Source organism: Serratia sp. CoH_122_TC_1 (assembly GCF_058191755.1).
Map to the genome: position 1 here is coordinate 1 of NZ_JBXWLA010000004.1, position 56,201 is coordinate 56,201.

Here is a 56,201-nt window from a genome sequence, read left to right on the forward strand (position 1 = left end):
GGAATTGGTAGACGCGCTAGCTTCAGGTGTTAGTGTTCTTACGGACGTGAGGGTTCAAGTCCCTCTCTTCGCACCAATCGATAACTCTCTCCGGTAACATCCCCAAAGAAGCATTCCATTGAAACGATAAAGAACACGCGAAAGCGTGGTTTTGCGTTTTCAGCCCAGGTTGAAGTTCAGACCGATAGCCGCCAATCCCCCCGCTAACGCCATGCAAGACGGCAGCAGCAAGTAGTGACGCCAGCGGCTGTTAAACAGCATCACCAATGTGGCCAGCATCGCGATCACAATGAGCGTACGCAGTTGCATCATATCCAGGTTGATCAATGCCAGTAACGGCATTAAAGCGCATGGCAACAAAACGCCCCAGGCGCTGGCCAAACGGTTGCCCAGGCACCAGCTGACGCCCCACAATCCGCATGCGGTAATCATGGCTGCAATCATGATAACCCTACCCTTTAAGTGATAATGATAACCAATATCATATACCACTTTTTTTCACTGCGCATCATTTTCACCCCGTCGACCAAACACGGATGACATAACGGTGGAAAAATGATAGTTTGCCATAAGAAAATTCTTAGTCTTATTCGCATGTTAATAATCACAATCAAAAATCATACAATGCGAATGCTTAATTCATACCGAAAGAATTTTTCGCCACCTTCATTTTTCGACAGATCGATATTGTAAAGAGTGAACTCCGTATGAACGCGCGTTCTTATCAGGAACTGCTAAATAGCAAGCACCGCTTATCATTATTTTTATTTTTGTTGATGAACGTCGCGTCTTCCCTATTTACATTATTGGTTCCGTTTAATAACAAGCCCGCTTTTACCCTGCCTTTATTAGGGATACCGCTATTTTGTATGGCAGCACTGTTATTCACCTTGCAGTCTCCGCGGTTATACGTAAAAAAATTGAATCTATTTTCCTTTGTTATTGGTTTGCTGTGGGCGGCACATATTTACCTTAAAAGTCAGTACTGTGCGCCGAACAATCAAAGTTTTCTATTAATTAGTCTGTTCAGTATGTTTTTTATAAGTGCTATTGCCCTAACGGATAACTTTATCGCTTTCTGCCTGCATGCCGTGCCTTCCGCATTGGTCATTCTATTACTGGATGGGATGCACAATACCGTACGGATCGTATTCACCACGGTATTGCCGATTATCGCTTTCTCTATCCACCACTTGATGCTCAAACGCAGTGAGATCTTTACGCAAACGCTGGTGGCTAATCTGTATAACGAACGGGACAGGTTCAGCAATTTAAGCATGATCGATCCGCTAACCGGGCTTTATAACCGCCGTGGCCTGGAAAATAAAATCAATATGCTGAGTGCCTCGCCATCGGGTTGCCATTTCGTTGTGTTACTCGATATCGACCACTTTAAGGCTTATAACGATAATTATGGTCACACCATGGGTGACCAGGCGTTGGTGCAGGTGGCGATCACCATCCGTGATTCGGTCCGTTCGCGCGATATTGTGGTGCGCTATGGTGGGGAAGAGTTTCTGGTGCTGTTGACCAACGTGAGCGAGGAATACGCCACCCTGTTGGCCGAAAGAGTACGGCAGCGGGTGCAGGAATTAAAAATCCCACACCGCTTCAACCAGTTGGAAAGCACGACCGTAACGCTCAGCGCCGGGATATCCGCATTGGATAAACTTGACGTGTCTGCAGCGATCCGGGCCGCCGACGCCGCACTGTATCAGGCGAAAAACAATGGTCGTAACAATATTCAAGTGGCGCCAAACGTGCAGCCCGCCGCTGTCTGAGCCGGCGGGCCTGGTGCTTAGCGGCGGCGCTGCTGCAAACCGTAAGCAAACACCACGCCGAAGCACAGCAACGGCAGCACATAGGACAGCGCAGTACTGTACTTGTCCGCCAACGCCCCCATAAAGTAAGGCATGATGGCGCCCCCAACGATCGCCATGATCATAAAGGAACTGGCACGCTTGGTGTGTTTACCCATGTTTTTCACGCCCAGGGCAAAAATGGTTGGGAACATAATCGACATGAAGAAGAACACGGCGATCAACGCCACCACCGAAACCCCATCCATGCTGAGCATCACCACGCCACACAACACCATGTTAATCAGCGAGTAAAACATCAACAACGTGGCCGCTTTGACTCTGCCCATCAGCCAGGTACTGAAAAAACGTCCCACCATAAAGCAAATCATGGCGATAGAAAGCAAGTAGGATGCGCTTTGGTTGGAAACGTCGCGCCAGTGCTCAGTGGCATAGTTAATAAAGAACGCACCGACGCCGACCTGTGCCGCCACATAGAAGAACTGGGTAATCACCCCCCCGACAAAGTGCTTGTGTTGCCACAAGCCTTGAGCGATTTGACCGTGCTCAGGCTGTTCTTCTTCACGAATATCCGGCAGCCGTGTACGACTGAACAAAAAGGCAATCAGCAGCACCAACACGGCAATTGCCACGTAGGTCATCTTCACTGCCCCCTGGTCACCGCTACTTGCGCCCTGAGTGGCAGAGAAAAACAGCGTGCCGCCGATCATCGGACCGATAAACTGCCCCAGACCGTTAAACGACTGGGAAAGATTCAGCCGCCGTTCAGCGCCCTGCGCATCCCCCAGCACCGTTGCATACGGGTTAGCGGCCGTTTCCAAACAGCCCAACCCACAGGCAATAACAAACAGCGCGAACAGGAACATGGCGAAGCTGTTGGCAGACGCCGCCGGCACAAACAGCAATGCCCCCAGCGCATACAAACACAGCCCAATCAGGATTCCGGCCTTGTAACCTTTTTTATCCATAAAATAGCCGGCAGGCAGCGCCACCAGGAAATAGGCGCCGAAATACGCGGCCTGCAATAATCCCGATTGCGCCTTGGTAACGTGCAACGTTTCTTGAAAATGTTTATTCAATACGTCCAACAGGCCATACGACAGCCCCCACATGAAAAACAGGCTGGTGACCAAGATAAACGCCCAACGCAGATTGGCAGTCGCCCTGGCGCCCGCCTGAGGTGGGGCCACAGTTTTTTCAGCAAGCATTGATATATCCTCGGTAGGGTAGGTTATTGTTGTTGCAAAGAGAATATCCGCTCCATCACCACCCATTTATCGCCCTGCGGCGTCCAGGGGGTGGCGACCTGGTAGTGCCACATCAGGGCTTCCCAGCGCTGCACGTGGGGATTGCTCAGGCTGGCGGCATCAAACCGCGCAGCATCGAACTCGGGACTGACGTCAACGATCATGAACAGCCGGGTACCCAGCCGATAAATCTCCATATCAAGGATGCCGTGCTCACGCAGATGAGCGGCGATTTCTGGCCAGATCTGCCGGTGATGGCTCAGGTATTCCTCGATCAGCGCCGGTGAGTCGACCAGGTCTAACGCCTGACAAAAGCGCTGCCCCGCTGCGCTGTTCATGTGATTGCCCGATCAAGATGCAGGTAACCGCCGTCCACCGACAGCCATTGCCCGGTGGTGTGCGACGACCGCGAAGAGATCAAGAACACCACGGTATTGGCAATTTCCTGTGGCGTGGTCATCCGCTGTTCTAAAGGAATACGCGCAGTAATTTTCTCACGCTGCTGTTCCGGCTCCGCGAAGGTGTTAATCCAGCGCTCATACTGCGGCGTGATCACTTCTGCCGGTACCACCGCATTCACCCGTACGCCCTCATGCCGCAGCGACACCGCCCACTCACGCGTCAACGCCAGCACGGCGCCTTTGGCAGCGGTATAGCCGCTGGTGCCGCCCTGCCCACTGAGCGCGGTCTTGGACGCGATGTTGACGATGGCCCCCTTGCTCTTTTGCAAGGCTTGCTGGCACAGGTGCGCCATCAAGTAGTAATGAATCAGGTTTTTCTCCAGCGAGCCGACAAAGGCTTCACGTCCGGCGTCCAATCCCACCCCGTCGTTAACACCCGCGTTATTCACCACCGCATCGATACGACCAAAGGTTTCCTGCGTTTGTGCCACAGCCCGCCGACAGGCTTGTTCTTCACACAAATCGGTGATGATCACGGTGCTCTGTGGCTGCAAGCTGCGCAGCGTTGCCAGAAACTCCCCCTCCGGCATGGCGTTAGTGACAATCACCGGGATCGCCCCTTCTTCCGCCAACAATTGAGAGATGGCTGCGCCGATGCCAGAACCGCCACCGGTAACAATCACCACCTTATCTTTCAGATACAGATCCATAACCAGACTCCGTTAACCCATAAATTCGGCAGGCGGTGCCGCCCCAAATTTCCGCCTGCTGCGAAGGACTCAGCGTGGCGATCGCCTGCTCATTCAGTTGATAAACCTGGCTGTATTCACCCGCCAACAGGCACACCGGCCAGTCGGATCCGAACATCAGCCGCTGTGGCCCGAATGCCTCCAGCGCCGCCTCAAAAAACGGGAGCAGCTGCGACGCCTGCCACTGCCCGCCGGGTGCTTCCGTGATCAGCCCGGACAGCTTGCAAACCACGTGCCCCAACGCCGCCAGGGGTTTGATTTGCTGCGCCCAGTGTTTAACCCCCTGCGCAATATCCGGCTTGCCGAGATGATCCAGCACCAGCCAGTAATCGTCGTGCTCCGCGGCAAACTGCGCTGCCGCGGCCAAATGCCGGTGGGTGACCAAAATGTCGTAGGTATAACCCTGCCGCTGCAACGCCTGCATGCCACGCCGCACTTCCGGTCGTGCCAACCACACGTCCGGCGCAGGTTCGTCCTGCACTTGATGACGAAAACCCCGCAGTAAAGGTTGTTGGCGCAGTACGTCGAGCCGCTGCGCCAACTGCGGTGCGGTCATGTCCAGCCAACCCACCACGCCACATACGCCACGGCTCTGCTGTGCCTGCGTCAATAGCGTCTGGGTTTCCTGCTCGCAGTGACGAGCCTGTACCACCAGCGCACCGTCAAAACCGTGGTGTTTCAGCAAGGGCTCAAGCTCTGCAGGGCCAAAATCTTGCCGTAACACCGCCATCTGTTCGCTGATCCACGGATAGCGTTGCGGATGGTAATGCCAGTAATGTTGGTGGGCGTCGATGCGTAGCATGGGCTGTTTCCCGTTCAACCGCGGAACCGGTACTGTTCAAGCGACGATGCATGCATTTCGATCGAATAACCGGGATTGAGTGGTGGCATGTATGCTGCCCCCTTGATGTCACAGGGGTGGACAAAATGTTCATGCAGATGATCGACGTATTCAATTACCCGGCCGTCGTGGGTACCGGCAATGCACAGATAGTCAATCATCGATAGATGCTGGACGTATTCGCACAACCCGACGCCGCCCGCATGCGGACATACCGGCAGGTTGTACTTGGCGGCCATCAACATCACTGCCAGGACTTCGTTAACGCCACCAAGGCGACAAGCGTCGATCTGCACCACGTCAATCGCCTCACGCATGATGAACTGTTTGAATAGGATGCGGTTTTGGCACATCTCGCCGGTGGCAACCTTCACCGGGTAAACGCCTTCGCGGATGCGGCGATGCCCTTCCACGTCGTCCGGACTGGTCGGTTCTTCGATAAACCATGGTTTGGCGAAGGCCAGATGCTTTACCCAGGGAATAGCGTCGTTAACTTCCCACACCTGATTCGCGTCAATCATCAATTGACGATCGGGGCCGATGACCTCGCGCGCGATGCGCACCCGACGGATATCGTCTTCCAGATCGCGCCCCACCTTCAGTTTCAGGTAGGAGAAGCCCGCGTCGACCGCTTCCTGACACAACCGACGCAGTTTGTCGTCCGGGTAACCCAGCCAGCCGGCAGACGTGGTGTAACAGGGGTAACCCTCCTGCAGTAGGCGCTCCAGGCGCTGCGCTTTGCCTTCGGCCCGCTGCTTGAGCAAGCTGAGCGCTTCCTGCGGCGTAATGCAGTCGGTGATGTAACGAAAATCGATGCAGCGCACCAGTTCCTCGGGTGTCATCTCTGCCACCAGTCGCCACACTGGCTTGCCTTCTGCTTTGGCCCACAGATCCCATACCGCGTTGATCACCGCTCCGGTCGCCAGGTGAATCGCCCCCTTGTCCGGCCCAATCCAACGCAGCTGGCTGTCGCCGGTGAAGCGCCGCCAGAAGGCCCCCATGTCGGCAGTGATCTCCTCAAGCCGGACGCCGACGATCTGGTGCTCCAATGCGCGGATCGCGGCACAGCAAATCTCGTTGCCGCGACCAATGGTAAAGGTCAATCCGTGGCCGTTAAGATCGGCGCGATCGGTTTCCAGAATCACATACGCAGCGGAGTAGTCCGGATCCGGGTTCATCGCGTCGGAACCGTCCAGCGCCAGCGAGGTCGGGAAACGAATATCTTCAACCCGCAGTGCGGTAATCGTCGTCATGGCAATGCTCCTCATCAGGCTTGTACGGTTGTTTGACGCTGTTCACCCAATCCTTCAATGCCCAGGCGCATGGTCTGCCCGGCGTTCAGGTAGATGGGCTGCGGCTTTTGTCCCATGCCGACGCCTGGCGGCGTACCGGTAGAGATCACATCGCCCGGCTGCAGACTCATAAAACGGCTCAGATAGCTGATGATGTGCGGAATGCGGAAAATCATGGTGCTGGTGTTACCGTCCTGATAGCGTTTGCCATCGACTTCCAGCCACAGATTCAGGCTGTGGGGATCGGCAATTTCGTCGGCCGTCACCAGCCAGGGGCCTGTGGGGCCAAAAGTGTCGCACCCTTTCCCCTTGTCCCAGGTACCGCCGCGTTCAATCTGGAATTCACGCTCAGAAACGTCGTTAATCACACAGTAACCAGCAACGTGGCGCATCGCGTCCTGCTCGCTGATATAGCGTCCGCCCTGGCCGATAATCACGCCCAGTTCCACTTCCCAGTCGGTCTTTAGCGAGTCGCGCGGGATTTGCACTTCATCGTTCGGCCCGACCACCGCGCTGGTCCATTTGTTGAACACCACGGGTTCAGACGGGATCGCCGCGCCGGTCTCCGCGGCGTGGTCGGCGTAGTTAAGGCCGATGCAGATAAACTTGCCGATGCTGCCGACGCAGGGGCCAAGCCGCGGCTGACCTTCGACTCGTGGCAATTGGTTGATGTCCAGCGTGCGCAGCTTGTCGAGCGCGGCTGGCAGCAACGCCTCACCGCTCAGGTCGGCAATATGCTGCGAAAGGTCGCGGATCTGTCCGTCTGCATCCAATATCCCTGGGCGTTCCTGCCCCGGTGCGCCATAGCGTAAAAGTTTCATTCAATCCTCTCCAAGAAAGTGAAGGTCTGGGTCAACGGGCGTTGTGAACGTACACGGCCTAGATGAGGAGTCCGAGTACTGCCCAAGCGTGAAATGACAGGCGCAACGGCCCGATCGCCCATTCCTCAGTTGCTCCAGCCACCGTCAATAATCTGCACCGTACCTGTGGTGTAGGAACTGGCGTCAGAAGCCAGATACAGCGCCAGCTGGGCTATCTCGCCCGTGGTGCCGATGCGGCCAATCGGTTGGCGGGCAACAAATGCCTGATACACCTCTTCTTCGCTGCGCCCCTGCTCGCGTGCCTGCTCGGCAATTCGTTGACGCAACGACGGCGACTCTACCGTTCCGGGGCAAATGGCATTGCAACGAATACCCTGCGTGACGTAATCCGCCGCGACGGAGCGCGTCAGGCCGATCACGGCGGCTTTGGTCGCGCTGTAGGCAAAGCGGTTCGGCACCCCTTTCACACTGGAGGCAACTGAAGACATGTTGATAATCGAGCCGTTTTTGCGCGCCAACATGCCGGGCAAAAAGGCGCGGATCATGCGGAACATCGCCGTCACATTAAGATCGACGGCGAATGCCCACTGTTCTTCACTGCATTCCAGGATCGAACCGCTGTGCACCACGCCCGCACAGTTGAATAACACGTCGATCGGCCCGAGCGTTTCTGCCGCTGCGGCGATCGCCGCCGGATCGGTCACGTTCAGGGTCATCGGCTGAATGCCGGGCAATCCCTGTAGTTGCTCGGTGTTGATATCGGTGGCAATGACATCAGCGCCTGCCTCGGCAAAAAGCCTGGCGGTGCTCAAGCCAATGCCCTGGCCAGCTGCGGTAATCAGCACGCGTTTTCCGGTTAAATTCATTTTCGCTCCCTTGGCTTAAAGGTCTAATGGTCAGGCCACTAAGGGCGATTAAAGGTCAGGCCTTTAACATGACAAAAGACGCTGTTCGCGTTATGGTTTGGTGATAATGTTATAAGACTCGTTTAAAACAGCATTTTGATTAACCAACTTTTTACACTTGATTAACCATTACTCAAGCAGCTTGACTAATAATTGTGCGCTGAATCACTTTTACCCGAACAGCCTAAGGTAATATATGCCGATCACAAGACTGGAAAACCCAAGGATTTACAGGCAGATAGCCGACCAATTGAAACGGCTTATCGATAATAATGAATTTCCTCCCGGCAGCCGCCTGCCCTCCGAACGGGATCTGGCCCAGCAATTACAGGTCAGCCGTGCTTCCGTCCGTGAGGCGCTGATTGCGCTGGAAGTGATTGGGCTGGTGGATGTCAAAGTCGGCAACGGGGTGATTGTCCGGGCCCAAACGCCGGTGATGGCGTCGCAAGAACCGGTCATGGCGCAAGCCGGGCGCGATCAGTGGGCGGAAATCGATGATGAGTTGAATATCGAGCTGGATTTTAACGCCGAGCTGCCGCCATTCTCCCTGTTGCAAACCCGCCTGTTGATCGAGCCAGAAACCGCCGCGTTGGCGGCACGCCATGCCACCGATCAAGAACTGGCGGGCATCCGCGAGGCCTACGAGCAAAACTGCCGCGACAACCGCGCGGGATCGGCCACCCACCCCGGCGATCGGCTATTTCATATTCGAATCGCCCAGGCCAGCGGTAACCCGGCTTATGCCTTTATCATCGGCCATCTGCTCGGCCACCGTTACGGAAGCATGTTCCGCGTGCTGCAACGCCACTACACGCCTGACGATATGCCACACCGTTCCGAGCAAGAACACCGGGAGATTCTGGCGGCGATTGAAGCCCGTGACGTACGCGGAGCGCGCAAGGCAATGAAAGCCCATCTGGATGAAGTCATCGCCATTTTCACCCGCGCGCAGTAGGCCCATCAGGCGTCATCGGGGCGGTGATAAATTATTTATCAAACCGCTCTTTTTTCCACATGCAGCCAAGGCCGAGGCACATTACACTGACAGCAGACAAGACCGGGCTATGCCACGGTTTGGGCCTTTCTCTGCTGCCTTTTTAAATGGATAACGACCGTTGAAGAACTCTTTCTCCACTTCATTGCTGGCGCTGTGCCTGTGTGCCGCGCCGCTGGCTGCGCAGGCCGCCGCCCCGCAACTGGCTTCGCAAATCGTCGACCAGTATGCCGAACATATTTTCTACAACAGCGGTGCCACCGGTATGGCGCTGGTGGTGATCGACGGGAACCAGGTGGTTAACCGCAGCTTTGGTGACACCAAACCCGGGAATAACCTGCGCCCACGGCCGGACTCACTGATCCGCATCGCCTCGATCACCAAGCTGATGACCAGTGAAGTCATGGTCAAGATGGCGGCAGAAGGCCGGGTTAAGCTCAATGATCCCTTGCGTAAATATGCCCCGCAGGGCGCTTACGTACCGGCGTATAACTCGCGCCAACCTATCACGCTGCTGAACCTGGCAACCCACACCAGCGCACTGCCGCGCGAACAGCCGGGCAAGAAGCCGCCAAAAACGCCCGTCTTTACCTGGCCGACCAAAGCGCAACGCTGGCAATGGCTGGAGCATGCCAACGTCACCGTACCACCCGGCGTACGTGCGTCTTATTCCAACCTGGCGTATGACCTGCTGGCCGATGCACTGTCACGGGCAGCGGGCAAACCCTACAGCGCGCTGTTGAAGGAAAAAATCACCGCGCCGCTCGGCATGGTAGACACCACCCTCACCCCAAGTGCCGAACAGTGTTCACGCCTGATGGTGGCCTCGGCCGGGCCGAGCGCCTGCCGCGACACGACGGCGGCAGGCGGCAGCGGTGGTGTTTACTCTACCCCACGCGACATGCAGCGCTGGATGCAACAATTCCTTACCTCTAACGTCTCAGGCTCACGCAAATCGACCGCCGCCAGCGAGCAAACCATGTACTTCCAGCGTAACGATCTGGTCTCGCTGAAAGGGATGGACGTACCGGGCGAAGCCAGCGCACTGGGTCTGGGTTGGGTGTATATGGCACCGAACGGTGAGCTGCCGGGGATTATTCAGAAAACGGGCGGTGGCGGCGGCTTTATTACCTATATGGCAATGATTCCGCAGAAAAATGTCGGCGTATTTGTGGTGGTCACTCGCTCAGAACTGAGCAAATTCACCAACATGAGCGATCCGGTTAACCGGCTGGTGGGCGAGTTAGCCGCCAATAAAAGCTAAGTTTAAGGGGGCAGCTTGCCGCTGCCCCCCTTAATCTCAGGCTAAACTCATCTCGTGCATGACCGGATGGAAGTTACGCTTGAAGTAGATCAAACCGTTCCCTGCCGCACTTACCACGATCTGGCGGATCTGCACCAGATACACCTGATGGGTGCCAATACTCTGGATCTGCTCGATCTCGCCTTCCAGACTCGCCAACGTCTTACGCAACACCGGTTGGCCCAACGCACCATTTTGCCACGCATCCAGGCGGAAGCGCTCCTCCATGCTCACCTCCGTCATACCAGCAAAGTGGCGCGCCATCAGCTCTTGTTCGTGGTTCAATACGTTGACGCACAGCCGCTGATTCGCCTGGAAAACCGGGTTCATCGCACTATTGCGGTTGATACACACCAGCAGCGTCGGCGGTGTATCCGTCACCGAGCATACCGCAGTGGCGGTGATACCACAGCGCCCTGCCGGGCCATCGGTCGTCACGATATTTACCGCCGCTGACAGGCTGGCCATCGCGTCGCGAAACAGCAGACGGTGTTCATTTTCCTGAGACATACAAACCTCCTACCGGATCACTTAAGCAGTTTATCCAGTTGATTAATATCATCATTGTTATGCAGATGCGGTACTTTCCAGCCGTGCTGGTCGTAGTCGGACAGGCATTTGTCGACCATTTCCATCATCTTGCCCATGGTGCCGGATCCTTGCGCATGGCGCAGACATTGCAGGCGGATCTCATCTTGGCTGCCGGCATAGTTAATCTCATACAACTCGTGACGACCGCCGAATTCACTGCCGATCGCATCCCACATCAACTTGAGGATCTTGATACGTTCAACATGATCCATGCCGTCAGATCCACGCACATAGCGCGACAGATACTTGTCGATCTCTGGGTTGTTCATGTCACGGACACTCGACGGCAGGTAGATCAAACCGCTGGTAACGTTCTTTTCGATGATGTTCTTCACCTTGGCATAGGCCATCGGCGCCATCACGCGATAGGTCTGAATCGCGGCGGAATCTGGCAAATAAGCGCCGTTTTCCCACTTGGTGGCTTCAGCGCACATGGCATCGCTCAACGACCAGAACAGATTACGCCAGGCAACCACTTCGCCGAGATCGGCCTGCACGCCGCGGAACTCAAGCACCCCGGTACAAGACAGGCTTTTTTGCAGCAGTGCGGTAATGAAGTCCATCTTCACCGCCAAGCGTACGCACGCCTGTAACGGGAATAGCCGGGCAAAACCACCTTCGGTACTCCAACGGCGGCAACGATCGAAATCACGGTAGATCAGGACGTTTTCCCACGGGATCAACACATGATCCATAATCAGGATCGCATCGTTCTCATCAAAACGGCTCGATAGCGGGTAATCAAACGGCGATCCCGTGGCACCTGCGACCAATTCATAAGAAGCACGAGAGATCAGCTTCACCCCTTCAGCGTCCATCGGTGCGACAAACATCAGTGCGAAGTCCGGGTTATCGCCCATCACCTGCGCGGAGCCAAAGCCGATAAAGTTGTAGTGCGTCAACGCCGAGTTGGTCGCCACCACTTTGGCACCGCTGACAATGATGCCGGCGTCCGTCTCTTTCTCCACCTTAATGAACACGTCTTTCACTTCGTTGACCGGCTTGTGACGATCAATAGGCGGGTTGACGATAGCGTGGTTAAAGTACAGGCCGGTTTCCTGGATGCGTTTGTACCAATGGCGGGCGTTGTCGGCAAACTGACCATAAAACTCGGGATTGGCGCCCAGTGCGCAGCCAAACGCCGCTTTGTAATCAGGGGTACGCCCCATCCAACCGTAGCTCTGGCGCGACCAGTCGGCGATAGCATCGCGCTGTTGGCGCATCTCTTCAGGGCTGCGGGCGTAGCGGAAGAATTTGTGCGTGTAACCGCCGTTGCCGGTATCGGTATTCCAGCACAGGCGATCCTGACCGATCGGATCGTGCAATGCGTCATACAGTTGGCCGACTGACGCCGCCGCGTTACGGAACGCCGGATGAGTGGTAACATCTTTCACTCGCTCGCCATAAATGTAGATTTCACGGCCATCCTGCAAACTTTTCAGGTATTCGGCACCGGTGAACGGGCGTTTGCTGTCAGCACGAAAGTCTTCTGGTTTCATTCGTTGTCTTCCTCGTAATCGGCATTTTATGGGCCGTGTATTCGGCCACTTGTTAAAATAATGTTTTCTTTTGGTTGCTTAATTGAAGCTCCCAACGCCGATTTCGAGAAGAGACTTTTGCGGCAATCGCGGGTACTTTTCAGGTGGGTTTGCCGCTTTCGCGGCAAACTGTGATCCAGGCCGTATCCGGCCGTTACGAAAGGGAATGTTGTGCAGCGCGGTAACTTGAGGGAGAGCACCCTTCCAGCCGGTTGAAAAAACGCGCGAAATAGGCGGGATCCTTAAAGCCGAGGCTATAAGCGGTTTCATGCACCGTGCAGGCGCTGAACAGCAGCATCCGCTTGGCTTCACGCAATACGCGATCAAATATCAGCCGCTTGGGGGGCTGATTGGCAAAGCGCCGGCACAGATCGTTCAACCGTGATTCAGTCACCCCCAGCGCCTGAGCGTAGTCCGGTACCGGCAGGTGATCGCGGAAACGTTCATCGACCATCTTGTTGAAACGCTGGAACAACTTGAGCTCGCCGCGCACGCCGCTGGTCGCGGAATCTTCCAGTGCGGCATTGCGTAGCAACAGGGTCAATACCGCCTGCGCGAGCAGCGCCAGCGTCTGCTCGCGGCCGGCCAACCCTTGGCTGAACTCACGGCGAATCAGCGCCCAGTAATGACTGAGCGCCGTTAATTCCTGCGGTGCGTCTGCCATCGACAAACAGATACCTGGCATATCCAATGCAAGATTGCTGCCGGGGTACAAGCGCTCCAGCAGCGGCCATATCAACTCCTGACGCACCGTCAGTACGTGGCCGTCGCTGTCCGGTTCAGTAAAGAACGCGTGCGGTACCGAGGGCGGCGTCAGGATAAACAGCGGGGCCTGCACCGAATAGTGCTGGCTGTCCAACTGCAACTCAATCTTACCGGTCTCCAGGAAATGTACCTGGAAGAAACGGTCATGCCAGTGCACCTGCATATCGCGGCCAAAAAATGCCGCCAGCCCGGCGAAGGTTTCGTAGTGCACTTCATCCGTAGCGTAACGCGCATCGTATTCTTTGCAGATATCGATATTGGCGATAAAACCGGTACTTTTCTGCATTATTGTCCTCACTCTCCCCGAAAACGGGTTGAGCGTGCTCAACCCCTACAGGTGTTCGGTAGGGGCCCAGCATGCTGGGCCCGTCCATTACGGCGTGGCCCGTGGGCGCGAGCCCTGCATTGGGATACGCCAGACAAGTAACGCACCGATGATCAACAATGCCGAAACGAAGTACAGCCCAGAGTTAAAGCTCCCGGTCAGATCCTTAAACCAGCCGATCAATAACGGACTGACCGCCGATCCAATATTGCCGGTGGCGTTGATCACCGCGATCCCAATCGCCCGCGCCTCCAGACTGATCGATTGATCCGGCGTGGTCCAGAAGATCGCCATGGCGGTGAAGGACCCCACCGATGCCATCACGATCCCCAGCAATTGGATCATGCTGTGATCGGTCGCCGAAGCCAGCAACCAACCGGCCGCGGCAAACAGATACGGCAGTGCCGTATGGTGTTTTCGCTCCTGCAATCGATCCGATCGTTTACTCCACCAAATCATCCCGGCAATGGTACAGATCTGCGGGATCGCCGCCAGAATACCGATCACAATGTTGCTGCTGCCCTGGTTAAAGCTCTGCAAGATCTGTGGCGTCCAGATGTTGATGGCGCTCAGCGTATTGGTCAGGCAGAAATAGGCCAGCGTATACATCAGCACAATTGGCGTGAACACTTCCCGCCACAGGCTGCGCTGCTGCATCGCCCGGTGGCTACCTGGCCCATTAGGCTGCACCAGTTGCAGCTTGTCGGCATCCATCATCGCTTTCAGGCTGCTTTTTTCTTCATCGGTCAGCCATTTGGCTTTGGCCGGGGTATCGTCCAGATAGAACCACACCACCACACCCAGCAGCACTGAAGGAATCCCCTCCAACAGGAACAGCCATTGCCAACCCTTAAGGTTCATCAAGCCGTCCAGCGCCAAAATATAGCCGGATACCAGTGAACCGATCGCCATCGTGACCGGCATGGCGATCATAAACAGCGCGTTGGCACGGGCGCGGTAAAACGCCGGGAACCAATAGGTGAGATAAACCAAAATACCCGGCAGAAAACCGGCTTCGGTGATGCCGACGATCATCCGTAGCACATACAAGCTGGTCGGCCCGGTGGCAAACAGGGTGCAGGTTGAGGCGATCCCCCACAGCACCATGATGGTGGCGATCCAGCGCCGTGCCCCCACGATCCCCAGCATAATGTTGCTCGGAATACCAAAAATCACATAGGTGACGTAGAACAAGGTCGCTGCCAAACCAAACATGGTCGAGCTGAGGCCAAGATCCTTACCCATCGTCAGCCCGGCGAAACCGATATTGATGCGGTCGAGGAAAGAGAAAACAAACAGCACAAACAGGAAAATAATCAGTCGCCGAAATAACTTTTTAATCACCGATTGCTCGGCGGCGGTTAACGCTTTATGTTGCTGCGCCGGGTTGGCCGGTGGCAGCGAATCGACGTTGCTCATGGTGTCTCCAATAAGATTGCACCTATACCTTTATCTTTCACATCGCAGGGGTGTTGCCTGCAGCGTGAAATCTATTGGGTATACAACCTAATAAACGCTCGGGGATTGCACGGGGGCTTGCGCGTGTTTAAAGCGGCCTGCCAGCGTTTCCGCTGCCCGCGCCAGCAGAGTGGTATCCACCCCCACCGCGACAAACAGTGCGCCGGACGCCAGGTAATGCTGCGCCAGTTCCGGATTCGCCGTCAAAATGCCCGGTGCCTTGCCAGCTGCGCTGATACGCGCAATGGCGTCGTCGATGGTGCGCTGCACCTCCGGTTGCTGCGGATTACCGGCAAACCCCATATCTGCACTCAAATCCGCCGGGCCGATGAATACCCCGTCGACCCCGTCGACCTGCAGGATCTCGTCCAGATTTTTCACCGCCTCACGCGTTTCGATCTGCACTAACACGCACATCTGCGCGTCAGCCTGTTGCAGATAATCCGGCACCCGATTCCAGCGCGATGCACGCGCCAACGCACTGCCAACACCGCGTATACCGCTCGGTGGATAACGCGTGGCTCGCACCGCATCACGCGCCTGTTCGGCGTTTTGAATCATCGGGATCAGCAGCGTTTGCGCGCCAATATCCAGCAGTTGCTTAATCATCACCGCGTCATTCCACGCCGGGCGGACCACCGGCTGGCTCGGGTAAGGTGCGATCGCCTGCAACTGGCCCAGCACCGTTTGCACGTTGTTAGGCGCGTGCTCACCGTCGATCAACAGCCAATCGAAGCCAGAACCGGCCAGCAGTTCTGCGCTGTAACTGCTGCATAACCCCAGCCAGAGGCCAATCTGCGGGCGCTTTTCCTGCAACGCCTTCTTAAAAGAGTTGGTTAACATCGCATTCTCCCTGATTAACGGGCGCAGCCAGCAGCGCCCGGACACGCTTAAGGTTCGGCCTGCCGAACCCGCTGATTACACAAATCGGCAGCTAATGCAGCCCATCGGGCCATAATCCGCATGGAAGGTATCACCGCGCCGGGCGGCGACCGGCCGGGTGAAGGAACCGCCAAGGATCACCTGTCCTGCTTCCAGCTCCACGTCATACGGGAACAGCTTGTTGGCCAACCAGGCGACGCCATTGGCCGGATGGTTCAGCACCGCCGCCGCGACGCCAGACTCTTCGATGACGCCATTGCGGTACAACAACGCACTGATCCAACGTAGATCCAGTGCATCCGGTTTGATCGGTCTGCCGCCCATCACCACACCGGCGTTGGCGGCGTTGTCAGAAATGGTGTCGAATACCTTGCGGGGACGCTGCGTTTCGGGATCGACGTTGTGGCTGCGTGCATCGATGATCTCCAGCGCCGGAATGATGTAATCAGTGGCGTTATAGACATCAAACAATGTGCAATTTGGCCCGCGCAGAGGCTTGGCCAGCACAAACGCCAGCTCAACCTCAACCCGTGGCACGATAAAACGATCGATGGGAATGTCGCTACCATCATTGAAAAACATGTCATCGAGCAAGGCACCGAAATCCGGTTCCGTAATCTGCGAACTGACCTGCATAGCACGCGACGTCAGGCCGATCTTATGGCCCTTTAATGTGCGGCCTTCTGCAACCTTTAGCGCCACCCACTGCCGCTGAATGGCGTAAGCGTCCTCAATGGTGATCTCGGGATGATCCAGTGATAACGCGCGGATCTGTTCACGGCTCTGCTCCGCCTGATGCAAACGCTGCACGGCACGGCTAACCAGTTCTTTATCCAACATTGACGGCCCCTTACTCTTTGCGGAATAGCGCGTGGACATTGTTTTGTTTGTAGTTCAACACCGGATCCAGCTCTTCCATGGTGAAGGACAGCGCCAAATAGCGGCTGGCCATCAGCGCTGCAAAGTGCTCGGTGATCAGCGCGAACAACATTTCCCCTACCTGTTCACGACTTTCCAGGCTGCGGCCATGACCAATCTTCAGCGTCATATGCACGAAGGCGTAATCCTGCTTGCCGTCAGCCATCTGCCAGGTATCCAGCCAAATAGCGCGGCTGCGCACCCCGGCCAACGGGAAAATGCCGGTGTCCGCCAGTGCCTGGTTGACCTTGGCGAACAGCGTGGGCAAATCCGCCTCACGGCGGATATTGTCGGTACATTCAGCGTAAAAATGGGGCATGGCGACTCCTCAGGCTTCGGCTGGCAGCGGGAACACGGCATTAACCTGCCCGGTGCCGGAACTGGCGAACAGCGGCGTAATGAACTCCACCTTGCCGTCATATTTATCCCACCCCAGCAAGCCGAGCAGCATCACGGTGTCATGCATGTTGCCTTCGCCGTAGCAGTAATCGGCGTACTCCGGCAGCATTTCGCAAAACTCGCGGAAGCGCCCTTCCTCCCACAGCTTGACGACCCGTTCGTCCATTTGCTGGTCGAACTGACGCGTGTAACTGTTCATGCCTTCTTCAGCGCGCTGGTCGTCAATAAAACGGTGAGAAAGCGACCCGCTGGCCAGTACCGCCACCGTGCCATCGTATTTATCAATCGCGGTTTTGATCGCTTCACCCAAACGGCGGCTGTCGGCAAAGTCATGCACGGTGCAGAACGCAGAGATCGATATCACCTTGAAATGCTTATCGCTGTTCATATAGCGCATCGGCACCAGCGTGCCGTATTCCAGCTTCAGGCTTGGGATCTCATGCGCTTTGGCGCGCACTCCGAGTGCGCAGGCTTCGGCGGCAATCAACTGACCCAACGGAGGATTACCTTCGTATTCGTAGGTCATGTCGCGGATGAAGTGCGGCAGTTCATTACTGGTGTAGAGCCCCTCGAAGTGCGGGCTGCAATTGATGTGATATGCGCTGTTCACCAGCCAGTGGGTGTCGAACACAATAATGGTGTCGACACCCATTTCACGGCAGCGCGCGCTGATCTCTTTGTGACCGTCGATCGCCGACTGGCGGCAACCAAAGTTTTTTCCAGGAATTTCCGACAGATACATCGATGGAACATGTGTAATCTTGGCGGCTAACGCTAACTTACCCATACAACCTCACATGAAACAAAAATGATTCCGTGAAACAGTGCCGGGGCGGACTTAAACGCCCCAACGTGGGATCGGGTGATCACCCATGGAAATACACACGTTCTTCATCTCGGCAAACACTTCGAAGCTGTATTCCCCGCCTTCTCGGCCGGTGCCGGACGATTTCACGCCGCCAAAGGGCTGGCGCAAATCACGTACGTTTTGGGTGTTAACGAAAACCATACCCGCTTCAATATTGCGGGCCAGACGCAGCACCTTGCTCACATCCTGCGTCCAGATATACGACGCCAGGCCGTACTCCACGTCGTTGGCCATACGCAGGCCGTCTTCTTCTGATTTGAACGGCAGCAGGCAGGCCACTGGCCCAAAAATCTCCTCCTGCGCGATGCGCATACGGTTATCGACATCAGCCAGCACCGTCGGGCGCAGGAAGTTGCCGTGGCTCAAGCCAGCCGGTTTGTCCGGGCCGCCTGCCAGCAAGGTGGCGCCCTCTTCCAGCCCAAGGCGAATATAGCCAGAGACTTTTTCCCAGTGCTGCGGGCTGATCAGCGCCCCCACCTGGGTGTTGGGATCCTGCGGATCACCCACGCGCAGGCGGTTGGCACGCTCGGCGAAGCGTTTGACGAATTCCGGATAAATGCTCTCTTGAATGAAGATGCGCGAACCGGCCGTGCAGCGTTCACCATTGATCGAGAAAATGGTAAACAGCGCAGCATCCAGGGCACGTTCGATGTCCGCATCTTCAAAAATCAGCACCGGCGACTTGCCGCCCAGCTCCATGGAAAACTTCTTCAGCCCTGCGCTTTCAATAATGCGTCGACCGGTGGCGGTACCGCCGGTAAAGGACACGGCACGCACATCTTTATGGCGTACCAAGGCATCCCCGGCAGTCGCACCGTAGCCCTGCACCACATTGAGCACCCCGGCCGGGATGCCCGCTTCCAGCGCCAGTTCCCCCAGACGATCGGCGGTCAGCGGCGACAGCTCGGACATTTTCAGCACTGCGGTGTTGCCCAATGCCAGGCAGGGCGCAGTTTTCCAGGTGGCCGTCATGAATGGCACGTTCCACGGCGAAACAAGCGCACACACCCCCACCGGCTGGATCAACGTGTAGTTGAGCATCTTGTCGTCCACCGGATAGGTGCGACCATTCATCTGCTGGCAGATCTCGGCGAAAAACTCAAAGTTGTGCGATGCGCGTGGAATCAACACGTTTTTGGTTTGGTGGATAGGCAGACCGGTATCGGCGGTTTCCATCTCCGCTATCTGCGGGACATTCTCGTCGATCAATTCACCCAAGCGACGCATCAGGCGTGCGCGCTCTTTCATTGGCGTATTGGCCCATTTCGGGAAAGCCTCTTTGGCGGCGGCCACCGCCTGATCGATCTCCAACTGCCCGCCAGACGCCACTTCTGCCAGCACCTCGCCGTTGGCCGGGTTGGTGGTGGTGAAATACGCTTTGCTGGCTACATTCTTACCGTTAATCCAATGGTTGATGGTTTTCATCGCAGGCTTTCCTCGTAATCTTTTTCACTGATGATGTGGTTAACCAAACGGCCAATGCCCTCGATCTCCACCACCACTTCGTCACCCGGCAACACGTCAGCCAGCCCTTTCGGCGTGCCGGTGGCGATCATGTCGCCCGGCTGCAGCGTCATAAATTCGCTCAGGTAACTGATCAGGTACGGAATATCGAAAATCATATCGGCGGTGCTGCCGCGCTGGCGCAGCTCGCCGTTGACGTAGGTGCTGAGCGCCAGGCGGTGCGGATCGGCAATATCGTCACGATCCACGATGTACGGCCCAATCGGCGTCAACGTGTCGCGGCTTTTTACCCGCAGATTCGGGCGGTAGTAGTTTTCCAGGTAATCGCGAATGGCGTAGTCGTTGCACAGGGTGTAACCCGCGACATAGTCCATGGCGTTTTCACGGCTGACATTGCGCGCAGTCTTGCCGATCACCGCCACCAGCTCGGCTTCGTAGTGCATATACTCGACGTCAGCCGGGCGCACCGACACCTGGCGGTGCCCGGTCAGGGTGTTTGGCGCTTTCAGGAACACCAAGGGTTCTTCCGGTGCCTTGAACTCCAGCTCGCTGGCGTGATCGGCGTAGTTCAGACCCAGCGCGAACACCGTGCCCTGTGCAGGCGGCAACCACTCGGCCTCCAGCTCGTTCAGAACGCTGCCGTCCGGCAGGGTAACGCGTAATTGTTCATCGACGCTGACGTTAACAATTTTGCCGTGATGGCGAATACGGGCGTGTCTCATGATGCTTCTCCTGCCTGCGTCACACGGTTAGTCAAGGTCGGCAGGCCGGCTGCGCGTACCCTGACTTCATCCCCCGGCATGATCTCCACACGTTGGTGTGGTGTGCCGATCAATACCGCGTCACCCGGCTGCAAGGTAATAAAATCGCTGATGGCCGCAATCAGCTCCGGCACCGAACGCACCAGATCGGCCGTTGACCAACGATCCCGCTCCACGCCATTGATTTCGGTGATGATTTCCAGCTTTGCCGAGGTCGCCAACTGGCCGATATCGCCTAACGGACAAAAGCCGTCGCGGCATTTCGCTTTGATTGCCGGCCGATAGAAGCTGCTTTCCGGCAGGCTGATGTCATTGGCCAGGGCATAACCGGCCAGATAATCAGCCACACGCTCGGCCGGCACCTTACGCGCGGTGTCGCCGATCACTACCGCCAAGGTTGCGCCGCTCTGTACCTGTTCACCGGCAGGAAACGGGATCGCCCCGCCGTTGGCGAGGTGGGTATTACGCGGCTTGATAAACCACACTGGGGTTTTCGGCGGGGTTTTATAAGGTAGCTCATGGAATGCCTGATCCCAGGCGTCAATTTGGCTGCGGTGGTTTAGCGCGACGGAAAATACGGTGCCTTTCATGCAAACTCCTTTCAATGACAGAACATGACAACCGGCATTCATTAATATGTTAATGATTACTTTTATACGCTGTTCAGCTTTTACGCAACGCGGGAGGGTTGATTTGTGATCGTGATAACAAAATATTCACAACCAGTGAACATTAGCGTGATTATTCAACGCATTAATCATTTTTAGGCGATTTTTCCACCCACAGGTACGTTTTCGCTTTATCCGGTAAGGTAAACTTGGCTACTATTAAGTTATTAATAAATCCAGGCAGTACATTGCGTTCTCTGCGATCGGTGCCGGAATAACAAACACCTTGATAGCAAAGGCTAAACCTATGCATGAATCCTTAACTATTGCCCTGCTGCAGGCACGTGAAACCGCCATGGGGTTTTTCCGCCCAATCCTGAAAAGCCATAATCTGACGGAACAGCAGTGGCGCATCATTCGCGTGCTGGCCAATAGCCGCTCCATTGAGTTCCATGAACTGGCGGCGGAAACCTGTATCTTGCGTCCCAGCCTGACCGGCATCTTGTCGCGTATGGAGCGCGATAAGCTGATTTTCCGCCTGAAACCGGTTAACGATCAGCGCAAGCTCTACGTTTCACTGACCCAGCAAGGCCAAGAGTTGTATGAGGTGGCACGTCATCAGGTCGAACAGGGGTACGGTGAGATCGAAGCCGCATTCTCGCAGCAGAAGATGGACCAACTAATGGCACTGCTGGACGAGCTGATCACTCTGGGGGATAAATTGCCCGCCAACGTAACCGCCCATCCCACAAAGAAATGATCCTCCCGGCTATCATCCTCAATGAATTGGCGTTGCCGCTTGGCGGGCGGTAGGGGCGCTGCGTGCTGCGCCCTGTTAGCCGGTCCGAATATATTCGCCCCTGCGGTGAGCGTAGGCAGCCAACAACGCTGCAACTTCAGGCAAGAAGAGGATGGGCCTCGGGTAATAATGCGCCGCCATCCACCACCAGCGTCTGCCCGGTAATATAGGCCGCCGCCGGTGAGGCTAGGAATACCATCGCCGCAGCAATGTCTTCAGGTTCCCCCAGCCGCCCGAGTGGCACTGCGGCGGCAATGGCCTGATTGACCGTGGCACCACCCAGGTTGGCCATCGCCGGTGTGCGGATCATCCCCGGCTCCACGCCGTTCACCCGCACGCCTGCCTCTGCCAGCTCCAGCGCTGCCGCGCGAATAAAACCGTTAACCCCGGCCTTGGAGGCGGCATAGTGCGCCAACCCCGGATAAGCCACCCGTGGGCCCGTCACCGATGAGGTCACCAGAATGCTACCGCCGCCCTGGCGCTGCATCCAGGGTAACGCCGCCTGCGCCAGAAAGAACGGAGCCATCAGATTGACGCTCAGCGTGCGTTGCAACAGCTCAGCATCGATTTCGGCAAACGGCGTCAGCGGGAAATACGCCGCATTGTGGATCACGACGTCCAGCCGCTGATAACGTTGCCCCACTGCCGCCACCCATTCTGCAATCTGCCCAGGGTCCGCCAAATCGCAGGCCATCGCCTGCACCTGCCAGCCCTGCTGTTGCAGCGTCTCAGCCGCTGCTTGTGCCTTTTGTCGCTGCAGATCCGCCATCACTACCGTCGCACCCAACTGGGCAAAAGCGCTGACAATCGCCAGCCCAATGCCCTGTGCACCGCCGGTTACCAGCACGACCTTGCCGTTGAAGGCATCGTCCGCATACGTCGTCTTCATCGGCTTATCCCCGTGGATGGCGGGTCGTATTGAGCACTTGCGCATGGGCACCCACCGCAAAATTGCTTAGCGCACTGAAATCGCTGCCCTGATAACCGAGGATCTTGCCGTCAGTTCGCATCCCTTGCAGATCGATCATTACCACCCCTAACGTTGGTACGATTTTCTCGCGCCAGACGAACAAGTAGAGTTTTTCAGCTACTTTCACGTAGTGGCAGCGATCGACATCCGCCAACCCTTTCTCCACACCGTCCAGACACTGCCAGGCGTAGAAATTGTCGTTCAGGTAGATATGTTCGTAACGTTCTGTCGGGCTATAGGTGTACATATTGCGCATACCGATCAACTCGTCGGTGAAATGCGGCGGTGCAACCTTGGCATCATCCAAGGTGCCAAATTGGAACTCGACGTTGACCGCCGTTAACGGCAGCCCCTGCTCAACGCGGCTGAAGGCATCCAGACGGGTTTGCTCCTCATTCGGCAACTGGCCGTACACCGCAGTAAAATTGCCCTGGTTGCGATCGCACACCAGCGTGATACTGGCGTTATCCTGTGCGGGATCGAGAAAATCGATAAACAAAATGCCGGGACGAATACTGGTAGCCCGATAAGCAATGCCCCGGTACTCGCCCCAGCTCAGCGTCTGCTCGTCCACAAAATGACAGCTCAGCATTTCCCCGTCGGTAAAGCGCAATACCAACGTGCTGCCGCTCAATCCGTGCTGTTGCTCCAGCGTATTGCTGTGTGGGGCAAAACCTTCCGCCAACGCGCCAACCTGAATAAATACCGCTTCTGAACTCATTTGATGCTCCTTAAAGAGAAGTGAAAGCCAATGTCGGTACATCAACAATGGTTGAACCGCCGTCCGCCACAAGCGCCGCGCCGGTGATGATTGACGCTTCCGCCGAACAGAGAAAACGACAGATGCCGGCAATTTCTTCGGCGCTGGCCGGGCGGCGCAGCGGCACATCACGGCAGACATGCTGGTAGGCCTGTTCCAGCGTAAGTTGGTGCGCTGCCATCAACGGCTGCATTTCTTCATCCGCCATCGGTGTCGTGACCCACCCCGGGCAGACGGCATTGGCACGCACGCCTTGTGGGCCATAATCGCGGGCGATGGATCGCATCAGCCCGATCAAGGCGTGTTTGGCGGTGACATAGCCGCAGACCTCCGGCCCGGCAGCCAGCGAGGCGATAGACGCGACAAACAACAGATTACCGCCGGATTTAACCAGCTCCGGCAGGCAAGCACGGGCACTGGCAAACGCACTATTGAGATTGCTGTCCAATGCGTGGCGCCAGTGGTCATCGCTCATCTCGGTAATGCGCCCCAACCCCATGCCGCCCGCGCTTCCTATCAGGCAGTCGATGCGCCCAGCCTGCTGCAAAATGGCCGGCAGCAGCACGGTTTTCCAACAGTCCCCGCTGGACGCGTCGCCCACTAAAGCCTGTGCGCCAATGTCGTCTGCCAGCGCCATCAGGGGTTCACGACGACGGCCGATGATGAACACGCGGTCGCCGTTGCCCGCCAGCAATCGGGCACAGGCGGCGCCAACACCAGTGCCACCACCGGTAATCACTACGACTCTACTCATCCAGTTTCTCCATCAATTGGCCGATCATCAGCAAACTGCTCAACAGCAGCCGCCGCTGTTCCGGCTCCAGCCGCAGATAGCGGCGACCTGCCGGCAACCGGCTGACCACTTCCGAAGCGGCAAAATGCTCGATCTCCAACCGCCAACGGCCAGCGACCGCCGTCAGTTGAATACGACGAAAATCAAGCTGTTCCAGCGTTTGACCTATTTGCGGATAACGCTGCAGGGCAGCAATCACCTGTTGCGCCACGGCATCTTCTCGGCGGGTGCGGTACACCACGCTGCGTCGACGTAGCCAACCCCCTGCGGTGATACGTAGCGTCAGCGGCGCCTTCAGCGTGCAATCACCCTGCAACAGAAAACGGTGGCTGACGATATGCGCCATAAACAACGCGCTAACCTGTTCGCTGATGTCGATCACCGGCCCCTGCGGCAAGGTCAGGCGCAGCAAACAGGGCGACAGACGCTCACAGGCATAAGGCTGCAGGTTGTTTGCCAGGCGGCTCAGGGTTACCCCAGGCTGATAGCCGGCTGGCGCGCGCTGCCAAAGGCGGTTAAGTGAGGGAAGTAAGCCGATCAAACTGCGCCTCCTCGTTTTCTGCTTTCGCGAAGGCAGTTTCCAGCACCTGTTCAACCGGCACGGGCTTGAACGGGTTAACCTTCTGCACGCACAGGGTCCAGAACAGCGCATAGGCCGCAGTCAGGCCAATCATGATGCTGAAAGGAATGTAGACGGCGCGTGGGTTCATACCCGGCGGGGTGATATAGATAATCGCCAGCACGATGCCCACACTGGAAATGATTTGTGGCAGCGGGAACCACGGCGATTTATATGCGCGTGGCAAGTCTGGACGACGAATACGCAGGATCACCACCGAACAGGTCACCAGCAGGTAAGCCACGCCCCAGGCACAGACCGCTGCCAGCACCAAGGGGATAATGCGATCGAGATTGCCCTGAATGGCAAAGGCGTGAATACAGGGGATCAGCACCGCCACCACAATCCCCACCACCGGGGTTTTAAAACGCGGGTGCAGATAGGCGAAGATACGCGGCAGTGCGCCGTCCAGCGCCATGCCGTAAAGAATGCGCGGTACCGCCGCCATCAGCGTATTAATGGTGGCCGCGCCGGCCAGCAACAGCCCGACGCCCAGCCAGTATTTGCCGAACTCCCCCATTACCTGGCCGGCAAAGGCCGGGATCGCCATCGGCGTATCCAGCAGGTGAACGCCATTGGCGGCATCCACGACCACGTTTTCCACCTGATGACTGAGTGCCGCACCGTATAGCGCCATGCAAACCGCCACGCCGCACAACCCCAGCGACATTGCACGCGGGATCACACTGGCGGAACGTTTGATCTCCGGCGCCATCGGCGTGACCAACTCACAGCCAACGAACATGAACATCGCCATGCCAATCAGGCTAAATACCGCGAACGGATCGCTCAGGCTCAACGTGCTGCCAAACCAGCCTTCCAGAGGTACCGCATGCGGCGACAGCAGCCCGGCAATGCCAAAGATCACCAGCGTGCTCCACATCGCGAAGGTCAGCACGATTTCCGCTTTGCCGAACGCCTCAATACCGAATGCGTTAAGCAACCCGAACACAATCACCAACCCAACCCCCACCATCCAGGACGCATTATGGGTTTCCATCAGGGTGTTAAGGTGTTCAAAATTCACCAGCGCCATAATGCCGGACAGAATGGTTTCTGCAGTACCGGCAAAGATATGCACGATCAGGTAGGCTGACAGCGCGCCGGTGATGGCAAAAAAGCGCCCCATGCCACAGGCGATATAGTCATATACCGAGCCGGACGTCGGCAATATCGCCGCCGCCTCGGAGAACGTGGTGAGCTGGGCCTGCATCATAATAAAAGCGATCAGCATCGCCAGCGCGAAGGTGTCGCCGCCGATACCAAAACCACTGGTGACAGTGAGGATCACCGGACTGGCCATAATCACCCCGACCGAGCTGGCCAGCGTGGTGGGGAATCCGACCTTACCCCGCTCAAGGTGGGCGTGAAGCCGCGACGACAGGTTCATGGTTATTTCCTCTTATAGTTTTATCGTTTTGCCCTGATGGTGCATTTGCAGGTTTTACGTCGCCAGTGGCGGCAATATCACTATAGAGAGGAATCGAAAATGCTGACTATCGTCCTAAAGGACGAGAGCGGCTCAAGCTGTGCTGCCGCTCACAGCACTGCGCCATTGCATGGCGCCCTGGGGGCTACGCGGGTAAGCACGCAGCGGCTCAAGCAGCGCAGAAAAGAAGGCGTAATAGCCCGCACACAGCCGGTTATAGCGATCCGCACCGATGTGCGCCGGGCAGCCGCCCTGGCAGACAGTTTTCACGCTGCAGCTCTGGCATTCGCGGCGCAGGCTTTTGATCCGGCCGAAGTCCATGGCCGTTGCCGCCGATACCGCGTCCGCGAAGGGCGTATGTTGATCGAAATGCCCCAGATAATGCTGCGCGTCCATCAGATGATCGCAGGCGTAGAGCCGACCATCCGGCTCCATCACCAAATTGCCGCCGCAGCGTTCGGCATGCACGCAGCTGGGGCTGACCTGGGTGAAGTACTGCGCGTAAACATGTTCGATGTTCATCACAAACACCTTGCCCCAATGCCCCTGTGCGCGCCAGCGACGGTAAATCGCTAGCATAAAGCGCCCCCAGTTGGCGGCGCTCAATCCGTAGCCGGCATCCGGGGCGTCGCCTTCCAGCATCAGGGGCTGAAATTGCAGGTAACGTGCACCGAGCGCAACAAAATGGTCGTACATCGCCTGCGCTCGATCCACCACACCGTCATGCACCACCACCAGTAGGTTGAACGCGATGTGATGCCGATGCAGCAGCGCAATACCGCGCAGCGCATCGTCATAGCTACTGCCACCCCGCTTATCCGGACGGTGTGCGTCCTGGATCTGCCGGTCGCCGTCAAGGCTGACGCCAATAATGAAATCATGCTGTTTGAACCACCGGCACCAGGCGGCGTTCAGCAACGTGCCGTTGGTCTGAAGACTGTTGCTGATCCTAACCCCCGGTGGCGCATATTTTTGTTGCAACGCCAGCGCTCGCTTGTAAAAACCGATACCTGCCAGCAGCGGCTCGCCCCCCTGCCAAACAAAGTTGATCTCGCGGCTGTAGCGCGGCTGGGCGGCGATATAGCGACGGATAAAATCCTCCAGCAGCCCGTCGTCCATTTTTTGCGGTCGCTCGCCCTGTCGCTGCGGGTAATAGCAATAGTTGCAGGCCAGATTACAACCAGCCCCGATAGGTTTGACCAACAGATGGAAAGGCACCGCGGCACGCGGTTCGACGTCAACCGGGATCTGCTGCGCGCGCAGCTGAGTCAGGTTCATTCTGCCGCCTGCGGCAAGGGCTTATGGGTAATGGGATCGAGGCCAATATAGTTGCCGGTTTTGCCGTCCACCCCAAGGTAATCAATCGCTTCGCCTTTGGCTTCTATCACCATGCCTTTGTCAGCGTACTCCTGGTATTCCTTACTCAGCTGCTTAACCCGCTCGGGGTTGGCGGCAGCCACATCCTGTGTTTCGAGGGGATCGTCCTGCAGATTGAACAGCCCCCAGGGTGCCATTTGCGCCGTAGGCCCGGCTTTCACCAGCCGTCGCAGCTTCCAGATGCCATCCACGTAGGCGGCCTGATTGTGCAGCTCAACGCCGTAGGTTGAGCGCGGCACGCTGTCGGCATCGCCGCTGAAATACCGCTTGAAGCTGACGCCAACCATCGGCAACGTCGGTTTTCCCTTCAGTTGCTTACGGGCATCAATACCGGCGTAGTCGTACAGCGTCGGTGCGATGTCATACACCGCCATGGGCGTTTTATCGATGCCTCCCCGGCCTTTTAACTGCGGCGCAGAGATGATGAAATCAGTATTGATCCCCCCCTGCGCGCTGGTGGTTTTATGGTAGTTAGCGTACGGCGCATTGCTGACGTTAGCCCAGTGTGGGCCGTAAGAGATAAAGGACCCTTTGCGGCCAATATTGGCGTAACTGTTATCAAACTGCTGCCAATACTCCGGCTTAGATCCGTAGTAAAAGCCGCTGGCCGGGTTAGCGCCATTGTCGGTGGCAAAAATGATCACCGTGTTTTTATCACGCCCGGTCTGTTTTAGCGTCTTTAGCACCCCACCGACCTGATCGTCCATATAGGCGATCATCGCCGCATACACCTGCATGGTTTTTGCCGCGTATTTCTGTTGCTCCGGCGTCATGTCCTGCCAGGCTTTATCGAGCGCCAACGTCGGCATGGGCGTGTTATCAGAAATGATCCCCAATGCCTTCAGCCGCTGAATCCGTTGCTGATAGGCCTGCTGGTAACCAGCATCATACTTGCCGTCAAATTTTGCGATCCAGTCGTCCGGTGCCTGCAAGGGATCGTGCGGTGCGGTGAAAGCCAGGTAGGCGAAGATAGGCTTATCCTTCGGCGTATCGCTGATCCACTGCGCCATTTGGGTAGCGTAGGCCTTGCTGGAATAGAAATCCTGTGGCAGCGAGACGCGCTTGCCGTTCAGGGTGTAGAAAGTATGGAAGGCTTCGACCGTGCCCAGCGGTTTTGCATCGTCGAAATGGCTGGTACCGCCCCCCATAAAAGCAAAAGCGCGTTCGAAACCGCGATCGGTCGGTTTCGCTCCCTCGGCATAGCCCAGGTGCCATTTACCCGCCATCATGGTGGCATAGCCAGCGTCCCGGAAACGTTCAGGCATCGTGGTCACCCGGTCGGTCAGGCGCATTTCGTAACCCGGCTGCGCCGCCGTACTTTCGTACCACCACATGCCACCCATGCCGGCCTGTTGGTTGGTGTTGCCCGTCATCAGCATCGATCGCGCCGGGGCAGACATCGGCGAAGTATAATACTGGCTCATACGCACCCCTCGCTCGGCCAGCGCCTGCAGGTTGGGCGTGGGGATCTCACTGCCGAACGGGCTGATGTCGGAATAGCCCATGTCATCCACCAGAATGATCAGCACGTTGGGGCGTTCGGTGTCTGCCGCATGTGCCATCCCCGACAATGCGCTACCCAGCGCCACCGCCAGCGTTTTCTTCTTCATCATCACCTCATCCCCTGCATTGTCATTCGGGTTGAACAACCAAACGCCTCAGCCCGAGAAAGGTCATAGTTTTTTCGTCTTATCCTTTTGCCGCCGGCTGCCGTTATCTTCAAGGCATAGCCAGAGCGGTTTTTTGCAGTGTAGGAAGCAATAGAAAAGCCTGGCTATCGTTCTTAAGAACGAGGCGCCGCAACGAAGAAGCCGAGATGTAGCACGCAGAACGCAAAACTGTCCGCGCCACGGAAAGCGCGAAAACCGCTGTAAATTCAGCGGCAAAACGTCATAAATATTTCATTAATGTATTAATGAAACAGGCTGGAAATTGAGTGCAGGCAAGGATGAGGAGCCAAGTGGCATCTTGTTATTTATGTATTTTATTGCAATCAGGCTCACGTTGTTAATATGTTTTTATTGTGTTGCGAAATTGCTACAACTATGCTTGTATCGTTCACATTGTATACAGATGCGCGTACCGTCCCAGTACCAGAATGACATACCCAGTGAATTTAACGTTGCCGCTCATCACGCTGCGGTTTAAAGACGACGGGTAAAGGGAGGAAATGAATCATGCACACTGCACCACCTGATGCCTTTATCACTAGCTGCCTGGCCACCATCGCGCACCTGATCCCGGTGTCCGCTGGGGTATTTTATTTAGTGAATTCCGATCTGCGGCCAGATCACTATATTTTGCATGGCATTTCCGATAAAACCCACCAGCAGTATTTGAACCATTTTCAGCAGATCGATCCGCTCAAACCGGCCAATTTCCACCATCAGGATATCAATATGGTCGGGATGAGCCCGATGGCGATAGCCAATAATCGTCATTATTATCATGATTTTATGCTACCCAATGACATGCGCGACATGACCGAGATCTTTATCCGTCAACGTAAACGCATCGTCGCTGGCGTGTCGCTGATCCGCGATACCCCCTTTACTGAATTGGAGCGTGGTCGCTTGCGGGCGGTCATGCCGTTGATCGAACTGGCGACCCGCGATCTGCTGCCCGAGGGGGAAGCCCAATTACTGACGGCCAAAGAGCAAGAAATCGTGAATATGGTACGCGAAGGAGCCAGCAATAAACGCATTGCGCTGAAATTAGGCATTTCACTTTCAACCGTGAAAACCCACATGCGGAATATATTTGCCAAAACCGACGTGGTAAATCGTACCGAATTAGTCGCCAGCAGCTTTATTGCCCACGGCTAATAAATAAATCGAGTCATAGCAAGGAGTTATAGCGTTGGTCATACAACGCGTTAATTATTCGCCATCCTTGGCGCAGTGCCCGCCTGCCTAAAATCCGGCATCGCGGCTATATCTGATTCAGACTTAAACCTGCGGGGATAATTATTATGTCCAGTGATTCCGTTTCTGTGCCCGCTGCCGGGGCGGCTCTCCCCTGCCCGCCACGGCTGTTGACTGCCATTATTATCTTTGCCGCCATTGCGCCGGGCATCCTGATGACAGCCCCAGCGGTAGCGGCGCAATTGGCCAGCCAATGGCACCTCACCCCGGCACAAATCGGGCATTTGTTTTCCACCGAACTGGGCGCAATGAGCCTGGCGACGCTGCCCGCCTGGTGGTGGATTGGGCGCGTTAACTGGCGCCAGATCGCGGCGCTGGCGGCAGCCGTATTTATTGCCGGGAACCTGGCCTCAGCGCTGGTCAGTGATTTTAGCCTGTTATTGGGGCTACGCTTTGTCGCTTCGTTGGCGGGCGGTACGCTGATGATCCTGTGTATCACCTGCGCCGCCGGCACCGCCAACCCCAGCCGAGTCTACGCCCTGTGGGTGCTGGGCCAACTGGTACTGGGAACCGTCGGGCTGCTGGTACTGCCGCCGCTGTTCGCCCATGTTGGCCTGATGGCGGTTTATCTGATCCTGGCAGCCATCATGCTGTGTTGCCTGCCACTGATCCGCGCCTTCCCCAGCGGGTTTCACCCGGCGCAAACCACAACCCAATCCGCAGCGATTCCCTGGATCCGTAAAGCCTTCGCCGTACTGTCCGTGCTGACCTTTTATATCAGCCTGAGCGCAGTCTGGACCTTTATCGGCAGCATCGCCGCCGCTGCCGGGCTTTCGCCGGTCAACAGCGGTCAGGTACTGGCCGCCGCCACGCTGTTTGGCATCGTCGGTGCCGGCGGTGCCGCGTTAATCAGTGCGCGCCGTAGCGGCAATGTACTGATTTGGCTGGGCTACGCGTTGTTGATCGCCGGTATTGGGCTGTTGTTCAGGGAACCCCTATTGCTGCGTTTTGCTGCGGCCGCCGTGCTGTTCAAGTTCACCTGGACCTTTGTACTGCCGTTTATTTTGGCCCGCGTTGCCGGCCTGGATAACAACGGCAAACTCATGAACAACATCAATCTGGTGATTGGCGGTGGTATGGCGATAGGCCCAACGCTGGCCGGTTATCTGATCGAATCTTTCGGCGGCTTCGACGCACTGTTGGTCGGCGCACTGGGCAGTGCGCTGCTGTCGCTGCTGTTGATTTTGTTGGCTTCACAGCGCGTTCGCCGCGCCGTTTAACAGGAGTAAAAAGGTGAAAAGAAAAACCGGTTTCTTGTTTGATGAACGCTGTTTCTGGCACAGCACCGGCCTGCACGCCACCACGCTACCGGTCGGCGGTTGGGTACAACCCCCCTCGGGGGCGGGCCATGCCGAATCGCCGGAAACCAAACGGCGCATGAAAAACCTGATGGACGTGTCAGGTCTGTCGCGCCAGCTCACCCTGCTGAGCGCGGAACTGGCGTCGGATGAAGACCTGCTGCGCATTCATCCGGCCCACTATTTACAACGCTTCAAACAGTTAAGCGACAACGGCGGCGGCATGCTGGGTGAGGAGGCGCCGCTCGGCCCCGGCAGTTACGAGATCGCCAAGTTGTCCGCCGGTCTAGCCTGCGCGGCAGTCGAGGCGGTGCTGCAGGGCGATCTGGACAACGCCTACGCACTGTCACGCCCACCGGGCCACCACTGTCTGCCGGATCAGTCGATGGGCTTTTGCTTTTTGGCCAATATCCCCATAGCCATAGAACGTGCCAAAGCGAAATACGGTCTGGGCAAGGTGGCGGTGCTCGACTGGGACGTTCATCACGGCAATGGTACCCAGCATATCTACTGGCAGCGGGATGACGTGTTAACGCTGTCGCTGCACCAGGATGGTTGCTTCCCTGCAGGATACTCCGGTGAGCAGGATCGCGGGGCCGGTGCGGGCGAAGGCTATAACATCAATATTCCGTTGCTGGCCGGGGCCGGTGACGACGGTTATCTGCATGCCATGCGCCAAATTGTCATTCCGGCACTGGAACAATTCCAACCAGAAATGATCATTGTCGCCTGCGGTTACGATGCTAATGCCCTCGATCCGCTGGCGCGTATGCAGCTGCACAGCGACAGTTTCCGTCACATGACGGCGTTGGTGCAGGACGCCGCCGATCGCCTGTGCGGTGGCAAATTGGTGATGGTACATGAAGGCGGTTATGCCGAATCCTACGTCCCCTTCTGCGGCCTGGCGGTGATGGAAGAGCTCAGCGGTATCCGTACCGAGGTACAGGATCCCCTGCTGGCCTTTATCCAACAACAGCAGCCGCGTGAAGCCTTCAACCAGTTCCAGCGCCAGGCTATCGATCGCCTGGCACAGCAATTCATTCGCTAATCGCCTCGGGGCGCAGCATCTTGCGCCCCTACCAATTCCTCGCTTTGCCGCTACGCTCAATAGGGTTTCCGTTTATCCCTACCGATGAGAAAAATAATATGTCTGAACAGAAAATTACCTTTATCAAAGGTGTCCAGGGCGATATCGCGGTACATGATTGGGGCCATGACCGGCCGCGCTTTCTGGCGCTGTTGGTACACGGTTACGGTGAGCATCTCGGTCGCTATCAGTACGTCGCGCGCACGCTGGAGGCGCAAGGTGCGCGAGTCTTTGGCCCCGACCACATTGGCCACGGTTTGTCGCAGGGTGAGCGCGTATTAATTGAAGATTATGACGCCGTCGTCGACGACGTTCACCACGTGGCGGCACATTTCCAGCAACGGCATCCGGGGGTACCCCTGGTGATTATTGGCCATTCCATGGGCGGCATGATCGCCACCCGCTACGTTCAGCGCTATGGTGATAACGTGCGTGCGCTGGTGCTTTCCGGCCCGTTGATTGGAGAAAGAACCCAGATTTCCGATCTGCTGAATTTACCGAAGATCCCGGACACGCCACTTGATACCGCGACGCTGTCGCGCGATCCGGCCGTCGGCATTGCCTACCAGGCCGACCCGCTGGTGTGGCACGGCCCATTCAAACGCCCGACGCTGCATGGCATGCAGCACATGCTGGCCAAAATCAACGCCGGGCCGGGCTTTGGTGCCTTGCCCACGTTATGGATACACGGTGATGATGACCGGCTGGTGCTCATGGCACAGTCGCAAACCGCCATCAACATGCTGAAGGGCAACGATTTTGAATCTATGGTGAACCCAGGTGGGCGTCATGAGAGCTTTAACGAAACCAACAAAGATCAGATCCTGAAGCGGATCGGCAGTTTTATTGAGCGGGTGCTGGGATAAGCGGTTTCCCCTCTCCTGCAGGAGAGGGGATTACAATAGGATCAGCCTTCGACAATGGCCAGATAGTGTTTTACAAAACGATCGGAGGTGATTTCCCAGCGAACCGGCGTGCCCTTCTCGACAAACCACGAGTCACCAGCCTGGTACTGCACAGATTTACCGGTGTTCTCATCAGTCAGCGTGGCCGTGCCTTCCCATACGGTGGCATGTTCGGCGAACGGGTATTCCATCACGAAGGTACCGCGCGTACAGCTAAAAATGCCGCAGTTCAGGTTATCGGTTGGCTCACCGAAAATAGTCGCGACGCCCACGTTCGGCTCCCCGGCGATCACTTTGGCACCCAGGTTGCTGACGCTGCCAATTTCCAGCAATTCAGGCAGCGGTTGCTTAAGCAGTAATGGTTTCATGTCTCTCTCCTCTCATAAGAATTAACGGCGGCCTTTCCAGTAGCCGGATGTCTGGTGCCAAACTTTGCCGGCAGTGGTCATCACCCGCCGCAGTTTGTCCTTGCCGAAGATATTGACGTGCGGAATCGAACTCATCAGATCGTAACGATCCGATCCTTCGCTCATGCCCTCCGCCAGCACCTTGCAGACGATATGACTCGGCGTGACGCCAAAGCCGGAGTAACCCTGTACGTAGAACACGTTATCGTGCTGTGGCAAGGTACCAATCTGCGGGAACAGGTTGGCGCTACAGCACAGCGGGCCGCCCCAGGCCAGGTCGATTTTGACGTCATGCAGATAGGGGAACACCTTCAACATCAGATTACGGTTCCAGGCTTTGAGATCTGCCGGAATGTATTCGATCAACCGGGTCGCACTGCCGAACAGCAGCCGGTTTTCATTGGTCACCCGGTAGTAGTCGATCACCGGGCGAATATCGCTGTAGGCGCCGCGGATCGGGCTGATCTGCCGGATCAACGCGTCAGGGAGCGGTTCGGTCGCCAATTGGAAAGCATAGGTATTGATGGTTTTGTTGTAGATGAACGGCTCCATGCCGTTGAGAAAACCGTTGCAGGCCCACAGCATCTTATTGGCGCGTACCGATCCCATGGCGGTGCGTACCTTAATGCGCGAACCGTACTCCACGCCCAGCACGCTGCTGTTCTCGAAAATTTTCACACCGTAGTCGCTCAGCGCTTTGGCCTCGCCCAGCAGCAGGTTAAGTGAATGCACATGCCCGCCGCCCATGTGTTTCAACGCGCAGGTATAAGCGTCCGATCCCACCACCTGCTTCACTTCCGCACCGGTATAAAGTTCGATCTCTTCGTCAGGCGATACCGCTTTAAATTCCTTCAGCCAGCTGCGCAGGGTTTTCTCCTGGCGCGCGTTGCTGCCGAGGTAGCCGTAGCCAAAGCAAAAATCGGCGTCGATTTGGTATTTTTTGATGCGTTCGCGAATAATCCCGGCACCGAGGTTGCTGATTTTAAAGATGGTTTCCAGCCCGGCAGGACCGACGTGGCGTTTGATCTTTTCCAGGTCATGGCCGATCCCCGCCATCACCTGCCCACCGTTGCGGCCGGTGCCACCGTAGCCCAGATGACGTCCTTCGAGAATGGCGATATTGGTGATGCCCCGCTCCGCCAGCTCCAGGGCAGTATTAATGCCGGAGAAGCCGCCACCGATGATGACGACGTCAACGTCCAGATCTTCTTCCAACGTCGGGAAGCGCAGATCGTACTTTTTGGTTGCCGCGTAGTAGGTTAAGGATTCGATATTATTATTCACTGCCGCACTCCCGATGACCTTGGCTCTATCATCGGATTATCGGCAAGCGACCCGGCGGCCACCATATCCCCTTAGGGACATTCGCAACAAATAATTAACACTCAGGCACTGCGTCGCAGCGGGGTGGCTAACAGCAAGCTGAACAGTTCAGCCTGTGAGCCGATATTCAGCTTGCTGTAGATGTTCTTGCGGTGATTTTTCACCGTGCCCACGCTGATGAACAACCGGTCAGCAATCTGCTGTGAGCCGCAACCCTCAAGGATCAGATCCACAATCTCGCGTTCGCGGGGCGTCAGCAGATAACGCGCCTGCACGGCCTTGTCCATTACCTTTTCCGGCGTAGCGGGGGCGGCAATCACTTCCCCATGCAGACGAGCGACGCTTTTCAATAGCGTCAGCGCATCGCGTAAATCCGCCAGTTGGGGGGAGCGTACCCCGACCGATTGACGCGCCGACCCGAAGAACACCCCCAGCCCGCGTTCCGCCGTCAGGGGCAACAGCACGCCAGCTTCGTCATGCCAGCCGGTCTTGCGGTAAAAATTACGGTAATAATCAGTATGGTAGAAACCGCAAGGCGCGAGCTGGCGCAGCGTTAGCACGTCGCCCCCAGCGCCGCCGTTCAGCGCCTGATAAAACGGATCCTGGAGGTAGGCGCCCTGTTGGTAAAGTTGGTTAACCGCGTCGCTATTTTCCTTCTCGGTTTTTATCAGGCAGCGCGGCGCCTGGCCGCGTTCAAAGGCGTAGACAATGGCATTATCAAAAGCGAAAAAGCCTTCCAGCCAGGCCAACAAGCCAGGATAAAAGCCTGGGGTCGCCACCGCGTCGATCACCGCTGATAATCGTTCGACCTGAATAGTCATCTCTGCCCGCCATCATTAATAAATTAACAATCACTGTGCTCCGGCTTCATCCTGGCCTGCTTGTTATAAAAAACACTCAATGGCGCCAAATGCAATCCCTGAATTGTTTACATGTTAAACAAATCACACCTTCGCGAGATTATTGCGCCCTGCCACAATCATGCTGGGTTAACATATTAATGGAATGTCATTCAGGCAGTGAAAAGCAGTGGTTCGGCCGCTGAGGCTGGCTTATGCTGTGGTTTTCGTGCGCCAAGGAGAGACTATGACAACCAGCCTGACGATCGCCAACCGCCATACCTGGTTCGGCCACGGCAGTATCAGCCAACTGATCCCGCTACTGAACGCAGAACCGCAGCCGACGCTACTGTTTAGCTGCCGCTCATTTCTCAAAGGCGCGGTGTATTCTTCGCTGGCGGACACGTTGACGCCGCTGCTTATTGGCACTGAAATCGTCAGCCACGAGGCGTCACCGCACGAGATTGACGCCTGGGTAGCGCGCTGGCGCGGCAAGGCTCAGCGGGTGGTGGCGATCGGCGGCGGTAGCGTGCTGGATGCCGCCAAGGCCTTTGCCGCCCTGGTTGAGCACCCACTGCCAACCCTGCGCTATATGGAAAAAGTCGGCGACACTAAAATCAGTGGGGCCACCTTGCCGCTGATTGCCATCCCGACCACGGCCGGTACCGGCAGCGAAGTCACCCAGAATGCGGTCATCACAGATACCCAGTTCAGTAAGGTGAAAGCCTCGCTGCGGCATAACAATTTTGTCCCTCATACCGCTATTCTGGACCCACAACTGCTGCAGGGTGCGCCGGATAAGGTCCTGGCTTACTGCGCCATCGATGCCTTCACCCATTTGTTCGAGGCCTACCTGTCCAAAACCGCCAATGCCATGACGCGAGAGATGTCATTGACCGGTATCCGCCACTTCCTGCAAGCCTGGCCCAGGCTCAACCGCAGCGATCAGGCACGTGAGGACATCATGCAGGCGTCCTACTTAGGTGGGCTGACGCTGAGTGCCGCGGGGCTGGGTGTGATCCACGGTATTGCAGGTGAGATTGGCGCATTGCGCGATTATCACCACGGACAGGTCTGCGGCCGTCTGCTGCTGCCTTTCCTCGAGCTGCTGGCTCAAAGTGAACAACCGCAGCAGCGGGCACTGATGGCCGACCTCGCCACTCGCCTGTTCCCCGAACAACATGACAGCCCGGAACGCTACCTGATCGACTTCATTACCCGCAACGCCATCGCCACGTTTTGGCAGGACGATCTGCCCCTGTCCGCCGACGAACTGGCCGTGACGCTGGCTAAATCCAACAGCAAGAACGCGCTGATCGACTACAGTGCGCCGCAGCGTCAGCTGATGATCGAAGGCGCATTCCGCGTCGAATGATTATAGAATGAGATCAACGTAATAGCGGGGGATCGGAAATGGGTATCATCAGCTGGATTTTCACCGGCATCGCGATTGGCATACTGGTCGGTGTGCTGCTCAAAATTTTCAGCAAGAAGAAAGATCAGTAACATCAAGCTGTTCCATGAGCCGCCAGCAGGCACTCGTGGAACAGCTTCACGACCCGTTGCGGGCTGGGTGAACGCCGTAATACGCTGGAATACTCACAGTGGTAACAGAACAGCGACGGTTTGATCGCCCGCATCATATTCTGCGCGACAAAAAATGCCGCATAGTGGTCGGGAAGAAAACCGACGTACTTGCCGGAAAGGATCAACGTCGCGATCGACTCCTGAGCAAATCCGGTCGCTTTACGCTGCAAATGCTGTTGCAGGCTCAGTTCCATATTCGGTGAGTGGTAGCCTAAACCGGCAAAGGCATAATGGTGCAACAGATCCCAATTCAGCGTTTCATGATTAACGGAAAATAATTCATGCTGCGCACCACAATATAAGAACATCCTCTCATTAAATAACGAACTATAAGATAAACTTTCTGCACTACGGTGCATGGGAATAATACCCACCTGGAATTGGCCATCAATAACGCCACGCTCAATGGTATTTATTGGTTCCACATACATTTGCAAAGACACGTCCGGTGCCTGCTCGCTAAATAACGCAATCGCCCGGCCGATGTGTGCCTGAGGATTACTGACGGTGTGATCAAATATCGCCACATGCAGTTGCCCCCCCAAACGCTGGTGCACATCATCCACCCCACGGCGGAAAGCTTCGGTCGCCGCCAAGAGATTGATGGTTTCCTGATAAATCAACAGCCCTTCGTCAGTGACTGCAAACCCCTCACGCCCGCGATGGCAGAGCGTCAGCCCCAAACGCTGCTCCAGATCCTTGATATGCTTGCTGATGGTCGACAGGCTGATATTCAGTTCCAGCTCAGCCGCACTCATGCCGCCGCAGTCAACCACGGCCTTAAACACTCGCAGCAACCGTAAATCCATATCCGCTAACTGCCCCAAAAGTGCGCGCTTTTTTACTTGCATAAAACCTTAAGTAAGTTTCGATATATGATTATTCACATTAGTGAAGAAGCAGAACATAGTCAATTTCAAGCAACAATTCATTAACACGAAAGATAATTTAATAAACCTACCTATTCTCCCCCCGGAGGGAAAAATGGCTGATTTAAATCACCCTGAAAATAAGCCCGAACGTGAATGGTTAGAAGCACATTGGATGCCGTTTACCGGTAACCGTAATTTTAAAGCCAACCCGCGAATCATCAGCCACGCTGAAGGCGTTTATTATACCAGCCAGGATGGGCGTAAAATCTTTGACGGTTTATCCGGGTTATGGTGCTGCGGATTAGGTCATGGCCGTCAGGAAATAGCCGACGCGGCCTATAAACAACTTTCCCAACTGGATTACTCCCCGGCATTCCAATTCGGCCATACCTTATCATTCGAGTTGGCGAATAAAATTAAAGCCATGACACCGGCCGGGCTGGATTATGTCTTTTTCACCGGCTCCGGCTCCGAAGCGGCAGACACGTCATTAAAAATGGCGCGGGCCTATTGGCGAGCCAAAGGTCAGGCAGGAAAAACCTGCTTTATCGGCCGCGAAAAAGGCTATCACGGCGTCAACTTTGGCGGGATTGCCGTGGGCGGGATTGCCGGTAACCGCAAAGCCTTTGGCACCAGTGCCGAGGCAGACCACCTGCCGCATACCTTGCTGGCGGAAAACGCCTTTTCGCGCGGGATGCCTGCGCAAGGTGCCGATCTGGCAGAAGAACTGAACCGGATCATCGCGCTGCGTGATGCGTCGACCATCGCTGCCGTCATTATCGAACCCTTTTCCGGTTCCGCTGGCGTTATTGTCCCCCCGGTCGGCTATCTGCAACGTATCCGTGAGATCTGCACCCAACACAATATTCTGCTGATCTTTGACGAAGTGATCACCGCCTTCGGTCGTTGCGGCGCATTGACCGGCGCTGAAGCCTTCGGTGTCACGCCAGACATGATGAATATCGCCAAACAGGTGACCAACGGTGCGCAACCCATGGGCGCAGTCGTGGTTCGCCCAGAGATTTATCAGGCCTTTATGGCCACCGATGACCCCGAGTATTTGCTCGAATTCCCGCACGGCTACACCTATTCCGCCCACCCGGTTAGCTGTGCCGTCGGGTTGGCGACGCTGGATATCATTGAGCGCGAGCAGATGATTGAGCGGGTTCAGGCGCTGACGCCGTATTTTGAGCAGGCCGTGCACGGATTGCAAAGCTGCCGCCACGTTACCGACATTCGCAATTTTGGCCTGGCGGCGGGCATCACGCTGGCGGCACGACCGGGCGAAGCGGCACGCAGGCCGTATGAAGTGGCGATGCGCTGTTGGGAAAGTGGGTTTTATGTCCGCTACGGCGGCGACACCCTGCAACTGGCACCGCCGTTTATCAGCAGCGAAGCGCAGATTGATTCGTTAATCAACGCCTTGGGCGACGCCATCAACGCCACCGAATAAGGAACGAATACCATGCCAATTGCACATTGGATCAACGGCCAGTCCGCCACTGGCGGTACTCGCAGCCAACCGGTCTTCGATCCGGCGACCGGGCTGTCACATCAGGCGGTCTTGCTGGCTGACCGCGCCACCGTGGAAAGTGCCATAGACGCCGCCGAACGGGCCTATCCAGCCTGGCGAGATACACCGCCGTTGAAGCGGGCCAGGATCATGATTCGTCTTAAAGCGCTGCTGGAACAGCACGCCGATCACATCTGCCAACTGATTACCGCCGAACACGGCAAAGTCCTCAGCGACGCCATGGGTGAACTCCAACGCGGGATCGAAAATATTGAGTACGCCAGCTATGCGCCGGAACTGCTAAAAGGCGAACACAGCAAGGACGCCGGACCGGGTATCGACAGCTGGAGTGAGTTTCAGCCGCTGGGTGTGGTGGCCGGTATCACCCCCTTTAACTTCCCGGCGATGGTCCCCTTGTGGATGTGGCCAATGGCCGTGGTATGCGGCAACACCTTTGTATTGAAGCCGTCAGAACGCGTGCCTTCCTCCACGCTGTATATCGCTCAACTGGCATCGGAGGCCGGCTTACCCCCCGGCGTTTTGAATCTGGTCAACGGCGACCGCGAAGCCGTAGACACTCTGCTGCACGATCCACGCGTTAAGGCGGTGAGCTTTGTCGGCTCCACGCCCGTGGCAGAACACATCTATCACACCGGCTGTGGCCAGAATAAGCGGGTACAGGCGTTGGGCGGCGCGAAAAACCACGCTGTAGTGTTGCCGGATGCTGACATCGCCGGTAGCGTCAGCGCACTGATGGGCGCGGCATTCGGCTCCTGTGGGCAACGTTGCATGGCAATCCCGCTGGTTGTCGCGGTGGGGGATGATACCGCCGACGCCCTGATCGCCGGCTTGCAACAGCAAATGGCCAACATGCGAATTGGCGCGGGTAATGATAACCGCAACGATATGGGGCCTTTGGTTACCCAGCAACATTTTCAAAAGGTAAAAAGCTACATCGATCAGGGTGTTGAAGAAGGCGCCCGTCTGGTGGTCGACGGCCGTGAACTGAAGGTACAAGGCGACGACGGGCAATTGAGCCAGGGGTATTTCCTCGGCCCAACGCTGTTTGACCACGTGCAACCGGGGATGCGGATTTATCAGGAGGAGATCTTCGGCCCCGTGTTAGGCGTTGTGCGGGTCGGCTCATTGAAAGACGCGATGGCAATGATTGACGCCCATGAATACGGTAACGGCACCTGTCTGTTCACCCGTGATGGCGAGGCGGCGCGTTACTTCTCCAGCCATATTCAGGTCGGCATGGTGGGGATCAACGTTGCACTGCCGGTACCGGTGGCGTACCACTCATTTGGGGGCTGGAAACGTTCACTGTTTGGCGACTTACACGCTTACGGCCCGGATGCCGTCAGGTTTTACACCAAGCGCAAAACCATTACCCAGCGCTGGCCTTCGTCCCATGATGCCCAATATGCCAGCTTCAGCTTCCCGTCCGGGCAAGGGTAATTTCACTATAGAAATAAATATGTTACAGGGGCGAAGACATTCGCCCTCTTTTTCCACGCGTTCCATTTAATCAGGCCGGGCGACGACATGCCATCGCAATGATCTACCGCATGAATCGCCGCCCGCAACATCACTCACTTACGCGTTGTTCATGGGGTATTGAATGAAAGAGCCCACACCAGAACATAAATTCAAAGGCAATCTCAGCGTCCTCGACGTGGTGATGATCACTGCCTCCGGCGTCACACCGGCCAGCTCTATCTTTGTCATTGCCCCACTGGCGATTGCCAGCGCCGGCAGCGGTGCCTTTATTTCATTCCTGATCGCCGCCTTTATCGCCGCCACCATTGCATTGTGCTACGCCGAGCTGGGCGCAGCGCACCCCAGCGCAGGCGGCGAATACAGCATCATCAAGCGGCTGTTCGGCACCCTATGTGGGCTCCAAACTTACCTGTTTATCCTCAGCGCCGCGCTGTTTGTCCCGGCAGTGCTGGCCACTGGCGCGGTGCCCTATTTAAATACCGCACTGGGCACGCAATTTGACGCCTCTACGGCAGGTATGATCACCATCCTGATCGGCGGTGCCTGCGCCATTTTCAATATCAAGGCCAATGCCCTGCTGACCGGCACCTTTCTGGTGGTCGAGATCGCGGTGTTGGGCTTAATCGCCTGGCTGGGATTCAGCAATCCGCACCAAAGCGCAGACATACTCACCGCACCGGTGATACTCAACCCCGAAGGGGGGCTGTCGCCGGTCTCCGTGCCGTTGATCGTCACTATGGTTGGCGTCGCGCTGTTTTCCTACAACGGCTATGGCGCGGCGGTATACATGGCAGAGGACATGCGTGAACAGGGCAAACCGATGGCGACCGCCATCATGCTAACGCTGGTCATCGTGGTGCTGGTCGAATTACTGCCCTTCACCGCGCTGTTGATCGGCGCACCGTCTTTGGTTGAAATGGCCAAACAGGCGGATCCCGTCGGCTACGTGGTCAGCCAGTTGGGCGGGCCGACGCTGGCGCGGGTGGTCAGCGGGGCAATTTACCTCTCCGTGTTTAACGCCATCATCGCCATCGTGGCACAGTTCAGCCGGATGATGTTCTCCAGTGGGCGTGATGGTTTCTGGCTACCGCAGATAAACCGGGCACTGAAAAAGATCCACCCGCGTTTTGGTACCCCGTGGATCGCCACCCTGCTGTTCGGCATTCCCTCCGCGCTACTGGCCTTTTGCTCCAACCTCGGCGATCTGACCTCCTTTACCGTGATCCTGCTGTTGCTGGTGTACATCATCATGGCCATCGCCGCGCTGATCAGCCGCCGCCGTGTGCGTTTCCATCACCCGTACCTGATGCCACTGTGGCCATTGCCGGTAGTGATTGCACTGCTTGGCTGCCTGTACGTGCTGTGGACAATTTTGATCGCCAGCAGCCTGAAAGACTTTATTATCATTGCCGGTATCCTCTGTTTTGGCCTGGTGCTGAGTTACATGCACACCCGTCAAACCGTCCCGCTCGTAGAACCCTCAATTGAAGGAGAATAACCATGTCGCAGCGCGCTCAGGATTTGGGCATTAAGATCGGCCACGGCGTTGCCGGCCCGCTGAACGCCATTACCGATGTGCCCGGCGTCCGCGTTGGCCACGCCAGCATCCACGCCGATCTGGCCGACGGCCACAGCGTGCGCACCGGCGTTACGGTGATTGAACCCCGTGCCGGTCAGGCCCGGCAATCCCCCTGCTTTGCCGGTGTGCATGTCCTCAACGGCAACGGTGACGCCACGGGGCTGGAATGGATCCGTGAAGCCGGTCTGCTCACCAGCCCAATTGCCTTCACCAATACCCACAGCGTCGGGGTAGTGCGTGACAGCCTGATTGCCCTGGAACGCGAAGCCCTGCCCGCCGGCGACAATGCGGTGTACTGGAATATGCCGGTAGTGATGGAAACCTTCGACGGCCTGCTCAACGACATTAACGGATTTCACGTCAAGCCGGAGCACGTACGGCAGGCACTGCAAGCGGCGCACAGCGGATTACCTCAGGAAGGTGCGGTCGGTGGCGGCAGCGGCATGATTTGTCATGAGTTCAAAGGGGGAAGCGGTACGGCATCCCGTCGCCTGCCCGCCGATCGCGGGGGGTGGACGGTGGGTGCCATCGTGCAGGCCAACCACGGCAAACGCGCGTCGCTGCTAGTGGGCGGATACCCGGTGGGTCGCCATCTTGGGCACATTCACTCGCCATTCACGCCGCAACTGCCACATCCCGGCATGGGATCGATCGTTGTTACGCTCGCGACCGATGCGCCGTTGTTGCCGCACCAATGTACACGACTGGCCCAGCGTGCCAGCATCGGCATTGCCCGCACCGGCGGCGGCACCGAAGACTCCAGCGGCGATATCTTTATCGCTTTCGCCACGGGCAACGACGGGCTGCCGCCTGCCGACTACGCCAACAAAGGGGCATTCACCACCCCACTGCGCATGGTCAATAACGATTACATTTCTGAGTTGTTTGAGGCAGCGGCAGAGGCGGTGGAAGAAGCGATTATCAACGCCCTGCTGGCGGCCAATACCGTTTCGGGCAATGGCCACCGGGCAGAAGGGTTGAGCGCGGAGCAATTGCTGACGGCATTGGAAGAAAGCGGCTGGCGGAAATAAGGCCTGAGGCGCTGCATACTGCGCCCTATGGCAGAATCAAAGCGTTAAATCGGGTCTACCCTGGTCGACCCGATTTAACACGACGTGAGCCGGTCGGCAATCTCAGGACTCACCGCCCGGTTTGGGCGCCGGGTAGTCGTAATCCAGTTTAAGCGGTTCGGCGTAAACGCTGTTCCACAGCTGGCTGTAGAGCTTATCCACGCGCTGGCTCATCAGCGGGTTGTGCAACACCAGTTCCAGATTACGCGAGTTATCCAAATAACCGCCGGTCCAGTTGCTGGTGCCGATCCACGCCGTTTCCCCATCGATGGTCATGATCTTGCTGTGGATCACCCGTGCAAACGGAATGAACCCGCTGCTTGCCGGGGGGATCGTGACGATCTTTATCTGCACATTCGGCACCACGGACAAACTTTTCAGCCAGGCAATATCCGGTTTTTTGGTGTTCCAGTTGGCGACCATCAGCTCGATCTTCACGCCGCGTGCAGCGGCGCTGCGCAGGGCGTTGTCGATCACGGCATAGTAAGGCCGGCTGCGCTCCGGGCCATAGGACAGCGGCGCATAATCCATCACCTGCACCCGAACCTGCTGCTTGGCGGCCGCCAACAGGCGCGGCAGCTCAACCTGCGAGTCAATCACGCCAGCCGGATTGTAAGCGCGTGGGCTGGCAACCAAATAGTTGCCCTGCGGCGTGTCGGCATTGGGCTGGTACGGCAGTGGCGGCACCGGTTTATCCGCGGCCAACAAGGCCTGTGCTTGCCAGTCCTGCTCGAAGATCGCCTGGATTTGCCCAACAACCCCGGCATCGCTGATGCGCAATCCCGTTTCGTGGATATGCGCCAGCGCCCGCCAGTCAAAGTTTTGGCTGCCGACAAATGCCTGTTCACCGTCCACCAGCAGGTATTTAGCATGCAAAATACCGCCGCTCAGGCGCTGATAAGGGATAATGCGCAGTTCCAGGTTCGGGATCGCCTTAAGCTGTTCCAGCGTCTCAGGGGTGGAAATGCGAATGCCCTTCTCTTCCATCAGAAAACGGATTTTCACCCCGCGTTCGCCCGCGGCTTTCAGGTGCTGTAATACACCGTCCAACAACGATCCCTGTTCATTCGCCACGTAGAACTGGCCCAGATCGATACGGGTTTTCGCCGCATCAAACATCTGCTGCCACACTTGCGCAGTGTTGCGCAGGTCATCTGCCTGCAACGCAGTTTCTACCGGCGCGGTATACACCAGCTCGTAGCCGGGGATCTCAAAACGTGCCGCCGCACTCTGGCTCAACATCAACAGACAGCTACCCCATAACGCAGTGTAAAGGCGGCCCAGCGGCCGCCGTGGTTGACGGCCATTAGGCATAGCGTGGTGCCTCACTGTCAACCCATTGCTCACGGCTGCCGTTTTCCGGGCGGCTGGTCGGCGCACCGGCGCGGATCAACAGCACTTTCAACAGTTCGTTTATCCGTTCCATGCGGCTTTGCAGATAGTTGTTCCCGACCAGGCACAGCAGCGCGATGGCGATACCCAGCCCGGTGGCGTACAACGCCGTACCCATACCGGCAGAAACCAGGCTCGGCTCAGACACGCCAGAGGCAGCCAGCGCCTTAAAGGTTTCGATAATCCCCATGACCGTGCCCAACAGCCCCAACAACGGTGCGGCCGTCACGATGGTTTCCAGCAGCCACAGACCGCGCGCCATCAGCGGTTTACTCAACAGGTACTGCGCGTCGATCAGATCGCCGATCGCCTCGCGGTCGCCGGCACGGTGTTTTTGCTCCAACACCGGTGAAATCACCGCCAGCGGCAGGCTGTTGCGTTGGGTCAGTTCATCCGGCAAATCGGCGGTGCGACGCACGTCCAGCGTCAGCGCCTGCTCCAGCCGACGCGCCTGACGTTGGGTGTAAGCGAAATACAGCGCACGCTCGACGATGATCACCAGCGCAATCGCCAGTGCGGCATACATCACGTAGAAAATAATGTCGTGTAACAGGTTGGCATTCATCGCTCAGTCCTCATGCTCATCGTCCTTCACGCTGCGGCCTTGTCGGCCACAACCTGAAGGACATGACGTTTAATTAGTTAAAAGGTGGCTTCCAGCGAGACGCTGAAGGTACGTTCTTCCCCGACGTTGTAGTACGGCGTGCTGGCCCTCACACCGCCATAAGGCGCTGCGTTAAAGGTGGTGGTACGCACCGACGTCAGGTACTCCTTGTCAAACAGGTTGCTGATACCAAAGCGCAATGCCGCGCTCTTGACGATCTTTTTGTCCACCGGCAGATGCACGCCCGCAGCCAGATCGAATACCGTGCGGCCGCCGATCTTCTCGTCATTGGTCAGGTCGCCATAGAAGGAACCGACGTATTTGCCACTGACGCTGCTGTAGTACAAACCGTCGTCATAACCCAGCGTCATGTTAAGCAGGTTCTTCGGTACGTTCGGCACCTCTTTGCCGCTGGTTGGCAGCGGCAGACCGCCGTTGCTGACAATGTCGCTCTTCTGCTTGGACTCGGTGTAGGTGTAAGAGGTGTAGTAGTTGAAGTTATGCGGCAATTGGCCGCTCCACTCCAGCTCCAGCCCTTTGTTCTCTACGTTGCCGATGTTCATCATCTCGTAGTCGCCCGCCGGGTTGGTGGTCGAGATCTGGCGATCGCTGTAGCGCATGTAGAACAACGTGGCACTCATCAACATGTCTTGCCGCTCGAAGCGCCAGCCCAACTCATGGTTCCAGCTCAGTTCCGGCTTGGTGCTGATCGAATCCCCCACGTTGTACAACACGTAGTTTGGCGGGGTACGCATGTTACGCGTCAGGTTATAGAACACCTGGTTTTCCGGGTTCAGTTTGTAGCTGGCGCTGAAGTTCGGCAGGAATTCATGGTATCTGGCATCGCGCTTTTCCGGCACGTTATACAGGCTGCCTTTATTGTCCCCATTGCGTTCAACGTACTGATAGGCCAGCCCGCCGACGAAGGTCAAGTCCGGCGTAGCAAACCAGGTATCCTGCAGCCACACTTTCTGTGCCGGCGTGATGGTGTACTGGTTACGCCCCTGCACGGTTTTGCCGTTGGCATCCTTCACCTGATCGGAACCGCCCGGTTTACCCGAAATTTGCTCCGGGTTGCCGTCGTCCTTGATGCCGATAAAGGGTTGGGTCTGTGACTGACGCGCACGTTCATACCAGTAGCCGATATCCAGGCTGTGCTGATCGTTGATGTCCCACTTCAGCTTGGTGGTGATACCCGGGCGCCAGGTCTGGGTCCATGACGGGCGGTAATAGGTGTTGGATTTCAGATTGCTGAGATCGTACTGGCCGGCCTTATCTGAAGTGTTGGACAGCACGGAAGCGGTTTGCCCGTTGAAGCTGCCGCCGTTACCCCAGTAGTAATAAGGTTGTACCGTCAACGCCAGGTTGTCACGCAGTTGCAGTTTCTGGGTGAACGACAGGGTGAAGGTATCAAACGGGTTACGGTTGAGTTTGTAGTACTTGTTCAACTGGCCCTTACTGTTGTACTCCGGTGTGGCAGAGTAGTCGTTGGCATAGCGGCCGTCCTTGTCAAACTGCGCCTTGCTCAGGGTGTTGTAGTTGATGTTATTCTGGCGGTTGTACTTCATCACCAAGTTGCTGCTGTTGCCGTTGCCGTCTTCGTACAGCGAGCTCATCTCAAACTTGTCGGAATAGTTGCGCCCTTCACCGCGCCACTTTTTCGCTTCGGTGTGCGAGTAAGAGAGCCAGTTGCTGAAGCCGTTGTACTCACCGGTCTCCAGACGCGCAAAGGTTTTGCTCAGGTTGTTGCTGCCCAGCGTCTGTTTGACAAAGCCGCCAAAGTCCTTCGACGGACGGCGCGTCACCATCCCGATGTTGCCGCCGCTGGAGCCGATATGCGGGCCATCAACTTCTGAGGACCCCTGAGTAACGAATATCTCTTCCAGGTTCTCCGAATCGCCCAGCAAGTTCGGGTACACCGCATAGTTACCGGAGTCGTTGATCGGGATACCGTCCATCGACAGACCGATTTGATCGGAGTTCATACCCCGCATGGTGTAATCGACGCCGCTCAGGCCGCTGGCGTCGTTACTGTTGACGTTCAAGCCGGGGGTATATTTCAATTTGTCGATGGCGTTGGCCGCCGCCGGCATTTTATCCATGGCTTCTTTGGTGACGGTGGAACGTGACTTGGCACTGTCGTCCTGCACCATCATGCCACCGCCCAGCGACTGCCCTTTTACACTGATGGTACCGACGTCGGTCGAGTCCGCCGCCAGCACCGCGCCCGGCAACATCGCCGACATCACTGCCAGATAAATCCCAGAACGATTAAAAGATTTCATTGTTTCCATCCCATAAAGATCAAACTGTTATGCCAGGCGTCAAGGCGCCTGATAATTGAACGTGGCTGAAAATCGTTTTGTTGTTTGCCCATTGAAAGCGTCGCTTGGAAACGGCTTCACCTGGCTGATGCTTTGCAGGCTGCTCAGCGCCGCACGGTTGAGCAGCATGCTGGTGGCCTTATTCGTGATGCCGGACGAGAGCACTCGGCCGCTGCGGTCAACCTCCAGCCACACCTCTACGTTGCCTTGAGGCCGTTCGAGAGAGGCCTGCCGTCCGCTGGGGTAGCGCTTACGCTGTTCCAATTCGTGGCGTAGTGCCTGCAGATACCCGTTTTCGATCGCCTGGGTGTTCACCTTTGGCGCGGCCGGGGCGACCGGAGCGGGTACTGCCGCCGGTTTGCTGACAAATGCTCTTGGCGCGGCAGGTGCTGCGACAGGTTTGGCCTTCTCCACCGGTTTGGCTTTTTCTTTCACCGGTTTCGGTTTCGGCTGCAGTTTTGGCGCCGGCTTAGCCTCGATAATCGGCTCTGGGGCCGGCACGACCGGTTCAGGAATCGGTTCCGGCTCTGGCGGCGGGGGTTCGGGTTGCGGCGGCGTTTCCACCGGGGGTTCCGGCTGTGTCTGAGGCTCCGGCTCGACCAAGGCCAGCTCCATGGCAGTTTCGTCATAGCGCGGCTGAATTTTCAGTGCCGCCTGCTGGCTGGCGAACAGCACACAGCCCACGACGATCAGCGCCGGCAACCAGCTGAAAAGGTGACGTGAACGATAAAGCAGATACATGTCACAGCTTCCGTGTGGCGATAGAGACGGAGTAGAAGCCGCCCTGACGCAGGTTATCCATCACCGCCACCAGCCGTTCCACCGCCACGCCTTTGTCACTGTTGACGATAATGGTGGTGGTCTGGTTTTCCTGCTGCTGTTGCTTCAGCGTGCTGACCAGCGCGCTCAGTGCGACCGGTTGGCCGTCGAGCTGCAATTGATCCTCTGCGCCCAACGTGATGATCGCCTTCTTCTGCGGTTTCAATTGCTGCGCACTGCCGGCGGACGGCAGTTGGGTCTTCAGCCCAAGGGCCGGGATCACGTTCAGGCTAATCAACACAAAAAACACCAGCAAAAACATCATCACGTCGATCATCGGGATCAATTCGATGTGCGCCTTGTTCTTTTTCGGCTCGTTCCAGTTACGCATGGCACTCCCTCCCAAAAGCAAAGCAGCCAATATAGAGAGCCTATGTTTACCTTTTGTTACGCTTGTGTGATCTTATTTTCACAGCGCACATATTTTGAGAGAATTCTTTCAACCGGGAATGGGTCAGAGGGGTTATATAACGTATTAATCAGCGATGATTTTTAATGGAATAATAACGAAGTGGCCATTTCCGGACGCAATGACCAAGGTGGATGGGTTGTGATTATTATGACAATTTACCGCATGGCCTCCGGCCGTATTGTCTCCCCAGAAGCGTTTTTAAGCCAAAAAAAAGACGCCCGAGGGCGCCTTTCTCACAGCGATTCAATCAATCAGTTCACTTTAACCGGCATACCGGAACGGGCTTTGATCGCCGCATCCACTGCGCTCTGGTTAACCGCAGGATCCATCATCACTTTGCCCACAGGTGCAGAGATGGTCAACGGCACAGGGTCTTTCGACTTCAGCTGTTCTTCGTTAGCAGAAAGTGGGTTATGCACTTCAATGTAACGGGAACCGTCCGGTTCAACGCTGGCTTTGATCGGCTCATTGATGAACTGCACGCGCGTACCGACCGGCACGTTTTCGAACAGGAACTTGATGTCATCAGCACGCAGACGCACACAGCCGTGGCTCACGCGCAGACCGATACCGAAGTTGGCGTTGGTGCCGTGGATCGCATACAGACGACCGACGTACAGCGCATACAGGCCCATTGGGTTGTCCGGGCCGGCAGGGAATACCGCAGGCAGGATCTCGCCATCCGCAGCATATTCTGCGCGCATCTTGGCAGTTGGCGTCCAGGTTGGGCCGTCTTTCTTACGCTGCACCGTGGTAGTCCAGTTCAACGGGGTGTCTTTACCCAGTTGGCCGATACCAATCGGCAGCACGATCACCGTGTTGGTGCCTTTCGGGTAGTAGTACAGACGCATCTCTGCGCTGTTGATGATGATGCCTTCACGCGGTGCGTCCGGCAGGATCAACTGTTGTGGAATAGTCAGTGTACTGCCGGCCTTCGGCAGGAAGGGATCCACACCTGGGTTGGCTTCCAGCATGTTGCTCAGGCCCATCTGGTATTGAGCGGCAAAGCTCTCCAGCGGCAACTTGCTGTCTTCCGGTACGGTGATTTGGATGTTTTCACCCACCAGACGACTGTCTTTGGCAGGCAAAGGATAGACAACGGCGAAGGCAGCTTGGCTGAATACCACCAGTGCCGTAAACAGGGTTAGTAACGCGCGAATGCTCATTTTCATCTTCGTGTTGGTTGTGGCCACTGGCAATTATAGATATAGGTTAACTCGGCCCTCTGTACCCAAAGAAATTCTGGTTGCGGCCCAGCGGCAAATGCGCGAATGCTCGGACGCTTACTCAGGTAAGTGGACGAGCTGTACACACACAGCCAACAACGCTGCAGTTTGAAAGGCATAGGGTATATGACCGGATGCGCATTATATGTGCACATCAACCTAAGTGTGAAACATTACCGGCGCAATATCGAACTTTTTTGTAACCTGGTGCAGCACGAAGGGGCATTTGTGTGAAAACCGCCGCTAAAGTGCGGCGGCTGGCGGTGAGATACGACGAATAGGAATCAGATATTCGCAGCGGATCGCCGCGCCATCTGCGTTACAAATGCCGCTCGGCATGGAATAAAACCGCTCGATATCCTGTCCTGGCCGCCGTATCGCTTTCATCATGGGGATCGCGGTGTCATACAGGCGGGCGACAAAGTTTTGTAACTCTTCAACTTGCCCCTGATAAGTAAAGCTGGCGTAGTCGCCCGGCTCGATCAGTACCCTTTCGCCCTCGGCTCGTTCGTCCGCCAGCGCCAGAGTATAAGCCATCCGTTGCCCGCCGCGCTGTCGGCTGTCGGCCTCCAGGCTGGTAAGGCCGTATACCACTGTTGAGGTTTCGGCTTCCTTCGGCATCATCTGACGCCAGGCATGCTGACGCAGCGCGTTTTTCGAATGCAGCAGCTGCCCCAGCGTACAACTGCGGTGCTGAGTACAGCCAATCAATTGCATCGCCGGTAACGTAATGATCTCCGCCTGCGGCAACGGCGCATCCATCGGCCGCAGTGGAGGCTGCATCCCCTGCCCTGACCAGTCCGCACTGCGACGATAACAGGCCGGTGGCATGCCAAACTGCTTTTTGAAACAGCGGGTGAAAGTCTGCTGGGAATCAAACTGATACTTGTCGGCGATAAAGGCCACGCCGTGGCTGGTCAGCCGCAGTTCACGTGCGGCGGCGGTCAGCCTCCTGCGCCGGGCGTAAGTCCCCAGAATTTCGCCGGTTAACGCTTTAAATAACCGTTGCAGGTGCCATTTGGAATAGCCTGACTTAGTGGCAATGTCGTCCAGTGACAATGGCTGCTCAAGGTTTTGCTCGATCCAGGCAAGCAGTGCCGTAATAACCTGTTGTTGATACATCGCCCCCCCTTATTGCGTCATTGCGTCAGCAAACGTTGCGCCAGTTCATGAGCCAGATGCTCGCTGGCAACCACCTGTACCGGGTAGCCCCAGAAACGGCTGGCGAAATCGACAAATTCTTCCGCAGCCTTCCGCCGCACGTCGTCCGGTTCAATCAGCACCATGCCTTTCACCCAGCGTGCCAGCGCCTCACGGTGATCGCGCTTCCAGAGTGCGATTTGGGTACGCTCATCACGATCGTGCTCGTCGTTCTGATCCATACGCCGGTCGCACAACAGCACGAAGGGCTGCTCGCGCTGCAATAAGCGGCTGAACTCGGCAAACTCGGCAGCGGTGTCGTGCGGTTGTCCTGCCGTTGGCTGACGCATCCACACCAGCGGGAAGGTGGCGGAGTCTAATGACATGGTGTGTCTCCTGAGAGTGCTAAAACGAGCGCTTACTTTATCGACCAGGGTGCTAGACCACATTGCACAATCAGGACATAATGTTTTTCAATTCCGCCAAATTGAGAATTATTCTCATGACCTTTATCACCGAACCGCGTTTCGATATCGATCAGGTCCCGCGCGCCATTTTTGCCGTGCAGGGCTCCACCATTGGCAAAGATTGGGAGATCACCCATCACCGGCACCGCAAGGCACAGCTGATTTATACGGTGCGCGGCATGATCCGTTGTGAGGTAGAAAACGGCCTGTGGTTGGTACCGCCACAGTGTGCGCTATGGATGCCCAGCAATGTGCTGCATAACGCCCAAGGGGCCAGTGCCAGCGAATGCTACTGCCTGTTTGTCGATCAGGATGCTATCGCAGGATTGCCAACCCACTGCTGTACGCTGGCGGTGTCCCCACTCCTGCGTGAACTGCTGTTCCAGGCTAGCGGGTTCGAACAGTTGTACGACCAACAGGGCCCGGAAGGACGATTAGCCAGCGTGTTGTTGGATCAGCTCGTCACAGCACCGGTTGAGAACCTGCACCTGCCGGTTTCCAACGACGCGCGCATTCGCCAGTTAACGGAGCGCCTGCTGGCCAACCCGGCGGACAAGGCAACCCTCGGCCAATGGGCGCAGCGTATCGGTATGAGCGAACGTTCGCTCAACCGCACTTTGCAACAGCAAATGGGCATGAGCTTTGGCCACTGGCGGCGACAACTGCACGTGGTGCTGGCGCTACAACGGCTGACCCAGGGCGACAGCGTACAACGGGTGGCGCTGGATCTGGGCTACGAAAGCGCCAGCGGTTTTGTCACCATGTTCCGCAAAGCGGTTGGCAAGCCACCGGCGCGTTATTTGGCAGAGAAAAACGCGGCCGATCGGGCACAGGGCGCCGGGATCGTCATGTAATACGCAGCAGTATGGCAATTGAGGTGCCCGAGGCAGTCGGGCCCTTGCCAGCAACCCCCTCCGGCCCTCCACACTGTGATTTTCACTCAACTCCAGATTGAAATAACTCCCATTCTCAATAAATAATGATTACTATTCGCAAACATAAAAGACCCGGTGCGCCACGACGCGACCGGCAGGACTTTACCTTCAATTCGATGATGAGCTTTCTTGGTCCCAGAGCAACGGCCCTGTGACGATAGGCTTTTTAACTCCATGGAGAGGTTATGAACTCTGCAACAACTCGCAACCGTCGTTTCGGCGGACGTACAGCTTTCCCACTGATGCTTCTCACTTCAATGCTGTTCTCCGCCCCGCTGTTCGCGCAGGGTGAGCCAGAACTGCTGCGCAAACCCGTCGGCAAAGGCGCCTATGAAATGGTGTACAGCCAGGGCGAGAACGCGCTGTATCTGGCCACGTCGCAAAGCCGTAAGCTGGATAAAGGCGGCGTTGTGTATCGTTTGGATCCGCAGACGCTGGACATCACCCAGATTATTCACAACGATATCAAGCCGTTCGGCGCAGCCATTAACAGCAAAACCGATACGCTGTTCTTCGGCAACACCGTCAATAACTCGGTGACCGCCATCGACGGCAAAACCGGTGAAGTGAAAGGCCGCCTGGTGCTGGATGCGCGTAAACGCTCCGAGACGGTAAAACCGCTGGCGCCGCGTGAGCTGGTCGCTGATGCCACCACCGATACCCTGTACATCACCGGGCTGGGTGAATCCAGCGTGGTGTGGGTGGTGGACGGTAAAGACCTGACGCTGCGCACCACCATCACCGAAACCGGTAAATACGGTACCGGCCTGGCGCTGGACGCTGCCGCAAACCGCCTGTATGTGACCAACGCCGACGGCGAACTGGTGACCATCGACACCAAAACCAACAAAATTGTCAGTCGCAAGAAGCTCGATGAGTCCAAAGAGCACTTCTTCCTGAACATCAGCCTGGATCCAGCCAGCCACCGTGCCTTTATCACCGATTCCAAGCAGGCACAGGTATTGGTTGTCGATACCCGCGACGGCAACGTTCTGAGCAAAATCGACGTGCCGGAATCCCTGGCCGTGCTGTTCAACCCGGCACGTAATGAAGTCTACGTGACCCATCGCCAGGCCGGTGAAGTCAGCGTGATCGACGCCAAGAGCTACAAGCTGCTGCAAACCATCAAAACGCCAACCCACCCGAACAGCCTGGCGCTGTCACCGGATGGCCAAACGTTGTACGTCAGCGTTAAGCAAGCTTCCAGCCGCGAGAAAGAAGCGTCCGCACCGGACGACGTGATCCGTATTGCGTTGAAATAAAAACATCAGGGCGCCCAGGCGCCCTTTTTATAGGTTAAACCCTAAACCCCACATGCTTGCCATCTGGCAGTTCGATATCCAGTCGCAACGTCCCCCCCATGGCTTCTACATAACGTTTTAAGGTGGAAATCTTCAGCTCATTACCACGCTGCTCGATCGCCGCGACGGAGGGTTGTGAGATACCAAGACTATTCGCCAACATCTGCTGCGAAATATTCAACGTTTCACGCAACTCGTACAAACGCGTCTCCAGCAGCATCTCTTCTGCCATTTCCTCAATCCGTTGCCTGCTCTCTGGGGTACGCGAAGCTAGCATGTCTTTTAATGTACCCATTGGTTACTCCTCAAAATTAAGATTCAAATGCTGGGTAAATTGCGCATCTGCAATAGGTAGCATGACTTTGTAAAACCGTTTCTCATTGCCTGTCTTGTCGCCCGCACACAAAACGATAGCCTTACGTTTCGGATCAAATGCAAAGAAAGCACGAATTGGCCGCCCCCGATGCTGAATCCGCAACTCTTTCATATTGGGGTACAGTGACCCCTTCAGCGAATCGACAAACGGACGTGATAGATTGGGGCCACTCCGTTCGAGCATCACCAGTGCAGCAAGAACCTTCTCTTGCGCGGGTTCATCTTGCGATGTAAACCATCGATCAAACTCTTCCGTTGTTAGTACCGTCCACATGGCATTCCCTTTTTATAGACTACGGTCTATAAAAAAGATATAGACTATAATCTATAAACACAACGCCATTGCTGAATTTTTAGCCATCGATAGCCAAATTGCTACACCTTACCCAGCAGCCCGTCAGCTTCCTGAACCACCGCTTTTTTGGTTGCACGTTGGTAAAGGCACAGCGCTTTGCCCGCTTTGTTATGCATAAAAGGCTGCGGGTATCGGCCGGTGATCAGCAGTGCGGAGTAATCGACGTCGTCGCCGTAATGAATAATGTTGCCGGCGGCTTTGGCGCCTGTTAACCCACTGGCCTTCAGGCAGGCCGTTTGCAATGCTT

Annotated in this window: 56 protein-coding genes (1 of these 56 running past the window's edge); 15 read left to right on the forward strand and 41 right to left on the reverse strand. The window is 56.5% G+C overall.

The genetic code is table 11. From position 1 onward, the window contains the following. Window positions 1-159: 159 nt before the first annotated feature. Entirely contained in the window at window positions 160-444 is a 285-nt protein-coding gene (locus AC2FC2_RS06075) for a DUF1435 domain-containing protein (RefSeq protein ID WP_037424165.1), read from the reverse strand. Between the two features lie 263 nt (window positions 445-707). Here AC2FC2_RS06075 and AC2FC2_RS06080 point away from each other — a divergent pair, with 263 nt between their 5' ends. Continuing rightward, window positions 708-1,781, forward strand: coding sequence for a GGDEF domain-containing protein (locus AC2FC2_RS06080; RefSeq protein ID WP_209634889.1), 1,074 nt, complete (start codon window positions 708-710; stop codon window positions 1,779-1,781). A 17-nt stretch (window positions 1,782-1,798) separates the two neighbouring features. Here AC2FC2_RS06080 and AC2FC2_RS06085 read toward each other — a convergent pair whose 3' ends face one another. The 7 genes from AC2FC2_RS06085 to AC2FC2_RS06115 form a co-directional block, all read right to left on the reverse strand. Continuing rightward, window positions 1,799-3,028, reverse strand: a complete 1,230-nt coding sequence (locus AC2FC2_RS06085) for a sugar MFS transporter (RefSeq protein WP_209634886.1) — start codon at window positions 3,026-3,028, stop codon at window positions 1,799-1,801. Between the two features lie 23 nt (window positions 3,029-3,051). Next, on the reverse strand, window positions 3,052-3,405 hold the full coding sequence (locus AC2FC2_RS06090; RefSeq protein WP_490658946.1) for an L-rhamnose mutarotase: 354 nt from the start codon (window positions 3,403-3,405) through the stop codon (window positions 3,052-3,054). Beyond that, window positions 3,402-4,178: an L-fucose dehydrogenase gene (locus tag AC2FC2_RS06095; protein WP_490658947.1), complete on the reverse strand. Its 777-nt coding sequence runs from the start codon at window positions 4,176-4,178 to the stop codon at window positions 3,402-3,404. The genes AC2FC2_RS06090 and AC2FC2_RS06095 overlap by 4 nt, the downstream gene beginning before the upstream one ends. Then, window positions 4,156-5,019 (reverse strand): amidohydrolase family protein, encoded by an 864-nt coding sequence (locus AC2FC2_RS06100; protein WP_490658948.1) that lies wholly within the window; start codon window positions 5,017-5,019, stop codon window positions 4,156-4,158. Before AC2FC2_RS06100 ends, AC2FC2_RS06095 begins: the two co-directional genes overlap by 23 nt. Window positions 5,020-5,033: 14 nt before the next feature. Then, the gene (locus AC2FC2_RS06105; protein WP_209634874.1) at window positions 5,034-6,311 is read right to left on the reverse strand and encodes an L-fuconate dehydratase; all 1,278 of its coding nucleotides are present in this window, start codon (window positions 6,309-6,311) and stop codon (window positions 5,034-5,036) included. 14 nt (window positions 6,312-6,325) lie between these two features. Then, window positions 6,326-7,171, reverse strand: a complete 846-nt coding sequence (locus AC2FC2_RS06110) for a fumarylacetoacetate hydrolase family protein (RefSeq protein WP_490658949.1) — start codon at window positions 7,169-7,171, stop codon at window positions 6,326-6,328. A 125-nt stretch (window positions 7,172-7,296) separates the two neighbouring features. After that, window positions 7,297-8,037: an SDR family oxidoreductase gene (locus AC2FC2_RS06115; protein WP_265555830.1), complete on the reverse strand. Its 741-nt coding sequence runs from the start codon at window positions 8,035-8,037 to the stop codon at window positions 7,297-7,299. A gap of 235 nt (window positions 8,038-8,272) precedes the next feature. On the opposite strand from AC2FC2_RS06115, the gene AC2FC2_RS06120 reads away from it, so the two are divergent. Together AC2FC2_RS06120 and ampH are read left to right on the forward strand one after the other, a co-directional pair. After that, entirely contained in the window at window positions 8,273-9,031 is a 759-nt protein-coding gene (locus AC2FC2_RS06120) for a FadR/GntR family transcriptional regulator (protein WP_209634865.1), read from the forward strand. A 160-nt stretch (window positions 9,032-9,191) separates the two neighbouring features. After that, on the forward strand, window positions 9,192-10,334 hold the full coding sequence (gene ampH, locus AC2FC2_RS06125; RefSeq protein WP_490658950.1) for a D-alanyl-D-alanine-carboxypeptidase/endopeptidase AmpH: 1,143 nt from the start codon (window positions 9,192-9,194) through the stop codon (window positions 10,332-10,334). A 36-nt stretch (window positions 10,335-10,370) separates the two neighbouring features. On the opposite strand, the gene hpaC is transcribed toward ampH, so the two are convergent. The 11 genes from hpaC to AC2FC2_RS06180 form a co-directional block, all read right to left on the reverse strand. Next, the gene (gene hpaC / locus AC2FC2_RS06130) at window positions 10,371-10,883 is read right to left on the reverse strand and encodes a 4-hydroxyphenylacetate 3-monooxygenase, reductase component (RefSeq protein ID WP_490658951.1); all 513 of its coding nucleotides are present in this window, start codon (window positions 10,881-10,883) and stop codon (window positions 10,371-10,373) included. Between the two features lie 17 nt (window positions 10,884-10,900). Next, window positions 10,901-12,463: a 4-hydroxyphenylacetate 3-monooxygenase, oxygenase component gene (gene hpaB / locus AC2FC2_RS06135; protein WP_209634854.1), complete on the reverse strand. Its 1,563-nt coding sequence runs from the start codon at window positions 12,461-12,463 to the stop codon at window positions 10,901-10,903. 193 nt (window positions 12,464-12,656) lie between these two features. After that, window positions 12,657-13,553: a 4-hydroxyphenylacetate catabolism regulatory protein HpaA gene (hpaA, locus tag AC2FC2_RS06140; protein ID WP_209634851.1), complete on the reverse strand. Its 897-nt coding sequence runs from the start codon at window positions 13,551-13,553 to the stop codon at window positions 12,657-12,659. 87 nt (window positions 13,554-13,640) lie between these two features. Continuing rightward, window positions 13,641-15,011: a 4-hydroxyphenylacetate permease gene (gene hpaX, locus AC2FC2_RS06145; protein ID WP_209634848.1), complete on the reverse strand. Its 1,371-nt coding sequence runs from the start codon at window positions 15,009-15,011 to the stop codon at window positions 13,641-13,643. Between the two features lie 87 nt (window positions 15,012-15,098). Further along, the gene (hpaI, locus tag AC2FC2_RS06150) at window positions 15,099-15,893 is read right to left on the reverse strand and encodes a 4-hydroxy-2-oxoheptanedioate aldolase (RefSeq protein WP_265555831.1); all 795 of its coding nucleotides are present in this window, start codon (window positions 15,891-15,893) and stop codon (window positions 15,099-15,101) included. A 75-nt stretch (window positions 15,894-15,968) separates the two neighbouring features. Further along, window positions 15,969-16,772 carry a 2-oxo-hept-4-ene-1,7-dioate hydratase gene (hpaH, locus tag AC2FC2_RS06155; protein ID WP_209634842.1) on the reverse strand — a complete coding sequence of 268 codons (804 nt, stop codon included), beginning with the start codon at window positions 16,770-16,772 and terminating at the stop codon, window positions 15,969-15,971. Between the two features lie 10 nt (window positions 16,773-16,782). After that, window positions 16,783-17,169 (reverse strand): 5-carboxymethyl-2-hydroxymuconate Delta-isomerase, encoded by a 387-nt coding sequence (locus AC2FC2_RS06160; RefSeq protein WP_209634839.1) that lies wholly within the window; start codon window positions 17,167-17,169, stop codon window positions 16,783-16,785. A 9-nt stretch (window positions 17,170-17,178) separates the two neighbouring features. Further along, a complete protein-coding gene (gene hpaD / locus AC2FC2_RS06165; RefSeq protein ID WP_209634836.1) occupies window positions 17,179-18,036 on the reverse strand; it encodes a 3,4-dihydroxyphenylacetate 2,3-dioxygenase in 858 nt (285 codons plus the stop codon). 51 nt (window positions 18,037-18,087) lie between these two features. Then, a complete protein-coding gene (gene hpaE, locus AC2FC2_RS06170; protein ID WP_209634833.1) occupies window positions 18,088-19,542 on the reverse strand; it encodes a 5-carboxymethyl-2-hydroxymuconate semialdehyde dehydrogenase in 1,455 nt (484 codons plus the stop codon). Beyond that, window positions 19,539-20,303 carry a fumarylacetoacetate hydrolase family protein gene (locus tag AC2FC2_RS06175; protein WP_209634830.1) on the reverse strand — a complete coding sequence of 255 codons (765 nt, stop codon included), beginning with the start codon at window positions 20,301-20,303 and terminating at the stop codon, window positions 19,539-19,541. The genes hpaE and AC2FC2_RS06175 overlap by 4 nt, the downstream gene beginning before the upstream one ends. After that, window positions 20,300-20,932, reverse strand: coding sequence for a fumarylacetoacetate hydrolase family protein (locus AC2FC2_RS06180; RefSeq protein ID WP_490308026.1), 633 nt, complete (start codon window positions 20,930-20,932; stop codon window positions 20,300-20,302). Before AC2FC2_RS06180 ends, AC2FC2_RS06175 begins: the two co-directional genes overlap by 4 nt. Before the next feature lie 325 nt (window positions 20,933-21,257). On the opposite strand from AC2FC2_RS06180, the gene hpaR reads away from it, so the two are divergent. Next, window positions 21,258-21,710: a homoprotocatechuate degradation operon regulator HpaR gene (hpaR, locus tag AC2FC2_RS06185; protein WP_209634824.1), complete on the forward strand. Its 453-nt coding sequence runs from the start codon at window positions 21,258-21,260 to the stop codon at window positions 21,708-21,710. A gap of 136 nt (window positions 21,711-21,846) precedes the next feature. Here hpaR and AC2FC2_RS06190 read toward each other — a convergent pair whose 3' ends face one another. The 7 genes from AC2FC2_RS06190 to AC2FC2_RS06220 form a co-directional block, all read right to left on the reverse strand. Next, the gene (locus tag AC2FC2_RS06190) at window positions 21,847-22,638 is read right to left on the reverse strand and encodes an SDR family oxidoreductase (protein ID WP_490658952.1); all 792 of its coding nucleotides are present in this window, start codon (window positions 22,636-22,638) and stop codon (window positions 21,847-21,849) included. Window positions 22,639-22,642: 4 nt separating this feature from the next. Then, the gene (locus AC2FC2_RS06195) at window positions 22,643-23,440 is read right to left on the reverse strand and encodes a MoaF C-terminal domain-containing protein (protein ID WP_490658953.1); all 798 of its coding nucleotides are present in this window, start codon (window positions 23,438-23,440) and stop codon (window positions 22,643-22,645) included. A 10-nt stretch (window positions 23,441-23,450) separates the two neighbouring features. After that, window positions 23,451-24,233 (reverse strand): SDR family NAD(P)-dependent oxidoreductase, encoded by a 783-nt coding sequence (locus tag AC2FC2_RS06200; RefSeq protein WP_490658954.1) that lies wholly within the window; start codon window positions 24,231-24,233, stop codon window positions 23,451-23,453. Beyond that, on the reverse strand, window positions 24,226-24,813 hold the full coding sequence (locus AC2FC2_RS06205) for a DUF3156 family protein (RefSeq protein WP_265555836.1): 588 nt from the start codon (window positions 24,811-24,813) through the stop codon (window positions 24,226-24,228). The genes AC2FC2_RS06200 and AC2FC2_RS06205 overlap by 8 nt, the downstream gene beginning before the upstream one ends. Then, window positions 24,788-26,281 (reverse strand): APC family permease, encoded by a 1,494-nt coding sequence (locus AC2FC2_RS06210; protein WP_490308023.1) that lies wholly within the window; start codon window positions 26,279-26,281, stop codon window positions 24,788-24,790. The genes AC2FC2_RS06205 and AC2FC2_RS06210 overlap by 26 nt, the downstream gene beginning before the upstream one ends. A 132-nt stretch (window positions 26,282-26,413) precedes the next feature. Then, window positions 26,414-27,598 carry an anaerobic sulfatase maturase gene (locus tag AC2FC2_RS06215; RefSeq protein WP_490658955.1) on the reverse strand — a complete coding sequence of 395 codons (1,185 nt, stop codon included), beginning with the start codon at window positions 27,596-27,598 and terminating at the stop codon, window positions 26,414-26,416. Next, the gene (locus tag AC2FC2_RS06220; protein ID WP_490659029.1) at window positions 27,595-29,307 is read right to left on the reverse strand and encodes an arylsulfatase; all 1,713 of its coding nucleotides are present in this window, start codon (window positions 29,305-29,307) and stop codon (window positions 27,595-27,597) included. Before AC2FC2_RS06220 ends, AC2FC2_RS06215 begins: the two co-directional genes overlap by 4 nt. A 567-nt stretch (window positions 29,308-29,874) precedes the next feature. Between AC2FC2_RS06220 and AC2FC2_RS06225 the strand changes: the two genes are divergently transcribed. The 4 genes from AC2FC2_RS06225 to AC2FC2_RS06240 all read left to right on the forward strand — a co-directional run bounded on the left by AC2FC2_RS06225 (window position 29,875) and on the right by AC2FC2_RS06240 (window position 33,872). Further along, complete coding sequence (locus AC2FC2_RS06225; protein WP_209634805.1) at window positions 29,875-30,522, forward strand: LuxR family transcriptional regulator; 648 nt, start codon at window positions 29,875-29,877, stop codon at window positions 30,520-30,522. Between the two features lie 146 nt (window positions 30,523-30,668). Then, on the forward strand, window positions 30,669-31,841 hold the full coding sequence (locus AC2FC2_RS06230) for an MFS transporter (RefSeq protein WP_490308021.1): 1,173 nt from the start codon (window positions 30,669-30,671) through the stop codon (window positions 31,839-31,841). Window positions 31,842-31,854: 13 nt separating this feature from the next. Next, the gene (locus AC2FC2_RS06235) at window positions 31,855-32,967 is read left to right on the forward strand and encodes a class II histone deacetylase (RefSeq protein WP_209634800.1); all 1,113 of its coding nucleotides are present in this window, start codon (window positions 31,855-31,857) and stop codon (window positions 32,965-32,967) included. Between the two features lie 98 nt (window positions 32,968-33,065). Continuing rightward, on the forward strand, window positions 33,066-33,872 hold the full coding sequence (locus AC2FC2_RS06240) for an alpha/beta hydrolase (protein ID WP_490658956.1): 807 nt from the start codon (window positions 33,066-33,068) through the stop codon (window positions 33,870-33,872). A gap of 41 nt (window positions 33,873-33,913) precedes the next feature. Here AC2FC2_RS06240 and AC2FC2_RS06245 read toward each other — a convergent pair whose 3' ends face one another. The 3 genes from AC2FC2_RS06245 to AC2FC2_RS06255 all read right to left on the reverse strand — a co-directional run bounded on the left by AC2FC2_RS06245 (window position 33,914) and on the right by AC2FC2_RS06255 (window position 36,462). Further along, window positions 33,914-34,279 (reverse strand): cupin domain-containing protein, encoded by a 366-nt coding sequence (locus AC2FC2_RS06245; RefSeq protein WP_209634794.1) that lies wholly within the window; start codon window positions 34,277-34,279, stop codon window positions 33,914-33,916. Between the two features lie 21 nt (window positions 34,280-34,300). Next, window positions 34,301-35,602 carry an NAD(P)/FAD-dependent oxidoreductase gene (locus tag AC2FC2_RS06250; protein WP_209634791.1) on the reverse strand — a complete coding sequence of 434 codons (1,302 nt, stop codon included), beginning with the start codon at window positions 35,600-35,602 and terminating at the stop codon, window positions 34,301-34,303. Window positions 35,603-35,703: 101 nt separating this feature from the next. After that, window positions 35,704-36,462: a helix-turn-helix transcriptional regulator gene (locus AC2FC2_RS06255; RefSeq protein WP_265555841.1), complete on the reverse strand. Its 759-nt coding sequence runs from the start codon at window positions 36,460-36,462 to the stop codon at window positions 35,704-35,706. 265 nt (window positions 36,463-36,727) lie between these two features. Between AC2FC2_RS06255 and AC2FC2_RS06260 the strand changes: the two genes are divergently transcribed. Then, the gene (locus tag AC2FC2_RS06260; protein WP_490308018.1) at window positions 36,728-37,855 is read left to right on the forward strand and encodes an iron-containing alcohol dehydrogenase; all 1,128 of its coding nucleotides are present in this window, start codon (window positions 36,728-36,730) and stop codon (window positions 37,853-37,855) included. Window positions 37,856-37,988: 133 nt separating this feature from the next. Here AC2FC2_RS06260 and AC2FC2_RS06265 read toward each other — a convergent pair whose 3' ends face one another. Then, entirely contained in the window at window positions 37,989-38,918 is a 930-nt protein-coding gene (locus AC2FC2_RS06265; RefSeq protein WP_209634781.1) for a LysR family transcriptional regulator, read from the reverse strand. 133 nt (window positions 38,919-39,051) lie between these two features. Between AC2FC2_RS06265 and aptA the strand changes: the two genes are divergently transcribed. From aptA to AC2FC2_RS06285, 4 genes are all read left to right on the forward strand, one after another. Beyond that, window positions 39,052-40,392 (forward strand): omega-aminotransferase AptA, encoded by a 1,341-nt coding sequence (gene aptA, locus AC2FC2_RS06270; protein ID WP_490308017.1) that lies wholly within the window; start codon window positions 39,052-39,054, stop codon window positions 40,390-40,392. 12 nt (window positions 40,393-40,404) lie between these two features. Further along, window positions 40,405-41,913 carry a CoA-acylating methylmalonate-semialdehyde dehydrogenase gene (locus tag AC2FC2_RS06275; RefSeq protein ID WP_265555844.1) on the forward strand — a complete coding sequence of 503 codons (1,509 nt, stop codon included), beginning with the start codon at window positions 40,405-40,407 and terminating at the stop codon, window positions 41,911-41,913. A 163-nt stretch (window positions 41,914-42,076) separates the two neighbouring features. Beyond that, window positions 42,077-43,453 (forward strand): APC family permease, encoded by a 1,377-nt coding sequence (locus AC2FC2_RS06280; RefSeq protein ID WP_490658957.1) that lies wholly within the window; start codon window positions 42,077-42,079, stop codon window positions 43,451-43,453. A 2-nt stretch (window positions 43,454-43,455) separates the two neighbouring features. Continuing rightward, the gene (locus AC2FC2_RS06285) at window positions 43,456-44,565 is read left to right on the forward strand and encodes a DmpA family aminopeptidase (RefSeq protein ID WP_490658958.1); all 1,110 of its coding nucleotides are present in this window, start codon (window positions 43,456-43,458) and stop codon (window positions 44,563-44,565) included. A 102-nt stretch (window positions 44,566-44,667) separates the two neighbouring features. Here the strand turns inward: AC2FC2_RS06285 and AC2FC2_RS06290 are convergent, their stop codons facing one another. From AC2FC2_RS06290 to AC2FC2_RS06325, 8 genes are all read right to left on the reverse strand, one after another. Beyond that, a complete protein-coding gene (locus tag AC2FC2_RS06290; RefSeq protein ID WP_490658959.1) occupies window positions 44,668-45,918 on the reverse strand; it encodes a phospholipase D-like domain-containing protein in 1,251 nt (416 codons plus the stop codon). Then, window positions 45,911-46,561 carry a MotA/TolQ/ExbB proton channel family protein gene (locus AC2FC2_RS06295; RefSeq protein WP_209634762.1) on the reverse strand — a complete coding sequence of 217 codons (651 nt, stop codon included), beginning with the start codon at window positions 46,559-46,561 and terminating at the stop codon, window positions 45,911-45,913. Before AC2FC2_RS06295 ends, AC2FC2_RS06290 begins: the two co-directional genes overlap by 8 nt. A 77-nt stretch (window positions 46,562-46,638) precedes the next feature. Then, window positions 46,639-48,885 (reverse strand): TonB-dependent receptor family protein, encoded by a 2,247-nt coding sequence (locus AC2FC2_RS06300; protein WP_209634759.1) that lies wholly within the window; start codon window positions 48,883-48,885, stop codon window positions 46,639-46,641. Window positions 48,886-48,924: 39 nt separating this feature from the next. Continuing rightward, window positions 48,925-49,665: an energy transducer TonB family protein gene (locus AC2FC2_RS06305; RefSeq protein WP_490658960.1), complete on the reverse strand. Its 741-nt coding sequence runs from the start codon at window positions 49,663-49,665 to the stop codon at window positions 48,925-48,927. A gap of 1 nt (window position 49,666) precedes the next feature. Further along, complete coding sequence (locus AC2FC2_RS06310) at window positions 49,667-50,074, reverse strand: ExbD/TolR family protein (protein WP_209634754.1); 408 nt, start codon at window positions 50,072-50,074, stop codon at window positions 49,667-49,669. 332 nt (window positions 50,075-50,406) lie between these two features. Further along, window positions 50,407-51,327 carry a L,D-transpeptidase family protein gene (locus AC2FC2_RS06315; RefSeq protein WP_209634751.1) on the reverse strand — a complete coding sequence of 307 codons (921 nt, stop codon included), beginning with the start codon at window positions 51,325-51,327 and terminating at the stop codon, window positions 50,407-50,409. Between the two features lie 297 nt (window positions 51,328-51,624). Continuing rightward, complete coding sequence (locus AC2FC2_RS06320; RefSeq protein WP_404760367.1) at window positions 51,625-52,503, reverse strand: helix-turn-helix domain-containing protein; 879 nt, start codon at window positions 52,501-52,503, stop codon at window positions 51,625-51,627. A gap of 17 nt (window positions 52,504-52,520) precedes the next feature. After that, window positions 52,521-52,907 carry a hypothetical protein gene (locus AC2FC2_RS06325; RefSeq protein ID WP_209634747.1) on the reverse strand — a complete coding sequence of 129 codons (387 nt, stop codon included), beginning with the start codon at window positions 52,905-52,907 and terminating at the stop codon, window positions 52,521-52,523. A gap of 116 nt (window positions 52,908-53,023) precedes the next feature. Between AC2FC2_RS06325 and AC2FC2_RS06330 the strand changes: the two genes are divergently transcribed. Together AC2FC2_RS06330 and yncE are read left to right on the forward strand one after the other, a co-directional pair. Then, window positions 53,024-53,842, forward strand: coding sequence for an AraC family transcriptional regulator (locus AC2FC2_RS06330; protein ID WP_490658961.1), 819 nt, complete (start codon window positions 53,024-53,026; stop codon window positions 53,840-53,842). 266 nt (window positions 53,843-54,108) lie between these two features. Next, window positions 54,109-55,185 carry a 7-bladed beta-propeller protein YncE gene (gene yncE / locus AC2FC2_RS06335; protein ID WP_209634741.1) on the forward strand — a complete coding sequence of 359 codons (1,077 nt, stop codon included), beginning with the start codon at window positions 54,109-54,111 and terminating at the stop codon, window positions 55,183-55,185. 34 nt (window positions 55,186-55,219) lie between these two features. On the opposite strand, the gene AC2FC2_RS06340 is transcribed toward yncE, so the two are convergent. From AC2FC2_RS06340 to AC2FC2_RS06350, 3 genes are all read right to left on the reverse strand, one after another. Then, window positions 55,220-55,519, reverse strand: a complete 300-nt coding sequence (locus AC2FC2_RS06340; protein ID WP_490308010.1) for a helix-turn-helix domain-containing protein — start codon at window positions 55,517-55,519, stop codon at window positions 55,220-55,222. Window positions 55,520-55,522: 3 nt separating this feature from the next. After that, window positions 55,523-55,873 (reverse strand): type II toxin-antitoxin system RelE/ParE family toxin, encoded by a 351-nt coding sequence (locus AC2FC2_RS06345; RefSeq protein ID WP_490658962.1) that lies wholly within the window; start codon window positions 55,871-55,873, stop codon window positions 55,523-55,525. A 101-nt stretch (window positions 55,874-55,974) separates the two neighbouring features. After that, a protein-coding gene (locus AC2FC2_RS06350) for a hypothetical protein (RefSeq protein ID WP_490658963.1) crosses the window boundary here: on the reverse strand, window positions 55,975-56,201 show its 3' portion. It continues 88 nt past the right edge of the window; 227 of the gene's 315 nt are visible here — the last part of the coding sequence; its start codon lies off the right edge, out of view; its stop codon occupies window positions 55,975-55,977.

Excerpts from the sequence above, each read along its gene's own strand:
- AC2FC2_RS06100 (WP_490658948.1), bottom strand. The coding sequence starts at position 5,019 with ATGCTACGCATCGACGCCCACCAACATTACTGGCATTACCATCCGCAA.
- AC2FC2_RS06320 (WP_404760367.1), bottom strand. The coding sequence starts at position 52,503 with ATGTATCAACAACAGGTTATTACGGCACTGCTTGCCTGGATCGAGCAA.
- AC2FC2_RS06200 (WP_490658954.1), bottom strand. The coding sequence starts at position 24,233 with ATGAGTAGAGTCGTAGTGATTACCGGTGGTGGCACTGGTGTTGGCGCC.
- AC2FC2_RS06160 (WP_209634839.1), bottom strand. The coding sequence starts at position 17,169 with ATGCCCCATTTTTACGCTGAATGTACCGACAATATCCGCCGTGAGGCG.
- AC2FC2_RS06315 (WP_209634751.1), bottom strand. The coding sequence starts at position 51,327 with ATGAAAATGAGCATTCGCGCGTTACTAACCCTGTTTACGGCACTGGTG.
- hpaR (WP_209634824.1), top strand. The coding sequence starts at position 21,258 with ATGCATGAATCCTTAACTATTGCCCTGCTGCAGGCACGTGAAACCGCC.
- AC2FC2_RS06080 (WP_209634889.1), top strand. The coding sequence starts at position 708 with ATGAACGCGCGTTCTTATCAGGAACTGCTAAATAGCAAGCACCGCTTA.
- AC2FC2_RS06300 (WP_209634759.1), bottom strand. The coding sequence starts at position 48,885 with ATGAAATCTTTTAATCGTTCTGGGATTTATCTGGCAGTGATGTCGGCG.
- AC2FC2_RS06240 (WP_490658956.1), top strand. The coding sequence starts at position 33,066 with ATGTCTGAACAGAAAATTACCTTTATCAAAGGTGTCCAGGGCGATATC.
- AC2FC2_RS06085 (WP_209634886.1), bottom strand. The coding sequence starts at position 3,028 with ATGCTTGCTGAAAAAACTGTGGCCCCACCTCAGGCGGGCGCCAGGGCG.
- hpaE (WP_209634833.1), bottom strand. The coding sequence starts at position 19,542 with ATGAAAACCATCAACCATTGGATTAACGGTAAGAATGTAGCCAGCAAA.
- hpaA (WP_209634851.1), bottom strand. The coding sequence starts at position 13,553 with ATGCAGAAAAGTACCGGTTTTATCGCCAATATCGATATCTGCAAAGAA.
- AC2FC2_RS06220 (WP_490659029.1), bottom strand. The coding sequence starts at position 29,307 with ATGAAGAAGAAAACGCTGGCGGTGGCGCTGGGTAGCGCATTGTCGGGG.
- AC2FC2_RS06330 (WP_490658961.1), top strand. The coding sequence starts at position 53,024 with ATGACCTTTATCACCGAACCGCGTTTCGATATCGATCAGGTCCCGCGC.
- AC2FC2_RS06180 (WP_490308026.1), bottom strand. The coding sequence starts at position 20,932 with ATGAAAGGCACCGTATTTTCCGTCGCGCTAAACCACCGCAGCCAAATT.
- AC2FC2_RS06090 (WP_490658946.1), bottom strand. The coding sequence starts at position 3,405 with ATGAACAGCGCAGCGGGGCAGCGCTTTTGTCAGGCGTTAGACCTGGTC.
- AC2FC2_RS06075 (WP_037424165.1), bottom strand. The coding sequence starts at position 444 with ATGATTGCAGCCATGATTACCGCATGCGGATTGTGGGGCGTCAGCTGG.
- AC2FC2_RS06260 (WP_490308018.1), top strand. The coding sequence starts at position 36,728 with ATGACAACCAGCCTGACGATCGCCAACCGCCATACCTGGTTCGGCCAC.
- hpaD (WP_209634836.1), bottom strand. The coding sequence starts at position 18,036 with ATGGGTAAGTTAGCGTTAGCCGCCAAGATTACACATGTTCCATCGATG.
- hpaC (WP_490658951.1), bottom strand. The coding sequence starts at position 10,883 with ATGTCTCAGGAAAATGAACACCGTCTGCTGTTTCGCGACGCGATGGCC.
- hpaH (WP_209634842.1), bottom strand. The coding sequence starts at position 16,772 with ATGTTGGATAAAGAACTGGTTAGCCGTGCCGTGCAGCGTTTGCATCAG.
- AC2FC2_RS06305 (WP_490658960.1), bottom strand. The coding sequence starts at position 49,665 with ATGTATCTGCTTTATCGTTCACGTCACCTTTTCAGCTGGTTGCCGGCG.
- AC2FC2_RS06290 (WP_490658959.1), bottom strand. The coding sequence starts at position 45,918 with ATGCCTAATGGCCGTCAACCACGGCGGCCGCTGGGCCGCCTTTACACT.
- AC2FC2_RS06285 (WP_490658958.1), top strand. The coding sequence starts at position 43,456 with ATGTCGCAGCGCGCTCAGGATTTGGGCATTAAGATCGGCCACGGCGTT.
- AC2FC2_RS06295 (WP_209634762.1), bottom strand. The coding sequence starts at position 46,561 with ATGAATGCCAACCTGTTACACGACATTATTTTCTACGTGATGTATGCC.
- AC2FC2_RS06095 (WP_490658947.1), bottom strand. The coding sequence starts at position 4,178 with ATGGATCTGTATCTGAAAGATAAGGTGGTGATTGTTACCGGTGGCGGT.
- AC2FC2_RS06230 (WP_490308021.1), top strand. The coding sequence starts at position 30,669 with ATGTCCAGTGATTCCGTTTCTGTGCCCGCTGCCGGGGCGGCTCTCCCC.
- AC2FC2_RS06325 (WP_209634747.1), bottom strand. The coding sequence starts at position 52,907 with ATGTCATTAGACTCCGCCACCTTCCCGCTGGTGTGGATGCGTCAGCCA.
- AC2FC2_RS06340 (WP_490308010.1), bottom strand. The coding sequence starts at position 55,519 with ATGGGTACATTAAAAGACATGCTAGCTTCGCGTACCCCAGAGAGCAGG.
- hpaB (WP_209634854.1), bottom strand. The coding sequence starts at position 12,463 with ATGAAACCAGAAGACTTTCGTGCTGACAGCAAACGCCCGTTCACCGGT.
- AC2FC2_RS06345 (WP_490658962.1), bottom strand. The coding sequence starts at position 55,873 with ATGTGGACGGTACTAACAACGGAAGAGTTTGATCGATGGTTTACATCG.
- AC2FC2_RS06115 (WP_265555830.1), bottom strand. The coding sequence starts at position 8,037 with ATGAATTTAACCGGAAAACGCGTGCTGATTACCGCAGCTGGCCAGGGC.
- AC2FC2_RS06190 (WP_490658952.1), bottom strand. The coding sequence starts at position 22,638 with ATGAAGACGACGTATGCGGACGATGCCTTCAACGGCAAGGTCGTGCTG.
- AC2FC2_RS06105 (WP_209634874.1), bottom strand. The coding sequence starts at position 6,311 with ATGACGACGATTACCGCACTGCGGGTTGAAGATATTCGTTTCCCGACC.
- AC2FC2_RS06255 (WP_265555841.1), bottom strand. The coding sequence starts at position 36,462 with ATGACTATTCAGGTCGAACGATTATCAGCGGTGATCGACGCGGTGGCG.
- AC2FC2_RS06310 (WP_209634754.1), bottom strand. The coding sequence starts at position 50,074 with ATGCGTAACTGGAACGAGCCGAAAAAGAACAAGGCGCACATCGAATTG.
- AC2FC2_RS06210 (WP_490308023.1), bottom strand. The coding sequence starts at position 26,281 with ATGAACCTGTCGTCGCGGCTTCACGCCCACCTTGAGCGGGGTAAGGTC.
- AC2FC2_RS06175 (WP_209634830.1), bottom strand. The coding sequence starts at position 20,303 with ATGAGACACGCCCGTATTCGCCATCACGGCAAAATTGTTAACGTCAGC.
- AC2FC2_RS06245 (WP_209634794.1), bottom strand. The coding sequence starts at position 34,279 with ATGAAACCATTACTGCTTAAGCAACCGCTGCCTGAATTGCTGGAAATT.
- hpaX (WP_209634848.1), bottom strand. The coding sequence starts at position 15,011 with ATGAGCAACGTCGATTCGCTGCCACCGGCCAACCCGGCGCAGCAACAT.
- aptA (WP_490308017.1), top strand. The coding sequence starts at position 39,052 with ATGGCTGATTTAAATCACCCTGAAAATAAGCCCGAACGTGAATGGTTA.
- AC2FC2_RS06275 (WP_265555844.1), top strand. The coding sequence starts at position 40,405 with ATGCCAATTGCACATTGGATCAACGGCCAGTCCGCCACTGGCGGTACT.
- AC2FC2_RS06265 (WP_209634781.1), bottom strand. The coding sequence starts at position 38,918 with ATGCAAGTAAAAAAGCGCGCACTTTTGGGGCAGTTAGCGGATATGGAT.
- AC2FC2_RS06280 (WP_490658957.1), top strand. The coding sequence starts at position 42,077 with ATGAAAGAGCCCACACCAGAACATAAATTCAAAGGCAATCTCAGCGTC.
- AC2FC2_RS06195 (WP_490658953.1), bottom strand. The coding sequence starts at position 23,440 with ATGAGTTCAGAAGCGGTATTTATTCAGGTTGGCGCGTTGGCGGAAGGT.
- yncE (WP_209634741.1), top strand. The coding sequence starts at position 54,109 with ATGAACTCTGCAACAACTCGCAACCGTCGTTTCGGCGGACGTACAGCT.
- AC2FC2_RS06120 (WP_209634865.1), top strand. The coding sequence starts at position 8,273 with ATGCCGATCACAAGACTGGAAAACCCAAGGATTTACAGGCAGATAGCC.
- AC2FC2_RS06225 (WP_209634805.1), top strand. The coding sequence starts at position 29,875 with ATGCACACTGCACCACCTGATGCCTTTATCACTAGCTGCCTGGCCACC.
- hpaI (WP_265555831.1), bottom strand. The coding sequence starts at position 15,893 with ATGTTAACCAACTCTTTTAAGAAGGCGTTGCAGGAAAAGCGCCCGCAG.
- AC2FC2_RS06110 (WP_490658949.1), bottom strand. The coding sequence starts at position 7,171 with ATGAAACTTTTACGCTATGGCGCACCGGGGCAGGAACGCCCAGGGATA.
- AC2FC2_RS06215 (WP_490658955.1), bottom strand. The coding sequence starts at position 27,598 with ATGAACCTGACTCAGCTGCGCGCGCAGCAGATCCCGGTTGACGTCGAA.